The sequence below is a fragment of the Neisseria sp. P0022.S009 genome, from assembly GCF_051956675.1.
GTDB lineage: Bacteria > Pseudomonadota > Gammaproteobacteria > Burkholderiales > Neisseriaceae > Neisseria.
In genome coordinates this window covers 1-44,145 of record NZ_JBQCXE010000010.1, presented here as the reverse complement: position 1 = coordinate 44,145, position 44,145 = coordinate 1, and the positions used below count along the sequence as shown (strand labels likewise).

Annotated in this window: 34 protein-coding genes, 1 other RNA gene and 1 pseudogene; 20 read left to right on the top strand and 16 right to left on the bottom strand. The window is 49.9% G+C overall.

Going from position 1 to position 44,145, the window contains the following annotated elements; genetic code table 11:
* Nucleotides 1-467: 467 nt before the first annotated feature.
* The 6 genes from ACTHUG_RS10825 to ACTHUG_RS10800 form a co-directional block, all read right to left on the bottom strand.
* A complete protein-coding gene (locus tag ACTHUG_RS10825) occupies nucleotides 468-1,085 on the bottom strand; it encodes an NAD(P)H-binding protein (protein ID WP_440386705.1) in 618 nt (205 codons plus the stop codon).
* A gap of 92 nt (nucleotides 1,086-1,177) precedes the next feature.
* Nucleotides 1,178-2,998 (bottom strand): heme anaerobic degradation radical SAM methyltransferase ChuW/HutW, encoded by a 1,821-nt coding sequence (gene hutW, locus ACTHUG_RS10820; protein ID WP_440386706.1) that lies wholly within the window; start codon nucleotides 2,996-2,998, stop codon nucleotides 1,178-1,180.
* 274 nt (nucleotides 2,999-3,272) lie between these two features.
* Nucleotides 3,273-3,998 carry an ABC transporter ATP-binding protein gene (locus ACTHUG_RS10815; protein ID WP_440386707.1) on the bottom strand — a complete coding sequence of 242 codons (726 nt, stop codon included), beginning with the start codon at nucleotides 3,996-3,998 and terminating at the stop codon, nucleotides 3,273-3,275.
* Nucleotides 3,999-4,043: 45 nt separating this feature from the next.
* Nucleotides 4,044-4,985, bottom strand: coding sequence for a FecCD family ABC transporter permease (locus ACTHUG_RS10810; RefSeq protein ID WP_440386708.1), 942 nt, complete (start codon nucleotides 4,983-4,985; stop codon nucleotides 4,044-4,046).
* A 138-nt stretch (nucleotides 4,986-5,123) separates the two neighbouring features.
* Nucleotides 5,124-5,915: a heme/hemin ABC transporter substrate-binding protein gene (locus tag ACTHUG_RS10805; RefSeq protein ID WP_440386709.1), complete on the bottom strand. Its 792-nt coding sequence runs from the start codon at nucleotides 5,913-5,915 to the stop codon at nucleotides 5,124-5,126.
* 72 nt (nucleotides 5,916-5,987) lie between these two features.
* Nucleotides 5,988-8,186: a TonB-dependent hemoglobin/transferrin/lactoferrin family receptor gene (locus ACTHUG_RS10800; RefSeq protein ID WP_440386710.1), complete on the bottom strand. Its 2,199-nt coding sequence runs from the start codon at nucleotides 8,184-8,186 to the stop codon at nucleotides 5,988-5,990.
* A 594-nt stretch (nucleotides 8,187-8,780) separates the two neighbouring features.
* On the opposite strand from ACTHUG_RS10800, the gene ACTHUG_RS10795 reads away from it, so the two are divergent.
* Both ACTHUG_RS10795 and ACTHUG_RS10790 read left to right on the top strand, forming a co-directional pair.
* On the top strand, nucleotides 8,781-12,047 hold the full coding sequence (locus ACTHUG_RS10795) for a TonB-dependent receptor domain-containing protein (RefSeq protein ID WP_440386711.1): 3,267 nt from the start codon (nucleotides 8,781-8,783) through the stop codon (nucleotides 12,045-12,047).
* 61 nt (nucleotides 12,048-12,108) lie between these two features.
* Nucleotides 12,109-12,375: pseudogene (locus ACTHUG_RS10790) on the top strand (LysR substrate-binding domain-containing protein); the annotation flags it as partial.
* Between the two features lie 56 nt (nucleotides 12,376-12,431).
* On the opposite strand, the gene ACTHUG_RS10785 reads toward ACTHUG_RS10790, so the two are convergent.
* Both ACTHUG_RS10785 and mobA read right to left on the bottom strand, forming a co-directional pair.
* Nucleotides 12,432-13,010 carry an NAD(P)H-dependent oxidoreductase gene (locus tag ACTHUG_RS10785; RefSeq protein ID WP_440386712.1) on the bottom strand — a complete coding sequence of 193 codons (579 nt, stop codon included), beginning with the start codon at nucleotides 13,008-13,010 and terminating at the stop codon, nucleotides 12,432-12,434.
* Nucleotides 13,011-13,394: 384 nt separating this feature from the next.
* Entirely contained in the window at nucleotides 13,395-13,976 is a 582-nt protein-coding gene (gene mobA / locus ACTHUG_RS10780) for a molybdenum cofactor guanylyltransferase MobA (protein WP_036490834.1), read from the bottom strand.
* Nucleotides 13,977-14,235: 259 nt separating this feature from the next.
* Between mobA and ACTHUG_RS10775 the strand changes: the two genes are divergently transcribed.
* From ACTHUG_RS10775 to trmB, 3 genes are all read left to right on the top strand, one after another.
* Nucleotides 14,236-15,996 (top strand): histidine kinase, encoded by a 1,761-nt coding sequence (locus ACTHUG_RS10775; RefSeq protein WP_440386713.1) that lies wholly within the window; start codon nucleotides 14,236-14,238, stop codon nucleotides 15,994-15,996.
* Nucleotides 15,993-16,649 carry a response regulator gene (locus tag ACTHUG_RS10770; protein ID WP_003680203.1) on the top strand — a complete coding sequence of 219 codons (657 nt, stop codon included), beginning with the start codon at nucleotides 15,993-15,995 and terminating at the stop codon, nucleotides 16,647-16,649. The genes ACTHUG_RS10775 and ACTHUG_RS10770 overlap by 4 nt, the downstream gene beginning before the upstream one ends.
* Before the next feature lie 137 nt (nucleotides 16,650-16,786).
* Nucleotides 16,787-17,503: a tRNA (guanosine(46)-N7)-methyltransferase TrmB gene (trmB, locus tag ACTHUG_RS10765; protein ID WP_440386714.1), complete on the top strand. Its 717-nt coding sequence runs from the start codon at nucleotides 16,787-16,789 to the stop codon at nucleotides 17,501-17,503.
* A 59-nt stretch (nucleotides 17,504-17,562) separates the two neighbouring features.
* Here trmB and ilvA read toward each other — a convergent pair whose 3' ends face one another.
* Entirely contained in the window at nucleotides 17,563-19,086 is a 1,524-nt protein-coding gene (gene ilvA, locus ACTHUG_RS10760; protein WP_440386715.1) for a threonine ammonia-lyase, biosynthetic, read from the bottom strand.
* Nucleotides 19,087-19,290: 204 nt separating this feature from the next.
* Here ilvA and ACTHUG_RS10755 point away from each other — a divergent pair, with 204 nt between their 5' ends.
* On the top strand, nucleotides 19,291-20,508 hold the full coding sequence (locus ACTHUG_RS10755; protein ID WP_440386716.1) for a D-alanyl-D-alanine carboxypeptidase family protein: 1,218 nt from the start codon (nucleotides 19,291-19,293) through the stop codon (nucleotides 20,506-20,508).
* A gap of 104 nt (nucleotides 20,509-20,612) precedes the next feature.
* On the opposite strand, the gene ACTHUG_RS10750 is transcribed toward ACTHUG_RS10755, so the two are convergent.
* The 3 genes from ACTHUG_RS10750 to ACTHUG_RS10740 all read right to left on the bottom strand — a co-directional run bounded on the left by ACTHUG_RS10750 (nucleotide 20,613) and on the right by ACTHUG_RS10740 (nucleotide 25,283).
* Nucleotides 20,613-23,078: a calcium-binding protein gene (locus tag ACTHUG_RS10750; protein ID WP_440386717.1), complete on the bottom strand. Its 2,466-nt coding sequence runs from the start codon at nucleotides 23,076-23,078 to the stop codon at nucleotides 20,613-20,615.
* Nucleotides 23,079-23,384: 306 nt separating this feature from the next.
* Complete coding sequence (locus ACTHUG_RS10745; protein WP_440386718.1) at nucleotides 23,385-23,645, bottom strand: hypothetical protein; 261 nt, start codon at nucleotides 23,643-23,645, stop codon at nucleotides 23,385-23,387.
* A gap of 9 nt (nucleotides 23,646-23,654) precedes the next feature.
* Nucleotides 23,655-25,283 (bottom strand): ABC-F family ATPase, encoded by a 1,629-nt coding sequence (locus tag ACTHUG_RS10740; protein WP_070814066.1) that lies wholly within the window; start codon nucleotides 25,281-25,283, stop codon nucleotides 23,655-23,657.
* Between the two features lie 197 nt (nucleotides 25,284-25,480).
* On the opposite strand from ACTHUG_RS10740, the gene ACTHUG_RS10735 reads away from it, so the two are divergent.
* The 5 genes from ACTHUG_RS10735 to ACTHUG_RS10715 all read left to right on the top strand — a co-directional run bounded on the left by ACTHUG_RS10735 (nucleotide 25,481) and on the right by ACTHUG_RS10715 (nucleotide 29,152).
* Nucleotides 25,481-25,675 (top strand): hypothetical protein, encoded by a 195-nt coding sequence (locus tag ACTHUG_RS10735; protein WP_440386719.1) that lies wholly within the window; start codon nucleotides 25,481-25,483, stop codon nucleotides 25,673-25,675.
* Nucleotides 25,676-25,687: 12 nt separating this feature from the next.
* Nucleotides 25,688-26,137: a DUF4124 domain-containing protein gene (locus ACTHUG_RS10730; RefSeq protein ID WP_440386720.1), complete on the top strand. Its 450-nt coding sequence runs from the start codon at nucleotides 25,688-25,690 to the stop codon at nucleotides 26,135-26,137.
* A gap of 163 nt (nucleotides 26,138-26,300) precedes the next feature.
* Complete coding sequence (cysT, locus tag ACTHUG_RS10725) at nucleotides 26,301-27,137, top strand: sulfate ABC transporter permease subunit CysT (RefSeq protein ID WP_440386721.1); 837 nt, start codon at nucleotides 26,301-26,303, stop codon at nucleotides 27,135-27,137.
* An 84-nt stretch (nucleotides 27,138-27,221) separates the two neighbouring features.
* Complete coding sequence (cysW, locus tag ACTHUG_RS10720; RefSeq protein ID WP_440386722.1) at nucleotides 27,222-28,082, top strand: sulfate ABC transporter permease subunit CysW; 861 nt, start codon at nucleotides 27,222-27,224, stop codon at nucleotides 28,080-28,082.
* Entirely contained in the window at nucleotides 28,079-29,152 is a 1,074-nt protein-coding gene (locus ACTHUG_RS10715) for a sulfate/molybdate ABC transporter ATP-binding protein (RefSeq protein WP_440386723.1), read from the top strand. Before cysW ends, ACTHUG_RS10715 begins: the two co-directional genes overlap by 4 nt.
* 54 nt (nucleotides 29,153-29,206) lie before the next feature.
* On the opposite strand, the gene ung is transcribed toward ACTHUG_RS10715, so the two are convergent.
* Complete coding sequence (gene ung / locus ACTHUG_RS10710) at nucleotides 29,207-29,866, bottom strand: uracil-DNA glycosylase (protein WP_440386725.1); 660 nt, start codon at nucleotides 29,864-29,866, stop codon at nucleotides 29,207-29,209.
* Nucleotides 29,867-30,058: 192 nt separating this feature from the next.
* Between ung and ACTHUG_RS10705 the strand changes: the two genes are divergently transcribed.
* The 4 genes from ACTHUG_RS10705 to ACTHUG_RS10690 all read left to right on the top strand — a co-directional run bounded on the left by ACTHUG_RS10705 (nucleotide 30,059) and on the right by ACTHUG_RS10690 (nucleotide 33,692).
* Nucleotides 30,059-31,321, top strand: coding sequence for a multifunctional CCA addition/repair protein (locus ACTHUG_RS10705; RefSeq protein ID WP_440386726.1), 1,263 nt, complete (start codon nucleotides 30,059-30,061; stop codon nucleotides 31,319-31,321).
* A complete protein-coding gene (locus tag ACTHUG_RS10700; RefSeq protein ID WP_440386727.1) occupies nucleotides 31,321-31,932 on the top strand; it encodes a hypothetical protein in 612 nt (203 codons plus the stop codon). Before ACTHUG_RS10705 ends, ACTHUG_RS10700 begins: the two co-directional genes overlap by 1 nt.
* A 63-nt stretch (nucleotides 31,933-31,995) precedes the next feature.
* Entirely contained in the window at nucleotides 31,996-32,307 is a 312-nt protein-coding gene (locus ACTHUG_RS10695; RefSeq protein ID WP_036490806.1) for a hypothetical protein, read from the top strand.
* 167 nt (nucleotides 32,308-32,474) lie between these two features.
* Nucleotides 32,475-33,692, top strand: coding sequence for a uracil-xanthine permease family protein (locus tag ACTHUG_RS10690; RefSeq protein ID WP_440386728.1), 1,218 nt, complete (start codon nucleotides 32,475-32,477; stop codon nucleotides 33,690-33,692).
* Nucleotides 33,693-33,816: 124 nt separating this feature from the next.
* On the opposite strand, the gene ffs is transcribed toward ACTHUG_RS10690, so the two are convergent.
* An RNA gene (gene ffs / locus ACTHUG_RS10685) (signal recognition particle sRNA small type) lies at nucleotides 33,817-33,913 on the bottom strand.
* 260 nt (nucleotides 33,914-34,173) lie between these two features.
* Here ffs and ACTHUG_RS10680 point away from each other — a divergent pair.
* Complete coding sequence (locus ACTHUG_RS10680) at nucleotides 34,174-38,007, top strand: DUF3683 domain-containing protein (RefSeq protein WP_440386729.1); 3,834 nt, start codon at nucleotides 34,174-34,176, stop codon at nucleotides 38,005-38,007.
* A 189-nt stretch (nucleotides 38,008-38,196) separates the two neighbouring features.
* Here ACTHUG_RS10680 and nadB read toward each other — a convergent pair whose 3' ends face one another.
* Complete coding sequence (gene nadB / locus ACTHUG_RS10675; RefSeq protein ID WP_440386730.1) at nucleotides 38,197-39,705, bottom strand: L-aspartate oxidase; 1,509 nt, start codon at nucleotides 39,703-39,705, stop codon at nucleotides 38,197-38,199.
* A 51-nt stretch (nucleotides 39,706-39,756) separates the two neighbouring features.
* The gene (nadA, locus tag ACTHUG_RS10670; RefSeq protein ID WP_440386731.1) at nucleotides 39,757-40,869 is read right to left on the bottom strand and encodes a quinolinate synthase NadA; all 1,113 of its coding nucleotides are present in this window, start codon (nucleotides 40,867-40,869) and stop codon (nucleotides 39,757-39,759) included.
* 158 nt (nucleotides 40,870-41,027) lie between these two features.
* Here nadA and ACTHUG_RS10665 point away from each other — a divergent pair, with 158 nt between their 5' ends.
* From ACTHUG_RS10665 to nadC, 4 genes are all read left to right on the top strand, one after another.
* Entirely contained in the window at nucleotides 41,028-41,966 is a 939-nt protein-coding gene (locus tag ACTHUG_RS10665; RefSeq protein WP_440386732.1) for an NUDIX hydrolase, read from the top strand.
* Between the two features lie 118 nt (nucleotides 41,967-42,084).
* Nucleotides 42,085-42,330, top strand: coding sequence for a hypothetical protein (locus tag ACTHUG_RS10660; RefSeq protein ID WP_016687381.1), 246 nt, complete (start codon nucleotides 42,085-42,087; stop codon nucleotides 42,328-42,330).
* On the top strand, nucleotides 42,327-42,809 hold the full coding sequence (locus tag ACTHUG_RS10655) for a hypothetical protein (RefSeq protein WP_013449309.1): 483 nt from the start codon (nucleotides 42,327-42,329) through the stop codon (nucleotides 42,807-42,809). The genes ACTHUG_RS10660 and ACTHUG_RS10655 overlap by 4 nt, the downstream gene beginning before the upstream one ends.
* 134 nt (nucleotides 42,810-42,943) lie before the next feature.
* Nucleotides 42,944-43,825, top strand: coding sequence for a carboxylating nicotinate-nucleotide diphosphorylase (gene nadC / locus ACTHUG_RS10650; protein ID WP_440386734.1), 882 nt, complete (start codon nucleotides 42,944-42,946; stop codon nucleotides 43,823-43,825).
* The last annotated feature ends 320 nt before the right edge of the window (nucleotides 43,826-44,145 follow it).

Genomic DNA, 44,145 nt, shown 5'->3' with positions numbered 1-44,145 from the left:
AAAAGGCCGTCTGAACGGTTGAAATAAGGGATAAAATACCATTTTACCCTGCCCTATTCCACCATTCAGGGAAAAAGTGGTAAATTAATCAACCACAATTCTCTTAAAACCTATTGATTTTATACTAAAAATTGGAGTACTATGAGCATACTCTCTAGAGTATTATTAATTCTCATTTGACATATAGGAACAAAACAGCGGAATTTGTAGAAGAATAGGGAAAAGGAAATTAATTTATATTATGTTAAATTCATAATGCCAGCATTTTAGCCTGTTAAATCCTGTTTTACTCAGTAGTTCAATTACTTACAGAATTCAAAAGTAAAAAGTCGTCTGAAATTTTTCAGACGGCCTTTTATTTATATCTCCCAGTCTTTTCTCAGCAAATCCTTTATTGTTTGATCGGCTGCTAATCAATTACCTACTCCAACTTTAACAATGGAAAGTGGGCAATCTACTCAATCCGTTTATGCCGTACCAACGCTATACGTTTCGCACTTGCTGTCCGCTTGGCCGACAATAGCAGCAACGGCGGCGGCCAAGCCGTTGCGCGTCATGTATTTTTGCGGAATTTCTTGGGCATTTTGTATCAAGGTATAGGCATTATCTTCGCCATCGGCAAGGCCGCAGGGGCGCAAAATGGTCCAATTCAAACCGCTTTGTTTGAGATAGATTTCGGCTTCTGTTTTGGCACGGACAGCTTCGCCGAGTGCTTGTTTGAACGGCTCTCTCATCATATCCCATTGTTCGCCGCAGCCCATGCTGGTAATCAGTACAAAGCGGGCTTGCGGATTGGCGGCTTTCGTAGCGGCAATGATGTTGATATTGCCCAGCGCATCACTGCGGATGCCCTCTTCGTTTTTGCCGCCGACAAAACTGATCACGGTATCGGGACGGTATTGTGCCAACGCTTTATCGAGTGCATCGGCATCAAGCGCATCGGCGACGATGGTTTGAATATTGTGTTCGGCAAAAAAGCTGTCTTCAGACGGTCTTCTCAATACGGCGACGGTATCGGCTGAGTTAGTCAATGTGCGGATATAGGCGCGGCCGGACGGGCCGTTGGCTCCGAAGATGAGTTGCATGTTTGAGATTCCTTTGTATGGTAGATGTTTATTGTTAGAAAATCCGCTCCTCTATGTAACAAGGAACGGATTATCAGGCCGTCTGAAACCGTTTAAGCGGCATCAAACAGTTTGCGCATGGCTTCGATTTGATGTTGTTTCAACTCGCCTGCTTCGTCGCGACCGACGAAAATTTTAAACATGGCACCGCCGTTGCGGTTGATAAAGTTGAGCGAGCAAGTGGCTTTACCCATGAACGGACGTTCCAAAAGGTAGATGGAGGCGCAGTTTTCGTAGTAGATGTGGCCGTGTACGCCGCCGTCGGTTTCGGGATGGTCAAAATTGTAGAAACCGCGGCCGACTTTGCCGTTAGGCAGTTTGCCGCTGACTTCGACGATGGCATCGGGGGTGTGGGCGATGAAGGTAACGGATTCATCCCATGCAGCGATGGCTTGGAGAATTTCGACAATGCGGCTGCCTTCGGTTTGGCACACGTTCTCTTCAGGCAGGCAGCGGATAACGTCTTCAAAACTGCATTGGTTTTGCGCGGCCAGCATTTCCAGCACTTGGCCGGGATTTTTTTCTAATGATTGGCGCAACATGGTTTGTTGTTCGGCTGAAAGTTTTTGCATGGTTTGATCCTTTTCTTGAGTCGGAAGAGTGAGCATGAGTTTGCGGATAAGGGTGGGCGACCAATAACGGCCGCTGGTATTCAAACGGATCAGGCCGTCTGAATCGGGTTCTTTAAAAAGCTGCATTTCCTGCCATTGGGCAATCAGCTTTTGCGCTGCTTTGTTGCCGTCAAACAATGATGGATTCAGACGGCCTGTTTCAATATCGTGCTGGACTTTGCTGAGTAGTGCTTTATTTGGGCTATGGCCGCTCATAAATGCGATGTTTTTCTCGCCTTTCGGCGTGGCGAGATAGCTCTCTAAATCGCCCTGCACCTGATAGCTGAAACCGCCGAAGTTACCGCCTGCGCCGGAGCCGAACGCCAAACAGGAAATATCGGATTTGATCAGGGTATTGTAGCGGTTGCGTTCGCCGCGGCCGGGATAGGCGAAGTGGCTGTTACTGACCTGTTCCCAGCCTTTTTCCAGCAGCGTTTCAACCGTGTAGGCATATTGGTCTGCCTGAATATCGAAACCCGGCGGTGTCGGAAATGCGCCTTTTTCAATCATGCGGTTGATGGGCAGCATGGGATAAAGGTTGAACGCATACGTATCCAAACCGGACAGAGGCAGCTCGACGGCGCGGGCAATATCGTTTTGCCAAACTTCATCGGTTTGATTGGGCAGGCCGAACATCAAATCAGCCACAATCACGGCATCGAGTTCGCACAATTTTGCCAAATATTCAAACGCCTCGTCGCCGCTGTGTTTGCGGCCGAGACGGCGGCGGATGGCGGTATTGAAGGTTTGCACGCCGATGGAAATGCGGTTGGCCCCTGCTTTGAGACAAGCCTGTGCTTTTTCTAAATCGAAATGGCTCATGCGCCCTTCGATGGTGAACTCGCAGTCTTCGGCAAGCGGCAGATATTGGTAGCAGGCACGAATCAGGCGGACGAGGTCTTCCGTAAGCAACGCGGTCGGCGTACCGCCCCCGAAATAAACGGCTCGGATTTTGCCCTTGCCTGTACGGACTTCGGCTTCAGCGGCCATTTCTTCGATAATTTTGTCGGTGTACACGCTGCTTTGGCTGTCCTTCCACGCATTACGGTAGAAGCCGCAAAAAACGCAGTGGTTGGCGCAAAATGGAATATGCAGATAAGCAAGCGCGTCCACATCGGCGGCATAGGGAAGCTTTTTCTTCCAAATGTTCTGCCACTGGGGGCGCGGCATTGGAACGCCGCCCCAAACAGGCATTAATGCCTGACGTTCGGGAAATGCCTTGGGCGCGGATTGTTTCGGAGTCCAAACAAGCTGCTGTACCATGATAATGATTAATAAAAATTATTAATAAGATTTATATATTAAATAACCATCATCATTTTCTTGTCAATATTTTTGTGTAATTAAAAATTAGTATTATTTTAAAATATTGTATTCTATAAATAATAAAATATATTTCTATTTGATGGAAATCGGCATTTTACTTGTGAAATGCGCAAAATTTGGTTCTTCAAGCTGAGAACATCCTCCCATCTCGTTTTATTTTTGAACAATACAATAAATTTTATTTATCGTTTTTCAGACGGCCTTTTGGCGCTCAGCTTCTGAAATAAAACCCTGCCTCATCTTTGCAACGGCGTATCTGCCAACCGTAAACCGATTCAAGCAAGTCGGGGCGCATCACTTCGCCCACCTTGCCTGATGCAACTACTTTTCCCTTATTCATCAAGATAATATGTTCCGCATAACGCGCGGCGAGGTTTAAATCGTGCAATACCATCATTGATGAGGCACGGTTCGAATGCCCGACCAAATACTGCATCAGGCGGTGTTGGTGGCGGATATCGAGATGGTTGCACGGTTCGTCCAAAAGCAAGACCGGCGCGTTTTGCAACAGGGCGCGGATGATGTTGGCGCGTTGCTGTTCGCCTCCTGAGAGCTTGCCGATGCGCTTATCCGCCAAGACCGTCAAATCAAAATAATCGAGCAACTCGTCCGCCCATTCATGGTTCAGACGGCCTTTTTGTACGAACGACGCCAACGCAATGTATTCGCGTACGGTCATCGGCATGTTGTAACGGCCATGCTGCCCGACCCATGCCACCCTGCCCGCGCGGATTTGCTGCACAACGGCCTCACCGAAAAGCGTGATTTCCCCCTGCCCTGTTTGCCCGATTAGGGCCCGCAGCAAAGTAGATTTACCCGCACCATTCGGGCCGATAATGACGGTTATGCCGTGAGGTATATCCAGTTGATCGATTTCAAGCAGGGTTTTGTCTTGGACGCAGACGGAAAGATTACGGATTTGAAATAAGGTGTGCATGGCAAAAGATATGGGCAATGAAGTTTCAGACGGCCTATTCAGGCATCAACGGCTTTTCAAAGGCTTGATAAACAAATACATAAAAAACGGTCCGCCCAATAAGGCAATCACGATACCGACCGGCAAATCGACAGGGTATGTCAGCCAGCGCGCCGCGCCGTCCACCACCATCAAAAATACTGCGCCCAACCAAGCCGACAGCGCAATCAGTTTGCGGCGGCTGCCGCCGACGGTTTGCGCCAGCATATTGGGGATCATCATGCCGAGAAAACCGATGATGCCCGAAAGCGACACCGCCGCCCCCGTCATCAATGCCGCGCCGATTACGGTTTGCACGCGCAATGCCCCGACCGACACCCCCATACTGGCAGCCGTGTCTTCACCTGTCATCAAAACGTCCAGCCGCCTGCCTGCCGACAGCAAAATCAGAAAACCGGGCAACATGACCGCGATTGCCGCGACAGGCGATGAGAAACCGGCTTCGGCAAGGCTGCCCGACAGCCATGTGGTTGCACTGCGCAATACCAAATCGTCAGACAAAAACAAAATCATGCTGACCACCGCGCCCGAAAACGCGCTCAACACAAATCCCAACACCAGCAATCCCAAAGTACCGCCGCCAAGCAGTTTGTGCACCGCCAAAATCAGCAGGCACACGCCCAATGCACCAAGAAAAGCCGCCGCCGGCACACCCATCGCGTCGCCGCCCAGAGCCAATAACACAATCACGCCCAAAGCTGCCCCGCCCGATGTCCCGATCAAACTTGGATCGGCCAGCGGGTTCTCAAATAAAGCCTGCAATGCTGCGCCCGAAGCGGACAAACCGGCTCCGACCAAAAGCGCGGTATAGATGCGCGGTAAACGAATTTGGCGGACGGTTTCATCCATCGCCAGCGGCGACTCCCACGCGCCAAAACCGATGCCGCAGCACAAATAAACGGCGGCGGCAGTAAGCAGCAGACAAAGGGTAAGGATATGCGGTTTCATGACATCATGCGGTTTAAGCGGATTGAGGAACGGTTTCAGACGGCCTTTTTAAGACAGCCGTTTTGCTTCCTCAATAAGAAAGAACACATCAAGGCCGTCTGAAAACAAAATCAGGCAGGATTTTCAAATCAGGCGCGTTTATTTTGCCAAACCGTGCAAACGCTGAATCACTTGCGGCGTATCCAGCCCGTAACGGAACATATCGTTGGCCTTCCACAAATAAATCTTGCCGTTTTTCGCGGCTGGCGAGCCGGCGATTTCGGGGCGTGCGGCAAAAGTTTTGACATTGCCTATCATGGCGGTGTTGTGGTCGGCGATAATGATGATGTCGGGTTTGGCCGCAATCCATGCCTCACGCGTCATCGGTTTGAGGCCGTCAATGGTGGCTGCGGCATTGATACCACCGGCACGGCGGATGATTTCGTCGGCGGCGGTATTCTTGCCCGATACGATGCGCCCGTCGTAGCTGAAGAGGTAGCGTTTGCCGCTGGAAGGCTGCTGTTTCATATCCGCCTGCCATTTACTGGCCAACTTGTCTGCCTGCACGCTTTTGCCGATAAGCTGACCGATGCTGCGGATACTTTGCGGATAGGCGGCGATGCTGTCGTCGGGCGCAACATTGACGGCTTTAATGCCTGCTTTTTGCAGGTGGGCAAAAATATCGGCAGGCTGCGCCATCCATGAACCGATGGCGATGTCGGGTTTGGCGGCCACAATCGGCTCAACCGTCAGGCGGCGATGAATGCCGATACTGGGCTTGTTTTTCAACGCTGGATTTTGAACGGTCTGATCACGGCCGACGATTTCGTCCAATGCGCCGAGCGCGGCAACGATGTCTGCCGTATCGGGGGTTAACACGACGATGCGTTGTGCGTGTGCAGTGCCGTCCAACGAAATAAGCGCGGAAAGCAGGAGGAGTTTGAGTTTCATTGATTTTCCTTGTCGAATGCTTTCAGACGGCCTGCTCGCTTTCTCAGGCCGTCTGAAAACGGTTGAATCACATTAGAACTTCAGTTGTACAGTCGCGGCAAAATTGCGGCCGGTTTCGGTGTACAAGTCCATCACGCTTGAGCGACTCATGCCGGCAACGTCTGCGTGCTGCCAGTATTTTTTGTTGCCGACGTTATAAATGTTTGCACCGATTTCGAGGTTTTTAAACGGCTTGTACCACGCACCGACATCCCATACGCCATACCCCGGCGCTTGGAAAACAGTGTCGCTGCTGACGCGGCTGTGTTTTTTTGACCAGCGCAGCTTGGTGCCGACACCCCATTTTTCCTGCGTGTAATCCAAACCCAAAACGCCGTTGAGCGGATAAGCGGAATCCAGCGGCGTACCGTCTTGCTGTTTGCCGCTCATCCAAGCGATGCTGCCGGAAACCTGCCAGCCCGGCAGGAATTTGTAGGCGGCAGAGGCTTCTGCACCGTAGGTTTTGACCCTATCTAGGTTTTGATATTGGTACTGGATAATCGGGCGGCCGCCTATGGTGGAAGTGCCGACTTCGGTGCGGTCGATGAAGTTGCGGTAACGGTTGTAGAACGCGGTAACTTGCGCGCGGGCGTGTTCGTTTTTGAACTTCATCCCCAACTCAAAGCTGTTGGATCGTTCGGATTTGAGATTCGCATTCGGGATGACGGCATAGCCGTAGGTCGTGTTGGCAAACGCCATGGTCGCGCTGTCAAACGGCGGCGTGCGGAAGCCTTGGGAATAAGTAGCAAAACCGGTGAACTGCTCACCCATCGGTACGCTCAGGCGCAGGCTGGGCGTGAACGCAGAATCGCTGAAGCGCGTCGCTGTTCCGCTGGGGTTGGCATTGAGATAGGCTTGGTCGGTCGAAGTGTTCAGCTTGTCTTTTTCGTAACGCAGGGCCGGGGTCAGGACGATGCCGTTGCCGAAAGTCAGGCTGTCTTGTGCGTAAACGCTAAACGTTTTGCGCTTGCTGTCGGGGAAGGTTTTATTCGGATAGGTGCTGCCTGCATAGACTTTGCTGACAGCGCCGGTCAGGTTGTCCACTGTCAGGCTGTCACGCGGACGGGCGGTTTCGGTGTGTTTGTATTCGGCACCGGCAACGACGCTTTGTTTGACCGCACCGTCAAATTCCCACACGCCGCGCCCGTTCAGCCCGCGTATGGTCTGATTGAAACCGTAGTCGGAATAACGGGTCGAGTTACCTAATAGACGTGCGCCCATGCGCGTCATGCTGATATCGACGGCATCGTCTTCTGTACGCAGTTTTTGCTGATAGGCAGTCAGGTTTGCTTCTTTCAGACGGCCTTCGCCAGTGTAGCGGTAGCCTGCTTCGATACGTTGACGGCGGATGCGGTCTCGGGCGTTGCTCTCAGATGTTGCGATGGTTACCGGCCCGCGCGATTGCGAACCCAAGCCGTTTGCCAATACAGTATCGTTGGCATGGTAATACTGTTCGTACAAAGTTTCAAAACGGTGGCGTTCGTTGCCGATATTGCCTTTCGCTAAGATATTGTAGGCATTGTTTTTCTGCGGGTTGGTAGCAGTACGTGCAGTCGAGTAGCTGGTATCGCTGCCCATGTTTTCGGTTTCATGACCTTGACGGCGCGTCAGCATCAGCAGACCTTCGGCGTTTTCATGGAAACCTGCCACAGTCGCAGTAACCCCATGGCTGCGGTCGCGGCTTCGGTAACCGTGTTTCAACCCAAAATAACCGCGTTTGCCTTCATCGACGAAATCACTTGGAGAAAGCGTCACCATGTTCACCACGCCGCCGAGCGCATCGCTGCCGTAGAGCACGGAATAAGGTCCTTTGACAATATCGACCTGCTTGAGCGTGTCGCTTTCGACCATATCGCGTCCCGAAATCGCACCATTGGAGCCGCCGCCTGCATAAGATTCGGGAATGCGCACACCGTCCACCATCATCAAAATGCGGTTGCCGTCTATGCCTCGGATATTGATACCGGCATGACCGCGGCGGTTGTTGTCAGACGGCACGCTGACGCCGGATTCATACATTACAATATCGTCCAAATTCTGCGCCGAGGCTTGATTCAAGGTTTTGCGTCCAATAACCGACACATTCGGCGCGGCTTTATCCAAGGTTTGCGCATTGCGGTCGGCCGTAACCACCACAGGCTCTATTTCTGCCTGAGCCACCGGCATCTGAGCCGCATATAACTGTCCGGAAAAAACCGCCCCTACCACACAGGCAATCACTTTCTTTTTCATTACACAACCTTATTATTTGAATAATAATGGTTTGCATTTATAAAATAAATAGGCGGTTTTTGCAAGTTTAGGAACTGCAAGACACCAATAACAACCATTTCAAATCGCAAAATACAGTATGACGCAGCTAAATCAGTAATTTATGAACCAGGGGTAAAGTACCCGACCTTGTCAGCGTAGAAAACCCATCCACCGTCTTTGACCAAAAATCTCACATCGGCAATTGGGAAGCCGACACCTTCATCGGCAAAACCAGAAAAGCACATCGCCGAAAAAACATTTAGCTTACGAAACGCCAAGTGTTTTATTTTTAAATCTGTTCCAACCACTTGTGCCCGAGTGTTGCATTTGAAATTCGAATCAAAAGCTATCTGAAATTTTCAAACAAGTTTTTATTTGTCCCTCTTATCCCTCATCCTTCTATCTACTTCAAACTCAAAAAACATTTCCATATTATTAAAAATTAGTTAGAATTTCACAAAATTATAAATAATAATCAAACTTATTTGTATTATTTTAGTCAGAGTGTAATCGCATCTATTCGGTCTGTCTTGTTCAGACGACCTTACCAATCAAGTTATATGGATACATTCTATGCAACCGATCAAAGTTACCACCCTCTCCGCCTGCATCGCCGCCATTGGTTTTGCACCTACCGTTTATGCTGCAGATAATTCGACAGTTATTCTCGATACCATCACTGTCAAAGGCACGCGCAATAAAGACGAAATCGGTAAAAACCGGGTTTATACCCGCGAAATCGTCAATCTTTACAAAGGCAAAAACGAAGTTGAAACCTTCAAAGGCAACACCGTATCCGACCTTTTAAGCGGTATGTCCGGCGTGTACAGCGGCGACGCGCGCAACAGCGGCGCGCTGGATCCCAATATACGCGGCGTGCAGGGGCAGGGACGGATTCCCGTTACCATCGACGGCACCGAGCAGGCGATTACCGTCTGGCGCGGCTACGCAGGCGCAAACAACCGCAACTACGTCGACCCCAACATCATCAGCAGCGTTTCCATCGAAAAAGGCCCTTCGTTCAGCCGTGATATGAAAAGCGGCATAGGCGGCTCCGTCGCCCTGAAAACCATCGATGCCGACGATATTGTCCCCGAAGGGCAGAAATACGGATTTGAAGTGAAGGCGGAAGCTGCCAACAATTCCATCAAAAGGCGTGAGAATGCTTATGAACATTCAGTCGATTATCGAACCTTGCCTGTTCCCGCAGTAGCGACGGGCGGTATTTGGCGTTCGTTTTTTGACGATACCGACCGAATCGACCAGCGTTTCAACGGACGCAATAAATTTGGTGAGGATAAAGCCTACCGCATCGCCGCTGCCACCAAGCAGGACAATTTCGATGCCATGCTCGCCTATGCCTACCGCAGTAAAGGCAATTATTTTTCCGGCAAAAAAGGGGCGGAACGCTACGGCTATATCGGTCCTTGGACACAAGAAACTTTAGACGAATTGAAACGTCGTCAAGAAGAAGCCGCTGCCAAGGGTGAGAAATTTTTCGGCAGTGAAAACATGCTGGGCGCACCCGATATTTCAAAAATCGGACTTTTTTATCATCCGGGCGGGGAAGTCAGCAATACCTCGCTCGAAACCAAATCATGGGTAGGTAAAACCACCTTCCGTCTGCCGAACCGCCAAACGCTCAAATTCGGCCTGCGCCATACCGATTCCACGTTCGGCGAAATTATGCCTTCGCGCATTATCGGCCCCATCAGTTGGGATGCGTCCGTCCTCAACAAAATTGCCGAATGGCCGCAGGCATGGGTAAAACAGCGTTCCTACAATATCGACTATTCGTGGAAGCCCGAGGGCAGCCGTTGGATAGATTTCGATGCCACGCTTTGGACAACGCGCACCAAATCCAAAACCAATACCGCAGGCGGCTCACCCGGCGATACCGTTTATGAGGACAACAAATTTCAAATAGCATGGGACGAATACGACAGATGGCAGAAATACACTCCCGCAGAGCGGCAGGAATTGCTGGATGCAGGAATAGAAGCCCCCAAACCGCCCAAACCTGAAACGCCCAATACCAACGGCAGGTTCAACACTATCGAAGGCAACGCCTATTACGCCCGTAACAACCGGACAGGCTTTCAATTCTCCAACCGTATGAAATTGAGCGACAAACTGTCGTTGACCTTGATGGGCGATTTTCAAAATGAAAAACTGACGTCGCGCAATGATTTTTCAGACGAGCTGGAGCGGGGAGGATACGACAAATATCGTGAAGAACTCGAAAACAGCACCATCAGGGCAAATTATGAATTGAACCAATATGGCGTACCTCGAAACGGCAAGCGGCGAGAATACAATCTGGGCTTCAATTTCCACTACGAACCGTTCCGCTGGCTGACGTTGACGGCGGGCGGACGGTACACGAATTTCCAGCTTCAGGACAAAAGCAAACGCTTGGAAAGCGGTAAGAACAAATATGGTCACCCGCTGGAAATGAACAGGGGGATAAAATATTCGGTCGGCAGGGTTGCCACGCCGCAAGAATACGCGGATTACAAGGCAATTGACGATGCTTTGGCAAATGGCAGTCTTGATTATGCTTTATATATGGCGGATGAATATTCAGAACAAAGAAAAAAACATGAACAAATTAGCCTGTCTTCGTTTCAAGTCAATTCACAATTTATTCCGACTTTGACAGTTGATCGCGAAAAATGGGTCAATCCTAATGAAAAGGTGGATTTCTATTGGTTGAAAGACGATAAAGGCCGTCTGAATATGCAGGATCATCCCCTTACCAACGGCAGCATTCCTGATTTGCACACCAAAGTCCCCAATCCTGTATATGACCCGTCTATTCCGGACAGTCCGCAATTTGTACCTAAATACTACGCAGCCAGTGCAAGTGTTTACACAACGCCAATGACCGAAGCCGAAAGGCAGAGGGCAATGAAGCAGAAAGGCAGCGGTTGGGTACCCGCATTTTCTGCCACTGTCAATTTTACTGATTACAGCCGCGCCTATTTGCGCTATACCGAAACCCTGCGCTACCCCAGCATTTTTGAAGGGACTTACGGCTTTTCTACCGCCGCCGGCTCATTCAACCGCATGGGCTATGGCTGGCGGCCCGAACACGCCAAAAACTGGGAAGTCGGCTACATCCATGATTTGACGGGGCTGTTACCGAAAATGAAAAAAGCGGATTTCCGCATTAACTACTTCCATAACAAGACCAAAAACGTTATCGACAGGGACGACAATCTCGAATTCGAACAATTCGACAGACAAATCCGCAGTGGTGTCGAGCTGTCCACCCGCTTCGATACCGGACGCGTCTTCGGCAGCCTGAACGTATTCCGCAGCCTGAAAAACAAAATGTGCGACGAAAATTTCCCTTGGACATCCGCAACAGAGGGCATGGTTGATTCAAGCTATTTTGTGCAAAACGGTAAGACTATGAATCGTCCTGTCTGCAACCACGGCGGCTTGACCGATTCGGGCTATCTGGCAAGCGCGCTTCAACCTCGTTGGTCGATTGATGCCGAATTGGGCAGCCGTTTCCTTGCCAACAGGCTGGAAACAGGTGTGCGCCTTCATTACCACAGCCGTGTCTATGAAAACCGCAATGATGCATGGCAAGCCTTCTATGACACATTCAACCAATATATGGGAAGTAACCACAAGCCCCAGCATAACGATATGCGCTGGCAGCCTGTTGCGGTATGGGATGCCTACCTGCGTTATAAAATCGGCAAGAACCTGACTGCCGAGCTTGTTGGCAGCAACCTGACCAACCGCTACTACCTCGACCCGATGAGCCGTTCTTACCTGCCTGCACCGGGCAGAACCATCAGGATAGGGATAACTGGAAAATGGTAATGATCAATTAATCATTTTTAAAATTAAAAAACCGTCTGATCATTAGCAATGGGAATTCAAAGACAAAAAAGAGCGGATGACGTTCACGCCCAAATCGCAGTTTTCCATCAACAACCATCTGCGCCTGAAAGCCGTTTCAGACGGCCTCGTCATCGCGTGGGTAGCACATATGATCGTGGCGGATGCAATTCAATCAGGTCAGCTAGTCGAGTTACTTCCTGAATATGCGATGACTTACGATCCGCTTTACCTCTATTACCCCAGCCTCCGTGGGAATTCTAATATATTTAAGTTGATTATGGATGCGCTAAAAGTAAAAGCCGTCTGAAAATTCAGACGGCTTTTTATTGCAAAGTGCGGTCAGATTGCAAAGTACTTTTGCAATTAGCCAAATACTTTTTCCAAATGTGCTTGGTAATCAGCTAAGTATTTTTCTACTTGTGGATTTTTAATCACATCGTTACATAAGAATGTCGGCAGACGGGTCAGGCCGATGAACTCGTTGAGTTTGTGGAAGTGCATATACAATACATCTACACCTTTACCTTCGAAGAAGTCACCTTCACGGATGAACGCTTCAATCGGCGCATTCCAAGTAAGTGAAAGCATGTGTTTTTTGCCTTGTAACAAACCGCCTGTGCCGTAACCTTCGGATGGATTGACACGATGACGACCATCACTTTGATAAAGCTTGCCGTGTCCAGTGGTGAATACTTCGTCTATGTATTTTTTCACTGTCCAAGGTTCGTGCATCCACCAGCCCGGCATCTGCCAAATCACGGCATCCATCCACAAGAATTTTTCGATTTCTGCTTCAACGTCATAGCCGGCATCAATCACGGTTTCTTTAACATTGTGTCCAAGTGCGGTCAAAACTTCTTTCGCTTTTTTATGAAGTGTGTGATTTAACTCACCATGTGAATGTCCGAAATCTTTACCGCCGTCTAATAATAAAATATTCATTTGACTCTCCTAAACCAGACAATTCTAAAAAAGAGGGGCTGCTATTATGCCATTTTAGCCTTTATCTTGAAAGTATGGCCGTCTGAGCATCTTAAGCCATGCAACGTAAAATCAGAATATCCCGTGAATTTTTTCGGTTAACTGTTTTACGAGGATTTGTTCGTAGATAATTTGAACTTAGGCAGACTAAATGACCTAAAAGAAACAGCCGATAGGGAAAAGCCAAAGTTTATTTTAACGAAGAACGTATATTTTATTTAAATATACGGATTGATGAATTTCTAAGGGAACTAATTACAAGATAGTTATTACCTATTAAAAGATATTAAATAATCATCAATTTAGCATATCTCTACCTGAACATTAGTCCCCTTACCTACCCAACTACAAAGGCTGAGCCAAATCGTTTTCCGTGTTGTAGCTGATAAAATCCTGCTCATGAGGGAAAGGAACGACCCGTGCGCGTTGCTGCTGCAACCAGCCGCGTATGCTGCGCATTCCTGAATAAAGGTATGGCACGGTACTTTGTAGGATTTGCGGACGGATAAACATTACGCTGTAATGCGGTCTGGACGGGGTTTCAACGTAAAATGCATTGCACAACGGCGTGCGTTTGGCGATGGTCTCAAACTGGGAAACCAAGTTTTCAGGCAGGCGGGGCATATCGCAGGAGACGATAAGCAGCCAGTCTGCAGTAGCAATTTGCAAATCGTTGGCGGCGGTACACAAGGCGGCTAAAGGGCCGTAATGTTGCCATTGGCGCGCATCGGAGAAAACGTGCGCGCTGCGTTGGGCGTAGGATTCGAGATTGCGGTTGGCACTGATGGCGATATGGCTGACTTGCGGGCGGATTTTTTCGATAACGTGGTCTATCAAGGCTTTGTTATGCCACTGCACCAACCCTTTATCGACACCTCCCATCCGGCTTCCCTGCCCGCCGGCCAATATCAGTGCAAAAATTTTCATTTTGGTAGTCCTTTGCAAAGCAGAGTGTGTAAGTGTTATTCGCGATGTTGTATTTATGGAAGAAGTTTTAAGGCTTCAGGCCGTCTGAAACCTGGTTTTGTGATTTAATTCACTTAAGATGAATTTTATCATAACATGATTTTACATTAAACCCCTGTTTTTTCTTATCATAACCATACAATTATTTTAGACAGGTTGTTTATAGGCCGAAAGAATGATATTTTTATAAGATTATCGGATTAGTCTTCCTGCGTGCTTTATGCGTTTATTCTCCGGATCTTCAGACGGCCTGAGTCTGTCCTCGCGTTTAAAACTGCTGACTGTGTTATGGGTCGGCTCGGCTTTTTTATCGATTGCCTTTACCCTGCTGCTTTCTTGGCGTTTGGAAAGCGCGGCCAAAACGATTGAAGATGCGGGCAGCTTGAAAATGCAGGTGTATCGCTTGGCTTATATGGCAAGCGTCCGTACGCCCAATGCGCAAATCGACAACCAAATCAAAGAATTTGAACGTACGCTGGCCAATGTAACGCAAAGCGATGCCATTCATCCGCTGATTCCGTCACAAATGCCGCTCGCTTACGATTTGATCCAATCGATGCTGTTGATTGATTGGGAATCCAACATCAAGCCTTCTTTACAACATTACGAGCGGCCGACCCAAATCGGCCTGTACCGTTTTGCCGGCAATATCGAGCTGTTTTTACAGGCGATGGAAAACGCCAACGAGCAAAATACTTTGTGGCTGCGCCGTTTTCAAATGGCGATGATGCTGATGATTTTAGTGGCTGCCGGCTTGATGATTGTTTGGCATTATTCGTGGATCATCCGGCCGCTGGAAAAATTGCGCGACGGGGTGGAAACCATCAGCGAAGGCCGTTTCGGGGTTCAAATCGATACAGACCAAATTCGTGAATTTGCCCAAGTCAGCAAGGGCTTCAACCAAATGAGCCGCCGTCTGAAAACGCTTTATACGGATTTGGAAGGACAGGTTGCCCAACAAACCCAAGACTTGGCCCGGCAAAACCGTGATTTGACCCTGCTCTACCAGACTACGCGCAACCTGCACCAAACCTTTACGCCGCAACAGGCCGCAGAAGAATTCTTGGCTCAGATTCTGCCGGCGTTTTCCTCCTTGGGCGGTACGGTATATCTTTCCGATGAAGAACGCAAACGCTCTGACTTGGCGGCAAGTGTCGGTGAAACCGAAGAGGGAAATCGTGTAGAATTCCCAATCGTTTACCAAGACGAACAGCTCGGTGTATTAGCCCTGTATTTTTCAGACGGCCAGATGCCCAATGAGCAAGATGAAAAATTGTTGCAGACTTTAAGCGGACAGCTGGGGATTTCCATCGCCAACAACCGCATGGAACAAGAACGCCGCCTGCTTGCTGTCTTGCAGGAACGCAACTTGATTGCGCAAGGTTTGCATGACAGCATCGCGCAAGCTTTGACCTTTTTGAATTTGCAGGTACAAATGCTGGAAAGCGCGTTTGCTTCAGACCAACGCGAGCAGGCCGAAGAAAATATCGGCTTCATCAAAGACGGCGTGCAGGAATGCTACGAAGACGTACGCGAACTTTTGATGAATTTCCGCACCAAAATCAGTAATAAAGATTTTCCTGAAGCGGTAGAATCGCTGCTGGCGCGTTTTGAACGACAAACCGGTATTCCAGTTGATTTAAAATGGCAGGACGACGGGCAGGCTTTGAATTATGATGAGCATTTGCAAATCATCTTCATCTTGCAGGAAAGCCTGTCCAATATCCGGAAGCACGCCCGTGCGCAACATGTCAGCGTCGAAATTGCCAACCACGGCGATTTTGTCATGACGATTCGGGACGACGGCGCAGGCTTTAATAAAGAACACCTATCAAACCGGCCTTCAGGCGAACATGTCGGCTTGGGCATTATGCAAGAACGTGCCCAACGGATTAACGCAGAATTGGCCATTACATCGCAGATTGGGCAAGGTACGGCGGTTATGCTGACTTTGCCTCAACAAATGAGAACAGCATCATGACGATTAAAATTACCCTTATTGACGACCACACCCTATTTCGCAGCGGTATCAAGGCCTTGCTTTCGCGCCAGCCTGATTTTGAAGTCGTCGGCGAAGCTTCAGACGGCCTGGCCGGCGTAAAAATGGTTGAGCAGCTCAAGCCTGATGTAGTCTTGCTGGATTTGGATATGCCGGTCATGAACGGTCGCGAAGCATTGGCTCAAATTTTAAGTATTAATCCGCAGCTGACCGTCATTATGCTGACTGTTTCTGAAGACAGCGACGATTTGACCGAATGTATGCGTATGGGCGCAAAAGGCTTTTTGCTGAAAAACATCAATGCCGACTTCCTGTTGGAAAGCATCCGCAAAGCTGTTGATGGCGACAATGTCTTCTCTCCAGAAATGACCAGCCGCTTGGTGCAATCGCTGATTTCCCCTTCTCCTTCCCGCTCCGACCATCTGCTGGAGCAACTGACCCCGCGCGAAATGGAAATCTTGGGCTATCTTGCCGCCGGACACAGCAATAAAATCATTGCCCGCCATTTGAATCTGGCAGAGTCAACCGTTAAAGTGCATGTGCAAAACCTGTTGCGCAAGTTGAACCTAAGCAGCCGTGTACAAGCAGCGGTTTATGCGGTGCAACACAAAGTACCGCAACCGGTATTGTCTTAATCAGGCCGTCTGAAACCTTCTTTTTAAAAGGTTTCGGGAAGAGCGTTTATTCGCTATAATCACGCCGATTTATATGCAGGGTTGTCTGATTCTTTCAGACGGCCTTTTTATTTGATTTCTCACTGATTTAAAACAACATGTCCGAAAACATTCCAGAAAATACACCCGCAAATACCGTTCCTGAAGAACACAAACGCAGCATCCGCAGTTTCGTCTTGCGCCAAGGCCATATGACCGCGGCTCAACAGCGCGCCATTGATACGATGTGGCCGCAATTTGGTGTGGACTTCCAAGAAGCTCCTTTGGATTTGAACCGTGTATTCGGACGGAACAATCCTAAAGTATTGGAAATCGGTTTCGGTATGGGCGTCGCGACAGTGGAAATCGCCAAACATCTGCCCGATACCGACTTTTTAGCGATTGATGTTCACGGCCCGGGCGTGGGCAATATCTTGAAGCTGATTGAGGAAGAACACATTTCCAATATCCGCGTGATGCGTCATGATGCTGTGGAAGTAGTGGAAAAAATGCTGGAAGACGGTTCTTTAGACGGCATTCATATTTTCTTCCCCGACCCTTGGCACAAAAAACGCCACAATAAACGCCGCTTGGTACAAGTGCCGTTTGTTGAAAAGCTGCTGCCCAAACTCAAAAGCAGCGGCTATGTCCATATGGCGACCGACTGGGAAGAATACGCCGTGCAAATGCTGGAAGTTTTGAGCAGTTTCGACGCTTTGCAAAACACGGCTGCCGATTACGCCCCTACGCCTGATTATCGTCCTGAAACCAAGTTTGAAGCCCGCGGCAAGCGATTGGGTCATGGCGTTTGGGACTTGGTGTTCCGCAAAAAATAAAGCAAAATATAAAACACAAGGCCGTCTGAAAAGTTTCAGACGGCCTTTTATCTTATTGATTAAGCCAAGAAAAGTTTATAGGCCGGATTGTCGGTTTCCTCTTTATAGACATAACCCAAGCTATCCAAGAAGTCGGCAAACGCCTCATTGTCGCTTTCCGGCACATCGATACCGACCAAAATACGACCGTAGTCTGCGCCATGGTTGCGGTAATGGAATAAAGTAATATTCCACTCGGCACGCATATGGTTCAAGAAACGGGACAACGCACCCGGGCGCTCAGGAAATTCAAAGCTAACCAAACGTTCGTTGGCTACTTTTTCCGTCCGTCCGCCGACCATGTAACGGATATGGATTTTGGCGATTTCGTCATTGGTCAGATCGACATTGGGCAAGCCTGCGTCAGCCAATTGTTTGCTGATGACGGCCAAGTCTTGCGCACCGGCAGTTTGCAAGCCGACAAAAATATGCGCATTTTTATCGCTGCCGTAGCGATAGTTGAACTCAGTAATGTTCCGGCTTCCCAACAAATTGATAAACTTCAGGAAGCTGCCCTTTTCTTCGGGAATGGTAACGGCGAAAATGCCTTCATTGCCCTCGCCCAGCTCACTACGCTCTGAAACGTGGCGTAAGCGGTGGAAGTTCATGTTGGCGCCGCTGGTAACGGCAACTAAGTTTTGGCCTTGAATATTGTTTTTCGCAACGTAAGCCTTCAGGCCGGCAAGTGCCAATGCGCCCGCAGGCTCGGTAATGCTGCGCGTATCGTCAAAAATATCTTTAATCGCGCCGCACAACATATCCGTATTGACCGTAATAATTTCGTCCAACAGCTCTTTACACAGGCGGAAGGTTTCCTCGCCCACCACTTTAACCGCAGTACCGTCTGAAAACAGGCCGACATCTTTCAAATGTACGATTTCACCTGCCTCTACCGATTGCTTCATACAGCAAGAGTCATCGGTTTGCACACCAATCACTTTAATCTCAGGGCAAACCTGTTTGATAAATGCCGCTACGCCTGCTGCCAAACCGCCGCCGCCAATCGGAACAAAAATCGCATTGATATTACGGTGTTGACGGAGGATTTCCATGCCGATGGTTCCCTGACCGGCAATTACGTCAGGATCATCAAAGGGCGCAATATAGGTTAGTTTTTCCTTTTCTGCCAACTCCATCGCATAATCATAGGCATCGTTGTAAGACACGCCTTTCAATACCACTTCGCCGCCTCGGCTCTTTACCGCATCGATTTTGATTTTAGGCGTTGTTTCCGGCATCACGATAACGGCACGGCAACCCAAATACTGCGCCGATAAAGCCACACCCTGCGCATGGTTGCCGGCGCTGGCAGCAATCACGCCGCAATCCAAGGCTTCTTTCGGCAGCTTCGCCATTTTGTTGTACGCGCCGCGGATTTTAAACGAAAACACAGGCTGCAAATCTTCGCGCTTGAGTAAAACCTGATTGTTCAGACGGCCTGACAGACTGCGAGCCAAATCCAAGGGCGTTTCTACGGCCACATCATAAACGGAAGCGGTCAAAATACGGGTTAGATAATCAGAAAGAGGAAGGGAATGGTTCATGGTATTTTAGTGTTCGGAAATAAATTGCAATTCGGTCAAATCAACCGGAGGAAAAAGTTAAAACCATACCCCTGAGGCCGTCTGAAGGCAAGAAAAATCTTAGCAAATCCTGAATGAAACGGTATAATGTCCGCTTACTATCTATTTAGTATGCCAAACTGTTTACTCAATAACAGTATCCACCCATATTCAAATCTACAAACAATGATGAAAAAAACGCTACTTAGCTTAATTTTTGCTGCCCTCCTGAATACCCACGCCCTTGCCGCCGATCCAGTTGCCTCCGCACCTGCCGTACAAGGCGAGGCACAGCCGCAGCCATTGTTGCACAGCATCAACAGTCCGACAACGCCTCCGGAAATCGCGGCGACTGCCTACATCGTTACCGACCTGCACAGCAAGCAAACCTTGGCATCCAACAATGCCGACGCGCCTATCGAACCTGCCGCGTTGACGCAAATGATGACTGCCTACCTTGCCTTTAAAGCATTAGAAAACGGTACACTTGAAGCAAGCCAAATGCTGACCGTTTCCAATGCTGCATGGAAGGTCGAAGGTTCGCGTATGTTCCTCGACCCAAAAGTGCCTGTCAGCGTCAGCTCCTTAATTAAGGGGACAACCATCCAATCGGCCAACGATGCCGCCATCACCCTTGCAGAAGCCATCGGCAACGGCTCCATCGACGAATTTGTCAAACAAATGAATGAAGAAGCCAAACGCTTGGGCATGAAGCACACCCACTTCAACAATCCGACCGGCATTTCTTCTAACGGCCATGTTTCAACCGTTGGCGACTTGGCCATTTTGGCAGCCGCGCTGATCAACGACTATCCGAAATACTATCCTTTGTTTGCAAACAAATCTTTCAAATACAATAATATCGAGCAGCCCAACCGCAACCTCCTGCTCTATCGCGACAGCAGTATCGACGGTTTAAAAACCGGCTATTCTGAAGGCGCAGGCTATCATCTTGCTGCTTCCAGCAAACGCAACAACCGCCGTATTGTTTCCATCCTTGCCGGTGCCGAATCTACCGAAGCACGCGCCAGCGAAAGCAGCAAACTGCTCAACTGGTCATTGCAGGCATTTGATACGCCTAAACTTTACAACGGCGGAGAAGTGATTTCCCAAGTCAAAGTTTACAAAGGCAGCGCCAAAGCCGTAGATATCGGTTTCTTGGACGATGTTTACATTACCATCCCCCACGATACCGGCAAAAACGTCAAACCAATCTTAGAAACACTTCAGCCCGTCCTCGCCCCAATTGAAAAAGGCCAAGTATTGGGCAAACTGAAAGTCATGAAAGACGGCAAAGTCATTGCCGAAAAAGACGCCGTCGCGCTAAACGGTGTGGAAGAAGGCAGCTGGCTGCTCCGTATGTGGGATGCGATTGTGTTGTGGTTTAAAGGTTTATTCAGTTAATGCTCTTCTAAACAACCAACCATAACAAGATAAGCAACAAAAGGCCGTCTGAAATCTGTTTTCCAGTTTTCAGACGGCCTTTATTCAGCCTAAAAAACAGCTAATTAAATGATTCCAGCGTTGGCGGCAGATACTGCATCATCGTGAACATCAGCCGTATTGACAGACGAGTAGCTCATGCGCTCAGTGTGCGTATTGACGGCTGACAAATGACTGATATTGCCGTTGCCTGACAATCTACCCATCAACTCTTGCAGGCTCAATGTACCTTCATCGAAACGGAAGGTATCAATCACAGCATCAGTTTTACCGGAAACGAACTGATCATTGATGGTAATGCTGTCCCCTTCTGATCCCTTGATGGTAATTTTCCAATCAGTATTGCCTCGAACATCGGTGGCAACATCAATGTGCAGGTCATTAACAGAGATATTTTGGCCGAATTGCAACGCATTATGTTCGCCCACATTATCGACAATCGTATCCTTACCTTCTCCAAGGCTGAAAACATAAGTATCGGCACCCTTGCCGCCAACCAAGTAATCGGTTCCTTGTCCGCCGAATAAAACGTCGTCGCCATCACCCCCACTCAAACGGTCATCGCCACTTTCTCCCCATAAGGTATCGTTGCCATTACCTCCATGTACAGAATCATTGCCCATACCGCCATTAAGACGATCGTCTCCATCATAGCCGAAAATGACATCATCACCTGAATCACCGTTAATCGTATCATTACCCAAACTACCTCTGATCCGGTCATTGCCATCGCCGCCACTGACAAGAGCATGGCTGCTGTCCGTAATGGTTATGATGTTATCCTCCCCTAAATGAAGCGAGGCTTGGGTAAGACTGTGATCATCTACTTCCGCTACATTTTTTGCAGAATTATTTTCTGCTACCGAAAGGCTGTGATTATTTTCGATGGTCAATGTAGTCTCGTTTACAGACTCCGGAATATTACCTTCTTTAGGATTACGGGTTTTGGTAATTTCTTGGTCGGAAAGATTATTCACAATAGTGTTATTTTCAATTTTGATATTTTTGAGTTCTCCCAAAATATCTTTTTTGGGAGTAGCATAATCCCTGCCTTCTTCCAAATCGATAGAACCTTTAACACGACCATATGTGTCCGCATTAGTCCCGTTGCTTACCAGTAAATTATCGTGAACGGAAATACCCGTATCATTGAAATCAAAATTATGGCTTTTTTTGAATACAGTGTTTAAGCGTACGCCGCCCCAATTGGTATTATCTTTGATAAGGTTATTGGCTACTTCATGACCTTTGCCGCCAAAGATACCAATACCGGCCGCACGCCAGCCTAATTCAACGGTATTATTCAAAAAGCGGTTATTTTCAGCAACATGGGCATTAGTATTTTCATGAATGCTCGACCATGTTGCTAATCCATCATCACCATTGCCACGGATATTGGAATTGATAACGGTGGAATTGCTGGTACCTTGGGCAAAGTTAACGCCATCTGCCAAGTTATTGCGAATAGTGGCATTAGAAATAGTCAAACCATCAGTGTAATTTAAAGGTTTGTTTTGAGAATAATCTCCAATCCATACGCCAGCTTCAAAATGTTCAATTTTGATATCGTGAATAGAAGAGCCGGTACCTAAAGTGCCGGATATCCCTTTATAATTGGCTTTCTCATCATGTCTTGAATTTAGATTTGAATCCATAGAGAGATTGCCCAAATCTATATCTTTACTACCGGGTTCAAAAGTAATACCGCCGCCACCGCTCACATACCCATTATCATCGTATTTAGCAGCTTCTGTATTCAAAAAATGTAACTTAGTGTGCCATTGCCCTGCACCGGTAATCTTAATACCATCAGGAACATAAAGAGAAATTGGTCGTGAAAAATCAAATTGACCTTCAGGAAGGTAAACAGATTTTTTAGACGCTTTGGCAGATTCAATCGCAGCCATAAATGCTTGGTAATCATCCGAGCCGTCATTGGCAACTGCGCCGAAATCAGTAATGCTAACACTGTTTTCAGGCTGTCTAATGGCGTCCGGTGCTTTTTCCAAATCAACCAAGTCAATGCCTACGGGCGTGCTGTCGAGATTAGTGATGGTAACTGTATCTCCTTTATTGATATGGGCATCTTTAAATAATTGGCTGACTTCGTCAAATTGGAAACGGGCAAGCCTATCTGCCGCGGGTGTATCATGAACTTTAATATCGCCATTCGGATGATATTTGTAGTTATCTAAATATTGCCAGTTGGATTTGGAAGATAAATCCAAAGTCCCGATCACTGTATTATTGACTTTGACTTCTACTTTACCGCTTTCACCGTCAGGAACGGTATAGCGGACGGTTACGGCATTGGCATCTGCTTGTGCAATAAATGACACAGATGCATTAGTCGGCAAATCAACATATGCCTGACCGCTTGCTTCACGGGCGGTTGCGTGTTCTGCCTCTGAAGAAGGGGCATTTTTAACAACACCGTTTTTCAGTTCACCTTGTTCTGCCTCATAAGTCGTATAGCCAAGTTCGGCACCATATTGAGAGGCATTGGGCACTGCTGTTTTAATGTTTACCATTTAATATATTCCTTCAAAAATGTCGTAATATTAAGTATTCTTTTGCAAAAAAACTTTTATTAGTCATAATTTTGGCATAAAAGTTCAATATGGTATTGTTTAATTTTGAAAAGAAAATGCCGTCTGAAAATATAGAAATTTTCAGACGGCATCTCAATGCCTTATTAGATTGGGGGTAAAGATTTAAGCCAAACCTTTTTTTCCAGATATCTTTCAATTACCTGTTTATATTCAGATGTATCATTCAATTCAATGATTCATATGGATATTTTCTTCTAGCAAGTACATACTATCTAGAACCTTAATTTACTGCGACTTATCTTTCTGCCATGCTTGGTATGAACGAATGGCTAAAAACAGGCAGACAATCCAAATTATGCCCAAGAAGCCCCAAACACCGGTTGCACCAAACTCATTAAATAACCAAGCCACTGCTCGGCCTTTACGAGAAGCATGTTCAGTGTCGACAACATTTACAGCGTCTCCAAGCGTAATGTACCAGCCCAATACAGGCAACACGATTAGCGCAAGCAGGTTTTGTAGTAGTTTTTTAAGATGTGCATTCATATTGTTTCCTTACAAAACTCCTTTTTTCTCCAGATAGCTTTCGTAATCGCCCAAGTAGTGTTCATATCCGCCTTTGCCATCCAATTCGATGATTTGGGTAGCCAGTGAAGATACAAACTGACGGTCGTGCGATACGAAAATCAGCGTACCGTTGTATTTTTCCAGCGCCATGTTCAGCGATTCGATGCTTTCCATGTCCATGTGGTTGGTCGGTTCGTCCATAACCAAGACATTGGGTTTCAACAGCAACAGTTTGCCATAAAGCATACGGCCTTTTTCACCACCGGAAAGAACCTTCACTTTTTTCACAACATCGTTGCTGCCGAAGAGCAAGCGGCCCAAAGTGCCGCGGATGACTTGTTCGTCATCGCCTTCCTGGCCCCATTGACGCATCCATTCAGTCAAATCCATATCAACGTCGAAGTCGTTTTCATGGTCTTGCGGATAGTAGCCGACACTGGCTTTTTCTGCCCATTTGATGGTGCCTTCGTCCGGCAACAGGCCGTCTGAATATTCGGGGTTGTACGCGCCGGCCAAAAGTTTCAACAGGGTAGATTTACCTGCGCCGTTCGGGCCGATGATGGCAAGGCGTTGACCGGCTTCAAGGATGAAGTTCAGGTTTTTAAACAACTGGGTTTCAAAACGTTTGGCCAGTTTTTCAACTTCCACAGCCTGACGGTGCAACTTGGCTTTTTCATCGGCTTCAAAACGGATATACGGGTTTTGACGGGTAGAAGGCTTGACTTCGACCATCTCCGATTTGATTTTGTCTGCTTGTTTCAGACGGCTGGTTGCCTGACGGGCTTTGGATTTGTTCGCAGAGAAGCGGGCGACGAACTCTTGCAGCTCTTGCAGTTTCTCTTTGGCTTTGGCGTTGTCTTTCAGGGCGCGCTCACGCGATTGGGCGGAAGCGAGCATGTAGTCGTCGTAGTTGCCCGGATAGATGGTGATGGTGTTATAGTCCAAATCCGCCATGTGGGTGCAGACTTCGTTCAAAAAGTGACGGTCGTGCGAAATGATAATCATGGTGGAGTCGTATTGGTTCAACACGCCTTCCAACCAGCGGATGGTATTAATGTCCAAGTTATTGGTCGGTTCGTCTAAGAGCAATACATCTGGCTTGGAGAACAGGGCTTGCGCCAGCAATACGCGCAATTTGAAACCCGGGGCAACTTCTGCCATGGTCGCATTGTGCAAATCTTCGGAAATGCCCACGCCGCTCAACAATTCGGCAGCGCGTGCTTCGGCGGTGTAGCCGTCGTATTCGGCGAACTTAGCTTCCAGTTCGGCGGCTTTCATGTAGTCGTCTTCGGTCGCTTCGGGATTGGCGTAAATCGCGTCGCGTTCGGTCATTGCCGCCCACATTTCGGTGTGCCCCATCATCACCACGTCCAGCACGCGCATGTCTTCGTAGGCAAACTGGTCTTGGCGCAATTTACCCAAACGCACGCCGTTTTCAATCGCGACTTCGCCGGCGGTCTGTTCCAAATCGCCGCCGAGGATTTTCATGAAGGTGGATTTGCCTGAGCCGTTGGCGCCGATCAAGCCGTAACGGTTGCCTTCGCCGAATTTGACGGATACGTTTTCAAACAGCGGCTTTGCGCCGAACTGCATGGTGATGCCGTTGGTAGAAATCATTATTCGTAAAACCTTTATAAATAGAATGTTATAATCGGAGGCGATTGTAGCATATTTTTGCAAAGACCTCAGGATTGAGGCCATGGCAAATGCGCCCAATAATGCGTCCAATTTCGATACAAGATGAAAACAGGCAGCGCTTCACGCAAAGACGCGTTGTAGGCAGCATTTCAGGCCGTCTGAAACGGAGAAACGATATGGAAACGCACAAAATCTATTACGCCGTGATTATTTTGGTATGTGCCGCCTCCATGCTGCTCAGCCCGTTTTTCTATATCCGCCGCACGCGATCTGGCCCTGAATTGCGGCACGCGCCCAGACAGTGGAAACCCATCCTCTTCGCCAACATCATCATGATTGCGGCTTTGTTTGTTTGGTGGAAATGGTTTTAAGGAAAAATAAAAATGAACAAAATCTGGATCAGCACATTACTGCTCGCTTTGACAACTGCGGTTTCCGCCGCGCCTATTTTTGAATGTACCGATTCTGCCGGCCGCAAAGTCTATACCCAAGCCGGCGGCAAAAACTGCAAAGCCAGCAATATCGGCAAACCGTCCGTATATACTTCTGCGCCTGTTTCAACATCGGCAACGCCGATTTCCCCAAGCAAAACCGAACAGGCGGAAGAAGCTGTCGCCCCGATCAATCCGGCTGATGTCGGCGCGGCCAAGCGTGCTTTAGATACCACCAAGAAAAATTTGGAAGAAGGCAAAAAAGTGCGTTACGGCAATGAACGCAACTATGCCCGTTATCTCGAACGGATCAACGGTTTGGAAAAAGCCGTCCGCTCGGCTCAGGAAAACTACGATGCAGCGCAACGCCAACCTGCCTCTCAAGATCCTGTTGCCTATTGATACTTACTACCACACCAGCAAGGCCGTCTGAAATATGATGTTCAGACGGCCTTTTCATCTCTTCAATATAACAAAATCGTCTTTATACCAAACAAAGCATTCTTTCCAGTTTCCAGACGGCCTTGTTAAAGTAAGCGCGTATTAAATTTTGACGGTTGCCATTATGTTGTTACTCAAAACGCCTTCTGTATTGCCGGGTTTCAAACTCAGCCTGGGTTTGACGGTTTTATGCCTGTCGCTTTTGGTGGTTTTGCCGTTTGCCATGATGGCGGCCAAGGCGGCGGAAATCGGCTGGAGCGGATTTTGGAACACGATTACCGAACCCAATGTCTTGGCGGCCGTCTGGCTGAGCTTGCGGATGTCGTTTTATGCGATGTTGACCAATATCGTGTTCGGTACATTGGTTGCCTGGGTATTGGTGCGCTATGAATTTCCGGGCAAAGGATTGGTAAACGCTTTAGTCGATTTGCCGTTTGCGCTGCCGACGGCGGTAACAGGCATTGCGTTGGCAACCCTATACGCCCCAGATGGCTGGATAGGCCGTTTTTTCGAGCCTTTGGGCATCAAAATCGCCTTTACACCTACCGGCATCTGGATTGCGCTGATTGTCGTCAGCCTGCCCTTTATCGTCCGCGCAGTGCAGCCGGTATTGGAAGAATTGTCGGGCGAATATGAAGAAGCGGCGGCAACTTTGGGCGCAAGCCGTTGGACTACGTTCCGCCGTGTCCTTTTGCCTGAAATCACGCCGGCACTTCTGACCGGTGCAGGCATGATGTTTGCCCGCTCTACCGGCGAATACGGCTCGGTCATCTTTATCGCGGGCAATATTCCGATGGTGTCTGAAATCCTACCCTTGATTATTACCGGCAAGCTGGAGCAATACGATGCTCAGGGCGCGTCTGCCGTTGCTCTGTTTATGCTGATGATTTCGTTTGTTATTCTGCTGATTTTAAACATTATGCAATGGACTTTAAGCCGCCGCGCCGGAGCGAGGGTTTAACAAACAACAGGCCGTCTGAAACATTAAGCAAACATTTTTCAGACGGCCCAAACAGATACAAGAATAAATCGAGACTACCCTACCATGAAAACCCATTCCACCAATCCAAATTTGAGCGAACCGCGTTGGCTGCGCGTATTGCTGACCGCTACCGCCTTGGGCTTTCTGCTGCTGATGCTGGTCGTGCCTTTGGTTGCCGTATTCTATGAAGCCTTAAAAGGCGGTTGGGATTTATACCTGCAATCTCTGACCGATCCCGAAGCATGGTCTGCCATCAAATTAACGCTGATTACCGCGCTGATTGTCGTTCCCGTCAATGCCGTATTGGGCGTGGCGATGGCGTGGCTGCTGACCCATTTCGACTTCCGCGGCAAGCAGTTGCTGACCACCCTGCTCGATTTGCCGTTTTCCGTATCGCCCGTGGTGGCCGGTTTGATGTTCGTCTTATTGTTCGGCGCGCACACGGCGTTGGGCGGCTGGCTCGAAGCGCAAGGCATACAGATTATCTTCGCCATCCCCGGCATTATTTTGGCAACCCTGTTCGTTACCTTCCCCTTTGTCGCGCGCGAAATCATTCCTTTAATGCAGGCGCAGGGCGACAGTGAAGAACAAGCCGCGCTGATACTCGGTGCAAACGGCTGGCAGATGTTTTGGCGCGTTACCCTGCCCAACATCAAATGGGCGCTGCTCTACGGCATCATTCTTACCAACGCCCGCGCGATGGGCGAGTTTGGCGCAGTCAGCGTGGTATCGGGGCACATTCGCGGCGAAACCAACACCATCCCGCTTTTGGTCGAAATCTTCTACAACGAATACAACTTCACCGGCGCATTCGCCCTCTCCGGCGTATTGGCACTTTTAGCCTTGGCCACCTTGCTGGTGCAAAACATCATTACCAAATTACAAGATAAAAAACTCGCCGCCGCCGAAAGGAACGCAGCATGAGCATCACTATTCAAAACTTAAACAAACACTTCGGAGCGTTCCACGCGCTGAAAAACATCAACCTCAATGTCCCCACCGGCAAACTCGTTTCCCTGCTCGGCCCTTCCGGCTGCGGCAAAACCACGCTCTTGCGCATTATCGCCGGACTGGAAAACGCCGACGGCGGCCAAATTCTCTTTGACGGCCAAGACGTAACCGCCAAGCATGTGCGCGAGCGCAAAGTCGGTTTCGTGTTCCAACACTACGCCCTCTTCCGCCACATGAACATGTTTGACAACGTTGCTTTCGGTTTGACCGTATTGCCCAAGTCCGAACGCCCGTCCAAAGAACAAATCCGCGCCAAAGTCGAAGAATTGCTCAAACTCGTGCAGCTCTCCCACCTCGCCAAATCCTATCCGCACCAACTCTCCGGCGGCCAACGCCAACGCATCGCCCTTGCCCGTGCCCTCGCCGTCGAACCCAAACTCCTGCTCCTGGACGAACCCTTCGGCGCGCTGGATGCTAAAGTGCGCAAAGAATTACGCACTTGGTTGCGCGACATTCATCACAACCTAGGCGTAACCAGCATTCTGGTCACGCACGACCAAGAAGAAGCCCTTGAAGTTTCCGACGAAATCGTCGTCATGAACCACGGCCAAATCGAACAAACCGGCAGCGCCGAAGCCATTTACCGCAAACCAGAAAACGCCTTCGTTACAGAGTTCCTCGGCGAAACCGATGCATTTGAAGGACGCATCGAAAAAGGCATTTGGCATTACCACGGTTTCGAATGGAAATTGGATGCGCAATACAAATGGCAGGAGCAAACCGCCATCGGCTATATCCGTCCGCACGAATGGCAGCTTGCCACCGAAAACGAAACGCCGATGATTCGTGCCAAAATTGAAAAAATCCACGCCGTCGGAGCATTGACGCATATTTTGGTGAAACACGACAAACAAGACGTGCATATCACGCTGGCAGGCAGCGATGCCGCGCGTTACCAAATCGCCGAAGGCAAAGAATTGAATCTGATTCCGAAACAGGTTTATGTCTTCTCTCAAAACGAGCTGATTGAATATTCGATTTGAGACTAAATCATAAGGCCGTCTGAAAATCTGCTTTCAGACGGCCTTTAATCTTATTTAAACCTGCCAATCAATCGGCTCTAAACCATGTGCCTGCAAATAAGCGTTTGCCTGCGAAAAATGTTTGCAGCCGAAAAAGCCGCGATATGCCGACAAAGGCGAAGGATGCGGCGCGGTCAGCACCAAATGACGGTTGCGGTCGATAAACGCGCCTTTTTTCTGCGCATGGCTGCCCCACAACATAAAGACCAAATGCTCGCGTTCCTTATCCAATTGTCGGATGACTTCATCGGTAAACACCTCCCAGCCAAAAGTCGCATGGGAATGCGCCGCACCGGCACGGACAGTCAACACCGTGTTCAATAGCAACACGCCCTGTTCCGCCCAATGCTGCAAATAGCCGTGTTGCGGAATCTGAAAACCTTCAATATCCGTCGCCAACTCTTTATAAATATTGACCAGCGACGGCGGCACCGCAATTTCAGGTTGCACGGAAAACGCCAAACCATGCGCCTGCCCCGCACCGTGATACGGGTCTTGCCCCAAAATCACTACTTTTACATTTCCGAATTCAGTCGTCCGAAAGGCATTGAATACATCGCGCTCAGGCGGATAAACGGTTATCCCCGCCTGCCTTTCGTGGCGAACCTTCTCCAAAATCGTTTGAAAATACGCCTTTTCTTTTTCCGCACCAATCGCCTCGTGCCAAGTCTGCATTATTTGCCGCTCCGTATTTGAATGGGCTTATTATAAAGGATATGCCGCATAACGATATGGTTTGTTGCTGCCGCCGGCCTGAAGATTATCGACAGCAACAAGCCTAAAGCGTCATAATAGCATTCTGAATCAGGCCGTCTGAAAACCCGATACGGCTTTTCAGACGGCCTTTTTATATCGTTCGATTTTTATATGAATACACAAACCATCCAAACCTATCTTGTCGGCGGCGCCGTCCGCGACCATCTGTTAGGCCTGCCCGTCAAAGACCGCGATTGGGTAGTCGTCGGTGCAGATGCGCAAACCATGTTGGCTCAGGGTTATCAGCCGGTTGGCAAGGATTTCCCTGTCTTTCTCCATCCGGACAGCCACGAAGAATACGCCCTCGCCCGTACCGAACGCAAAACCGCCAAAGGCTATGCCGGATTCAGCTTTCACGCCGATAAAGACGTTACGCTGGAACAAGACCTGATGCGCCGCGACCTGACCATCAATGCCATGGCCCAGGATTCAGACGGCACGATCATCGATCCCTTTGGCGGACAACAAGATTTAGCAGCCGGCATCCTGCGCCACGTTTCGCCCGCCTTTGCCGAAGACCCCGTGCGGATTTTGCGTATCGCCCGTTTTGCCGCGCGTTATGGGTTTCAAATTGCCGATGAAACCATGTCGCTGATGCGGCAAATGGTAGAAAACGGCGAAGCGGATGCCTTGGTTGCCGAACGCGTCTGGCAAGAATTGGCCAAAGGTTTGATGGAGAAAAACCCGCGCAAAATGATTGAAGTTTTACGCGAATGCGGCGCACTCAAAGTCTTGCTGCCCGAGCTTGACGCCCTTTTCGGCGTACCGCAACGCGCCGACTATCATCCCGAAATCGACAGCGGTATCCATACGCTGATGGTTGTACAACGGGCCGCCGAAATGAATCTATCCCTTGCCGAACGCTATGCCGCCCTATTACACGACTTAGGCAAGGCAAAAACACCGGCCGATATCCTGCCGAAACACTACGAACACGACATCAATGGTGTCGAACCCGTCCGCGAAGTCAATCAACGCCTGCGCGCGCCCAAACACTGCGCCGAGCTTGCCGAACTCGTCTGCCGCTGGCACATCATGCTCCATCAAGTCGGGCAGTTCAAAAGCAAAACCATTTTGAAGGTTTTGAAAAAAACCGATGCATTCCGCCGCCCAGAACGTTTTCAGACGGCCTTAAACGTCTGCGTGGCCGACAAACAAGGCCGTCTGAACTTTGAAGACACCCCCTATCCGCAACGCGAACACTGGCTGGCCTTACTTGAGGCCGCCAACCAAGTAGATGCAGGCAAAATCGCCGCCGAGTGCCGCGCACAAGGCAAGGCCCATTTAATTGCCGAACACATCGATCATGCCCGCTTGGCACAAATTACACCGCTGCAAAAAGCGTATCAGGCGGACAAATTAGGAGGCTATTGATGACATCTTCTCGTTATAAAATCAATCAAACACCAAGCAAAATTACCTTGTCAGCAAAAATTATACGAAACCGACGCAGACTTCTATTAACTTGTAGAGACCTTGTAATCTTACTATTAATATTGGCAAACATTCCAAATTTAAACTTTGAATCAGCATTTAATATCATAATCCTTATATTTTTGGGTCTGCTTTTTTGCCAAGGTGTTTATGACTTACTGTGGCAACTTTTTGGACAAGAACATATTCATGTTCAAAATGGGATACTTTCACATCAATTCACGCTATTTGGATTGGGAAAAGGTAAAAAATTTTCACTCGTAGAAATATCTCAATGGCAGCCACATGAGAACTATGCAAATACAGAAAACACTAAAATCACACTACGTAATTATTTGAGCCAGAGAAGAAATAAATCCACCATCTCCAGCCCCTTACGAAAACCAAATAGCAAACAAGGCGCATGGTCATTTGTTTATCATGGGGAAACCATACACATCGGTGAATTTTTTTATAGCGAAGATTGCCAAGCAATTAACTCGAAATTAAACAGCTTAATGACAAAAAAAGCCAAAACAGAGACACTTTTCAAACCAGAAAACGACCTTTAAAACAATTACCACAATATCCGCTATAATCCGCATCTTGACCATCTTATTTCAACAATAAAAATCATGACCATCCAGACCGATTTACTTCACGAAAAAATCAGCAATGAAGATTATCAACGCCTTATTGTCAAACATAGCGAATCTTTCAGCGACGGCGAAATCCGCCTATTGAATGAGATTTTGGAGAAATTTGAATTCGATGTCGTACAGGAACAAGCATTGGCGCAAGCGGTGATGCAGCAGGTGCGCTTTGACCCCAACGCCTACCATATCGACAGCGACGACGAAGACACCACAGGCATCTGCCCCCACTGCATCAATCCGCCCATGCCGCCCCTGCGCGATTATTTGGTTTGGCGCGAAACACGCGGTTAGGAATTTTCCTAATCGATTTTGATAAGTTACTAACCATTCGCTATCGAATAAGGCCGTCTGAACAGGTTTCATCGTTACATTTGTTCAGACGGCCTTTTGTAAATAAATATTCACAATTAGGATAAATCAGTATAATCTGCGCCGTTTGAATTTTCTTCGGAGCTTTTATGAATCAGCTTAAAACGGCGATAGCCGGTGCGCAGATTTTGTTTGTCGCATTCGGTGCCATGGTGCTTGTGCCGCTTCTGACGGGACTGAACCCGGCTTTGGCATTATTGGGCGCAGGCTTGGGCACGTTGTTGTTCCAATTGGTTACCAAACGTAAAGTGCCGATTTTCCTCGGCTCTTCTTTTGCCTTTATTGCACCGATTATCTACTCCATCGGCGAATGGGGCCTGCCTTCTACCATGTTCGGCCTGTTTGCGGCCGGCTTCATGTACTTTGTTTTTGCCGCATTGATCAGATGGCGTGGTCTGGATGCGGTACACAAACTGTTGCCGCCCGTGGTTATCGGCCCGGTGATTATGGTAATCGGCTTGTCCGTGGCCGCTGCAGCCAGCAGCATGGCCATGGGTCAATCAGGCGGCAAGCAGGTCATCGACTATATCGACTCGCTGATTCTGTCCGGCTTTACCTTTGCGGTAACCGTCATCGTTTCTGTCTTCGGCAGCAAAATGATGAAGCTGATTCCAATTCTGATCGGCGTGGCTTCCGGCTATGTGTTGGCTTTAATCATGGGCTTGGTCGACACCGGCACCATCATCAACGCTCCTTGGTTTGCCGTTCCTCATTTTGAAACGCCTCAAGTCAACTGGCAGGCTGCCCTGTTTATGCTGCCCGTTGCCATCGCCCCGGCCATTGAACACATCGGCGGCATTATGGCCATCGGTAATGTAACCGGCAAAAACTACACCAAAGACCCGGGCTTGGACAAAACCCTCGCCGGCGACGGCTTGGGCGTCTGCGTGGCCGGTTTGATCGGCGGCCCACCTGTAACCACTTACGGCGAAGTGACCGGTGCGGTGATGATTACCAAAAACAGCAACCCCGTCATCATGACCTGGGCGGCAATTTTTGCGATTTGCATGGCATTTTTCGGTAAATTTAACGCGTTTTTGGCTTCGATCCCTATGCCGGTTATGGGCGGCATTATGTTGCTGCTGTTCGGTACTATCGCCTCTTTGGGCATCAAAACATTGATTGATGCAAAAGTCGATTTGATGCAGCCGAAAAATCTGGTTATTGTCAGCTCCGTATTGACGACCGGCATTGGCGGCATGATTATCAAAGTAGGTACTTTGAGCTTCGCCGGTGTAGGTTTATGTGCCGTATTGGCCATTATCCTGAACTGTGTTTTGCCCAATACAAAATCAGAAGAAGCATAAATAGCTTGTTCATAAACTCAAAGGCCGTCTGAAAATAAGATTTCAGACGGCCTTTTGATCATTACGCTTTATAATACAATGAAAAAATGCCGGAGACTCAATCATCTCCGGCATTTTTGAATAAGGTGGCGAGCCGAACCCCCGGCACTGGCTCATCAGAGTGGGCTGCTGGCTTCCGCCCCTGACCCGGTGTTCCGAATTACCATGCGGGGAGACCCGCCGTAGAAAAAACGCATTATAGCGGTTTTACAGAAAAACTCAAGCGATAAAATCTGTCAGGCCGTCTGAAAACCATCTGCATGACAAGATTGTAAACAATATTAACTAGTTGAAAATCATTCCCATTGAAATGTTTATTGTCTTTTGCATTGAAAAATATCGAAAATTACACTACATTAACACATCACGCCATCAAGAAGAAATCGTATTTTTCAGACGGCCTTTAATATAAAAACATTATACCTATCAACGGAACTCAACCATGACCACGACTACCGCCCCGCAGCGTATTCGGGAAATTCCCTACAACTATACTTCCTACACCGACCGCGAAATCATCATCCGACTTTTAGGCGACGAAGCCTGGCAAATCCTGCAAGACCTGCGAGGCCAACGTAAAACAGGACGTTCGGCGCGGATGTTGTTTGAAGTATTGGGCGATATTTGGGTGGTCGTGCGCAATCCGTATCTGGTCGATGATTTGCTGGAACACCCGAAACGCCGCGCCGCGCTGGTACGGGAAATGCGCCACCGGTTGAACGAAATCCGCAAACGCCGCGACGACAATCCGCAAGTCGATGTATTGGTTGCGGCGGCGGAAAAGGCGGTCGAGCGTTTTGATAGTAGTTTTGATGAAACCAGCAAAAAACGTCATAAGATTTTGGAGCGTTTGAGCAAAATCACCAAGCCGCACAATATTATGTTTGACGGGCTGGCGCGGGTAACGCACGTTACCGATGCGACCGACTGGCGCGTCGAATATCCGTTTGTCGTCGTCAATCCTGACACGGAGGCGGAAGTCGCGCCTTTAGTGCGCGCCTTAATCGAGCTGGATTTGGTCATTATTCCGCGCGGCGGCGGTACGGGTTATACCGGCGGTGCCGTGCCTTTGGATGCAAATAGTGCGGTCATCAATACGGAAAAGCTGGACAAGCATCGCGGCGTGGAATTTGTCAAACTGGCGGGCTTGGACGGCAAGCATCCGATTATCCATTGCGGCGCGGGCGTGGTAACGCGGCGGGTAGAAGAAACTGCACATCAGGCGGGTTTGGTGTTCGCCGTCGATCCGACTTCTGCCGACGCGTCCTGCGTGGGCGGCAATGTGGCGATGAACGCGGGCGGCAAAAAAGCCGTGCTGTGGGGTACTGCCTTGGACAACCTCGCCTACTGGCAGATGGTCAACCCGCAGGGCGAATGGCTGCGCATCGAGCGCGTGCGCCACAATTTCGGCAAAATCCACGACGAAGAAACCGCCGTGTTCGACGTTCACACGCTGGATTCAGACGGCCTCAATATCGTTAAGACCGAACGCTTGGAAATCCCCGGCCACAAATTCCGCAAAGTCGGTTTGGGCAAAGACGTTACCGACAAATTCTTGAGCGGCCTGCCCGGCGTGCAGAAAGAAGGTACGGACGGCATCATCACCAGCGTCGCCTTCGTGTTGCACAAAATGCCGAAATACACGCGCACCGTGTGTATGGAGTTTTTCGGCACAGTCGCCACCGCCACGCCGTCCATCGTCGAAATCCGCGACTTCCTGCTCGCTCACGACAGCGTGCGGCTGGCGGGTTTGGAGCATTTGGACTGGCGTTATGTCCGCGCCGTCGGCTACGCCACCAAAGCGGCAGGTAAAGGGCGGCCGAAAATGGTCTTGCTGGCGGACGTGGTTTCAGACGACGAAGCCGCCGTACAGGCAGCCGCCGAACACATCTGCGAACTTGCCCGCGCCCGCGACGGCGAAGGCTTTATCGCCGTGTCGCCCGAAGCGCGCAAAACCTTCTGGCTCGACCGCAGCCGCACCGCCGCCATCGCCAAACACACCAACGCCTTTAAAATCAACGAAGACGTAGTGATTCCGCTGGAGCGGCTGGGTGAGTATTCGGACGGCATCGAACGCATCAACATCGAGCTTTCCATCCAAAACAAACTCAAACTCTGTGCTGAATTAGAGCAATATCTGTCTGGCAAACTCCCCATCGACAAAATGGGCACGGACCTGCCGACCGCCGAACTTTTGGGCGAACGCGGCAAACACGCCCTTGCCCATGTTTCCGCCGTTAAAGAGCGTTGGGACTGGTTGCTCGCCAATCTCGATACGCCGCTTGTCGACTACAAAGCCCGCTACGGCGCAGCCGTCCATGCCGCGCCCGAAGCCAAAGACGACGAGAGCTGTTTCACCGCCTTCCGCGACTTCCGCCTGCGCGTGTCCGTCAAAGACGACGTAATGAAACCGCTCGCCGAAATCTTCAGCGGCAAAACCGACACCAAAATCATCGAAGGTTTGGGTAAAATCCACGCCAAAACCGTGCGCGGACGTGTCTTCGTCGCCCTGCACATGCACGCCGGCGACGGCAACGTCCACACCAACATCCCCGTCAATTCCGACGACGCCCAAATGCTTCAGACGGCCTACCGTTCGGTCGAGCGCATCATGAAACTCGCCCGCTCGCTCGGCGGCGTGATTTCGGGCGAACACGGCATCGGCATCACCAAGCTCGAATTTCTGACCGATGAAGATTTGCAGCCGTTTTGGGACTACAAAAACCAAGTCGATCCCAAGCACACCTTCAACCGTCACAAACTGATGAAAGGCTCGGACTTACGCAACGCCTACACGCCGTCTTTCGAGCTGTTGGGCGCGGAATCGCTGATTATGGAAAAATCAGACCTCGGCACCATTGCCGATTCCATCAAAGACTGCCTGCGCTGCGGCAAATGCAAACCCGTCTGCTCCACCCACGTTCCGCGCGCCAACCTGCTGTACAGCCCGCGCAACAAAATCCTCGGCGTGGGGCTGTTGACCGAAGCTTTCCTGTACGAAGAACAAACCCGCCGCGGTGTTTCCATCAAACACTTCGAAGAACTCATGGACATCGGCGACCACTGCACCGTGTGCCACCGATGCGTCAAACCCTGCCCGGTCAACATCGACTTTGGCGACGTAACCGTAGCCATCCGCAACTATCTTGCCGATTCCGGCCACAAACGCTTTGCACCTGCCGCATCGATGGGCATGGCATTTTTGAACGCCACCGGCCCGAAAACCATCAAAGCCCTTCGCGCCGCCATGATACAGACCGGCTTCCCAGCGCAAAACTTTGCCTACAAAATCGGCAAGCTTCTACCCGTCGGCACCAAAAAACAAAAAGCTGAACCCAAAGCCACGGTCGGTACTGCCCCGGTTAAAGAACAAATCATCCACTTCATCAACCGTCCTTTGCCCAAAAGCGTGCCCGCCAAAACACCGCGCTCCATGCTCGGCATCGAAGACGACAAAAGCATCCCCATCATCCGCAACCCCGCCGCGCCCGAAGATGCCGAAGCCGTGTTCTACTTCCCCGGCTGCGGTTCCGAGCGTTTGTTCAGCCAAATCGGACTCGCCGTCCAAGCCATGCTCTGGCACGTCGGCGTACAAACCGTCCTGCCGCCCGGCTATATGTGTTGCGGCTATCCGCAGGACGCGGGCGGAAACAAGGCAAAAGCCGAGCAAATGAGCACCAACAACCGCGTCGCCTTCCACCGCATGGCGAACACCCTCAACTACCTCGACATCAAAACCGTCGTCGTCAGTTGCGGCACCTGCTACGACCAGCTCGAAAAATACCGCTTCGAAGAAATCTTCCCCGGCTGCCGCATCATCGACATCCACGAATACCTGCTCGAAAAAGGCGTGAAACTGAACGGCGTGAAAGGTCAGCAATACCTCTACCACGACCCCTGCCACACGCCCATCAAAACCATGAACGCCACCCAAATGGCCAGTGGCCTCATGGGGCAGAAAGTCGTCTTAAGCGACCGCTGCTGCGGCGAATCCGGCATGTTCGCCGTCAAACGCCCCGACATCGCCACCCAGGTCAAATTCCGCAAACAGGAAGAAATCGAGAAAAACCTCAAAGAGCTGCCGCAGGGCGAACCCGTCAAAATGCTCACCTCCTGCCCCGCCTGCCTGCAAGGCCTAAGCCGCTACGCCGACGACAACGACATGCCCGCCGACTACATCGTCATCGAAATGGCGAAACACATCCTCGGCGAAAACTGGCTGGACGAGTTTGTGAAAAAAGCCAACAACGGCGGCGTGGAGAAAGTGTTGCTTTAAAACTTAGGCAATAACTTATAGTTGTACAAAGAGGCCAGTTATGTCTACTCATAACTACTGTCAATCCCTGCACCCTAGTTTTCCCTTTTTTCCTGCTTTATTTTAATCTTTTTTATAATGCACAAACCTTAAATTCTCTAAAGTAAGGATTTAATTTACTAAATAATTTTGTTTTATTTGCTATTATCCTTAACAATCACTATTGAAATGCGCGCCGATGTTTTGCCGCCTTGCGTATGCAGCTTGGGCAACGGCGAGGCTGCATTCGAGCAGGTTGCGGTTTTCGTATTCGGACGCGGTGTGCGGCTCGGCTTGGTTTTGTTTCCAAAACTGCAGTTGGGCGATGGCGCGGCGTAGGTTGGTATCGTTGCGTATGATGCCCAGATGGCGTTGGTTGAACGCTTGCAGGGTGGGGCGGCTGAATACGTTTTGGAGACCGTCTGAAAAGATGTCTGTTTCGGCGGAGGGGCTTTCAGACGGCCTTGGGGACGGTGCGGTTTGGAATGCTTGTCCGTCCGCAATGGTTTGGGCGGCAAGCCTGGCAGTCGCGACGCATTCGAGCAGGGAGTTGCTGGCGAGGCGGTTGGCGCCGTGCAGCCCTGTGCAGGCGGTTTCGCCTAAGGCGTAGAGCTGCGGCAGGGAGGTTCTGCCGCTGGGGTCGGTTTGGATGCCGCCGCAGGTGTAGTGTTGCACGGGGCGGACGGGGATGGCTTGGTGCGTGATGTCCAAGCCGCATTGGGATAGGCAGTGCCGATGGATGGAGGGGAAATGCCGGCGGACGAACTCTGCGGGTTGGCGGCTGATGTCGAGTGAGACGAAGTCTTGCGTTTGTTTGGCGATTTCGGCGGCGATGGCGCGGGCAACGATGTCGCGCGGCGCAAGTTCGGCGCGGCGGTCGTAATGCGGCATAAACCGTTCGCCCGCTTGGTTGGTCAGAATGCCGCCTTCGCCACGCACGGCTTCGGAAATCAGGAAGGTACGGCCGTTTTCAGACGGCCTTGCCAAGCCTGTGGGGTGGAATTGGATAAATTCGAGGTTTTCGACTGCGCAGCCTGCGCGTATCGCCATAGCGATGGCGTCGCCCGTGCATTCGGGCGGCGTGGTGGTGGCGGAGTAAATCTGCCCGAGGCCGCCGCCTGCGAGTATAGTATAGCGGGCGCGGATGCGGTAGGTTTCTTGCGTTCGACAGTCGAGGACGGTCAGCCCGCACGCTGCGCCCGATTCGGTTTGAACATCCAACGCCATCTGCCGCTCGCAAACGCGGATGTTCGGGCGGCGGCGTATTTGGGCAATCAGGCTCTGCATGACTGCTTCGCCCGTGTAGTCGGCGACGTGGGCGATTCGGCGGCAGGTGTGCCCGCCTTCGCGCGTCAGGTGCAAGTCATTATGATTCCGGTCGAACGCCACGCCCTGCGCCAGCAGCCATTCGATTGCCGGTTTGCCCTGCGACAGGATGGTGCGGACGGCAGCTTCGTCGCACAAACCTGCACCCGCTTCCAAAGTATCGGCGACGTGTTTTTCGATGTCGTCTTCTCCCGACCACGCCGCCGCAATCCCTCCTTGCGCATGACGGCTTGCGGTGTCGTCCAGCCGGTTTTTGCACAAAATGACGATGCGGAACGATTCAGGCAGCGACAGGGCGAGCGTCAGTGCCGCCAGCCCATTTCCGGCAATCAATACGTCGCAATCCGTTTGCATGGTGTTGTCCTTGTTTGAGGGGTCGTCTGAAACGGCAATATGGACGGCAAATCAGGCGGGGCCCACGCCGTTGAACACATCTTTTTTCTTCAGCCCTGCCGCGAAGTCAAGCATACGCTGCAAAGGCAGTTTGGCGGCTTCGCCCAGCTTTCTGTCCAACAGGATTTCGTTGTGTACGCTTGTCAGGGCGTATTTGATGCCGCCCAGCGAATTCATTGCCATCCACGGGCAGAACGCGCAGCTTTTGCAGCTTCCGCCGTTGCCCGCCGTCGGGGCGGCGATAAATTCTTTGTCGGGTGCCTGCTTTTGCATTTCGTGCAGGATGCCCAAATCGGTCGCCACGATGAATTTTTTTTCAGGGCGCGATACGGCGGCTTTCAGCAGCTTGCTGGTCGAGCCGACCACGTCGCCCAGTTCGATGACGCTTTGCGGTGATTCGGGATGAACCAGCACCACCGCGTCGGGATGCTCCGCCTTCAACGCCGCCAGCTCTTGCCCTTTGAATTCGTTGTGAACGATGCACGAACCCTGCCACAGCAGCATATCCGTGCCTGTTTCGCGGCGGATGTAGTCGCCGAGGTGGCGGTCTGGCCCCCAAATCAGTTTCTCGCCGCGCGATTTCAGATACGACACGATTTCCAACGCCACCGAAGACGTTACCACCCAGTCGGCACGTGCTTTCACGGCGGCGGAAGTGTTGGCGTATACCACCACCGTACGGTCGGGGTGTTGGTCGCAAAAAGCTGAAAACGCTTCTTCCGGACACCCCAAATCCAAAGAACATTCCGCTTCCAAATCAGGCATCAGCACCGTTTTTTCAGGGCAGAGGATTTTCGCGCTCTCGCCCATGAAGCGCACACCCGCCACCACCAGCGTACCGGCTTCGTGTTCCGCACCGAAGCGCGCCATTTCCAGCGAATCGCCCACGCATCCGCCTGTTTCCAAAGCCAAATCCTGAATCAGCGGATCGACGTAATAATGCGCCACCAAGACCGCATTTTTCTCCTTCAACAAAGCCTTGATTTCGTCTTTCAGACGGCCTGCTGTTTCTCGGTCGGGCGTGTCGGCAACCTTCGCCCATGCCTGACGGATTTGGCAGGCGGAAGTCGGCGTTTGGATGAGTGGCATATCGTAATCGAACGAGCGGCGGGCGGCGGTTTGCATGATGTTTCCTTGTAGCTGGTTTTTCAGACGGCATGAAGGTGTTTGCCGTTTATATTTTGAAATAGTTTTATATTATGCTCAACTTGAGTATAATATGCAAGGTCGTCTGAAAACCGCTTTGGTTTACAATAAGGTTTTCTCTTGAATGAAAGCCACGCATGGATGCCTATCCTGAAACAGCAGCCAATACGCAAAGTATCGTCGAGCTGGTTCCTGTACTGATCGCCATTACAAACGGCAGCTTGAGGGTTTTGACAGTTGCCAAAGGAGAGCTATTACCCAATGGCCTGCTTGCACCGCTTCGCCACTCTCTGCAAGCAGGAGTCAGAATGTGGGTCGCCAAGCAGACATCTCAGCCTATGGGCTATGTAGAACAGCTTTACACCTTTGTCGATACGCGCCGCCAAAACGAGCAAGGCATGCCTGTCTTGTACGTCAGCTATCTGGGGCTGGTGCGTGAGGCGGCCGACAACATCCTGCATCCTGATGCGAAATGGCAGGACTGCTACTGCTATTTTCCGTGGGAAGATTTGCGTACCGACGGCGGACAGCGCGATAGCATCGTCAGCCGCCTGCGCATTTGGGCAAACTCGGCGGATACGGAGGAAGTGCGCCAAAAGCGGCTCAAGCGCATTCATTTGTGCTGGGGGGTCGAGCCGGAAAACTGGTCGGAAGAATACGTTTTGCAACGCTATGAAATGCTGTATGAAAGCGGCCTGATAGCGGAAGCCGCCGAGCCGCAGGCAAACTTCGACTTCGCGCTCACGGGGCAGGCCATGCGCCACGACCACCGCCGCGTACTGGCGACCGCCCTGTCCCGCCTGCGCGCCAAAATCAAATACCGCCCCGTGATTTTCGAACTGATGCCGCCCGAATTCACGCTGCTGCAACTGCAAAACAGCGTCGAAGCCATCAGCGGCAGATTGCTGCACAAGCAAAACTTCCGCCGCCAGATTCAGCAGCAAAACCTCATCGAGCCGTCGGATACCGGAGTATCGGGCAGCAAAGGCCGTCCCGCGCAGCTTTACCGTTTCCGCGACGACGTCCTGCCCGACAGGCTGATTTCGGACATCGGACTGCCGCTGGGCAGCCGTTAGCCCGTTTTCAGACGACCTATAGTGGATTAACAAAAATCAGGACAAGGCGACGAAGCCGCAGACAGTACAGATAGTACGGAACCGATTCACTTGGTGCTTGAACACCTTACCAGGAACTATGGAAGTTTTAAAAAAGATTGGCACCACAGGCAACTCAGCCACAGGCAAACTTTTTCCAGATTTACCTCGCACAAATAAGGGATGGACTGAAAAAACACAAGTGCAATTCAAGCTTGAAGGCCAAGGAAAACCACATGTGAATAAAGGAAAAGGGGTAGTCAATACAGGGCTGGGGAAATCTGGCGGCAAAGAAGCTTTTGAGAAACAGATTATTCATTTTGAAAAAATTGGAGATATAAAATGAGCTATTTAAATTTAGATGATGATATGTATTTGGTTTATGATTTTAAAAAAGATATGAAAAATAGAAAAAAGAAGGAGCATATTGAAGATACAAGATTACTGTCATTGAATGACGAAAGTATCTTTGGCATCAAAAAAGACAAAGGATTGTTTGCGTCGGATGAATGGTGGGCTAATATTGATTCCGGACAGATTATCACCAGAAGCGTTTCCGGAGTAATATCGTCAATATATGAGGCAGGAATGGAAAGAAGAAACATACCGAATAGTTTTAGTTTTATAGATGGTGAAGGCATCGTAAGGAATGAAAGTATGTATATGATGAATAAATCCGACAGACATTTATTTTGTGAAGGGAAAAAAATTGCTATTTTTTACGCGTATGACGAATTAAAAATATCAAAACAAAGAAAAGGAGACGTAATTGATTTGGAAAACAACTATGTTGAGCAAGTCATTGAAATGGCAATTTCAAAATAATCAGATGACGCCGGAGAGAATTGTTCTCTTTGAGCTAAGGCGAGGCAACGCCGTACTGGTTTTTGTTAATCCACTATAAAATGAAGTTTTACCCCATCGGTGCAACATCCATCTTTTTCAACAAAGGAAACCCCATGTCGTCTGAAAACACCCTCTTCCCCCTGCCCGACACCCTGTTGCGCCCCATGGTGGAACAAGCCTTGAGCGAAGATTTGGGTAGGCGTAGCGACATTACGTCCGCCGCCGTTATCGCCCCCGATAAAACCGCCAAACTCTCCCTTGTCAGCCGCGAAGACGGCGTTATCGCCGGCATGGACTTGGCGCGTCTTGCATTTACAATTAAGGATCCCCTCGTCAACTTCCAAGCCGAAATCCACGACGGACAAACCGTTAGCGCAGGTCAGACGCTGGCCGCCGTCGAAGGCAACGCCCGCGCCCTGCTCGCCGCCGAACGTACCGCGCTCAACTACCTCACGCACTTGAGCGGCATCGCCACCGCCACCGCGCGTGCCGTTGCCGAGGTCGCCGAATACGGTACAGACATCGTATGCAGCCGCAAAACCATCCCCCTGCTGCGCGTGCTGCAAAAATACGCCGTCAGGGCGGGCGGCGGCAAGAACCACCGCATGGGTTTATACGACGCCGTACTCATCAAAGACAACCACCTCGCCTATTGCGACAGCATCGCCCAAGCCGTTCGGCAGGCAAAACAGGCGGTCGGACCGTTGACTTGCGTAGAAATCGAAGTGGACACGTTGGCACAACTGGACAAAGCCATCGAGGCGGGCGCGGAACGGATTTTGCTGGACAACATGGACGACGAAACCCTGGAAGAAGCGGCAAACCGCTGCCACACGCAAACCGCCCCCACACACACCATCTATTGCGAAGCATCGGGCGGCATCGGCTTCGACCGCCTGAAGCGAGTGGCACAAACCGGCGTGGACGGCATCGCCCTCGGCTATCTGACCCACAGTAGCCGCTCGTTGGACATAGGCTTGGATTTCGTGGCTTAAGTTTGAGTTGGCTATAAAGCAAAAGACAGGGTACTGCACTATCAAGTAAATTATATTTCTTGATACATATCCCAATTATTCAGGTTAAGATCTTTGCAAAAATTCCCTAAATTCCCATCAAGACATTTGGGGATGTGAAGGATTTTGCAAGAATTCCTTTATTACTAAGCAAAATGGATAACTTGTAGGAAATAAAAAATCCTCTTTCCCAAAAGGAAAGAGGATTTTTCAAGCTTGCCTAATTGCTTATTTCTTTTCTTTAGGCATTTGGGATACCAATGACAAGTTAACATCCAAGCCTTCGATTTGGAAGTGTGGAC

Coding starts and splice junctions, on each gene's coding strand:
- ACTHUG_RS10730 (WP_440386720.1), top strand. CDS start 25,688: ATGAACAAAATCTGGATCAGCACATTACTGCTCGCTTTGACAACTGCG.
- ACTHUG_RS10665 (WP_440386732.1), top strand. CDS start 41,028: ATGGATGCCTATCCTGAAACAGCAGCCAATACGCAAAGTATCGTCGAG.
- ACTHUG_RS10800 (WP_440386710.1), bottom strand. CDS start 8,186: ATGAAAAAGAAAGTGATTGCCTGTGTGGTAGGGGCGGTTTTTTCCGGA.
- ACTHUG_RS10805 (WP_440386709.1), bottom strand. CDS start 5,915: ATGAAACTCAAACTCCTCCTGCTTTCCGCGCTTATTTCGTTGGACGGC.
- ACTHUG_RS10695 (WP_036490806.1), top strand. CDS start 31,996: ATGACCATCCAGACCGATTTACTTCACGAAAAAATCAGCAATGAAGAT.
- ACTHUG_RS10715 (WP_440386723.1), top strand. CDS start 28,079: ATGAGCATCACTATTCAAAACTTAAACAAACACTTCGGAGCGTTCCAC.
- ACTHUG_RS10825 (WP_440386705.1), bottom strand. CDS start 1,085: ATGCAACTCATCTTCGGAGCCAACGGCCCGTCCGGCCGCGCCTATATC.
- ACTHUG_RS10740 (WP_070814066.1), bottom strand. CDS start 25,283: ATGATTTCTACCAACGGCATCACCATGCAGTTCGGCGCAAAGCCGCTG.
- ACTHUG_RS10785 (WP_440386712.1), bottom strand. CDS start 13,010: ATGAATATTTTATTATTAGACGGCGGTAAAGATTTCGGACATTCACAT.
- ACTHUG_RS10705 (WP_440386726.1), top strand. CDS start 30,059: ATGAATACACAAACCATCCAAACCTATCTTGTCGGCGGCGCCGTCCGC.
- ACTHUG_RS10690 (WP_440386728.1), top strand. CDS start 32,475: ATGAATCAGCTTAAAACGGCGATAGCCGGTGCGCAGATTTTGTTTGTC.
- nadC (WP_440386734.1), top strand. CDS start 42,944: ATGTCGTCTGAAAACACCCTCTTCCCCCTGCCCGACACCCTGTTGCGC.
- ACTHUG_RS10770 (WP_003680203.1), top strand. CDS start 15,993: ATGACGATTAAAATTACCCTTATTGACGACCACACCCTATTTCGCAGC.
- ACTHUG_RS10660 (WP_016687381.1), top strand. CDS start 42,085: ATGGAAGTTTTAAAAAAGATTGGCACCACAGGCAACTCAGCCACAGGC.
- nadB (WP_440386730.1), bottom strand. CDS start 39,705: ATGCAAACGGATTGCGACGTATTGATTGCCGGAAATGGGCTGGCGGCA.
- nadA (WP_440386731.1), bottom strand. CDS start 40,869: ATGCAAACCGCCGCCCGCCGCTCGTTCGATTACGATATGCCACTCATC.
- ACTHUG_RS10735 (WP_440386719.1), top strand. CDS start 25,481: ATGGAAACGCACAAAATCTATTACGCCGTGATTATTTTGGTATGTGCC.
- ilvA (WP_440386715.1), bottom strand. CDS start 19,086: ATGAACCATTCCCTTCCTCTTTCTGATTATCTAACCCGTATTTTGACC.
- hutW (WP_440386706.1), bottom strand. CDS start 2,998: ATGGTACAGCAGCTTGTTTGGACTCCGAAACAATCCGCGCCCAAGGCA.
- ACTHUG_RS10680 (WP_440386729.1), top strand. CDS start 34,174: ATGACCACGACTACCGCCCCGCAGCGTATTCGGGAAATTCCCTACAAC.
- mobA (WP_036490834.1), bottom strand. CDS start 13,976: ATGAAAATTTTTGCACTGATATTGGCCGGCGGGCAGGGAAGCCGGATG.
- ung (WP_440386725.1), bottom strand. CDS start 29,866: ATGCAGACTTGGCACGAGGCGATTGGTGCGGAAAAAGAAAAGGCGTAT.
- cysW (WP_440386722.1), top strand. CDS start 27,222: ATGAAAACCCATTCCACCAATCCAAATTTGAGCGAACCGCGTTGGCTG.
- ACTHUG_RS10810 (WP_440386708.1), bottom strand. CDS start 4,985: ATGAAACCGCATATCCTTACCCTTTGTCTGCTGCTTACTGCCGCCGCC.
- trmB (WP_440386714.1), top strand. CDS start 16,787: ATGTCCGAAAACATTCCAGAAAATACACCCGCAAATACCGTTCCTGAA.
- ACTHUG_RS10745 (WP_440386718.1), bottom strand. CDS start 23,645: ATGAATGCACATCTTAAAAAACTACTACAAAACCTGCTTGCGCTAATC.
- ACTHUG_RS10815 (WP_440386707.1), bottom strand. CDS start 3,998: ATGCACACCTTATTTCAAATCCGTAATCTTTCCGTCTGCGTCCAAGAC.
- cysT (WP_440386721.1), top strand. CDS start 26,301: ATGTTGTTACTCAAAACGCCTTCTGTATTGCCGGGTTTCAAACTCAGC.
- ACTHUG_RS10755 (WP_440386716.1), top strand. CDS start 19,291: ATGATGAAAAAAACGCTACTTAGCTTAATTTTTGCTGCCCTCCTGAAT.
- ACTHUG_RS10775 (WP_440386713.1), top strand. CDS start 14,236: ATGCGTTTATTCTCCGGATCTTCAGACGGCCTGAGTCTGTCCTCGCGT.
- ACTHUG_RS10795 (WP_440386711.1), top strand. CDS start 8,781: ATGCAACCGATCAAAGTTACCACCCTCTCCGCCTGCATCGCCGCCATT.
- ACTHUG_RS10655 (WP_013449309.1), top strand. CDS start 42,327: ATGAGCTATTTAAATTTAGATGATGATATGTATTTGGTTTATGATTTT.
- ACTHUG_RS10750 (WP_440386717.1), bottom strand. CDS start 23,078: ATGGTAAACATTAAAACAGCAGTGCCCAATGCCTCTCAATATGGTGCC.
- ACTHUG_RS10700 (WP_440386727.1), top strand. CDS start 31,321: ATGACATCTTCTCGTTATAAAATCAATCAAACACCAAGCAAAATTACC.